The sequence below is a fragment of the Desulfosarcina sp. genome (genome assembly GCF_046496365.1).
Lineage (GTDB): Bacteria > Desulfobacterota > Desulfobacteria > Desulfobacterales > Desulfosarcinaceae > Desulfosarcina.
The window spans coordinates 57,350-115,020 of sequence record NZ_JAWOHB010000116.1 but is presented as its reverse complement, the minus strand read 5'-3'; the positions used below and the strand labels follow the sequence as shown (position 1 = coordinate 115,020).

Here is a 57,671-nt window from a genome sequence, read left to right as displayed (position 1 = left end):
CCAGAGAAACGTGATGGGTGCGGGCAATCTCGATGCAGACGTTTACGGCGGTTTGGCCGTCTGGGGCAAAATGGACGTGGCCCCCGTTTGCCTCTATTTTGTCAGCCAGGGATTCCAGCAGGATATCGAGATTTTCAATCGATTGCATCCTGATATCATGGGCCTTGAGCCTGAGTTCAGGGCCTTCCGGAAGCCGGCGGTATCCCTCGGCCGCTCCCCGGCCAAGACGCAGTTGAAGGTTGGCCAAGGCCTGTTGAAGGACCGGATCGTTGATCGCCGCCTGCGCGCTGATCGAGTAGGGGGAGGGTTTCCGCGTAGTTATCAGACGCATAAATATTTGTTACGCACCGCTTCGTTGTGGCTCAGGTCGTCACGGGTGCCGTGATACCGGATGGCCCCGTTGTCGATCACATACCCCCGGTCGCTCAAGCGCAGGGCAACCTCCAGATTCTGTTCCGCCAGAAGAACGGTGAGCCCGCTCTCCTTCAGGCGGGCGATCTGTTCTTCGAGCATGTTCACGATCAGGGGCGCCAGGCCTTCGGTGGGTTCGTCGAGCAAAAGAAACTCAGGGTTGGTCATCAGCGCTCGCGCAATGGTGAGCATTTGCTGTTCCCCGCCGCTGAGAAATCCGGCCCGCCGCCCATCGATCTTCCCCAGTGCCGGGAAAAAATCATACACCCGGTCCTTGTTCCATCCGCCTTCATCAACATTTCGCGCAGATATCTCAAGATTCTCGCCGACGGTCAAGTCGGCGAAGACCCGCCGGTCATCGGGGACGAAACCAATGCCCATGCGCGCCATCAGATACGGTTTCTGACCGGTACAGACCCTGCCTTTAAATTCGATGCTGCCCCGTTTGGGGGGCGTCAACCCCATGATGCTTTTCATGGTGGTGCTTTTGCCGGCGCCGTTGCGACCCAGCAGGCAGACGATTTCACCGCGGCCCACTTCAAGGGAAACCCCGAAAAGAATATGGCTCAGGCGGTAGTAGGTATGGATCTTTTCTACACGGAGCATTCGTCTGCCCCCCCCAGATAGGCCTCTCGCACCTGCGGGTTGTTGCGCACTTCGGCAGGCGGCGCCTGGATGATCGTTCGGCCATGCTGCATGACCATGATCTGATGGGCAATGGAGAACACCATGCCCATGTCATGTTCGCAAAAGAGGATCGTCAGCCCCAGTTCGCCGGACAGCCGTTGCATCAGACGGAGCGTCACTGCGGTCTCTTCTGGCGACATGCCGGCGGTGGGCTCGTCGAGGATAAGTAGTTCGGGCCGGTTGCCGAGGGCAATGGCGATCTCAAGGACTTTCTGATCGCCGTGGGACAGTGCTCCGGCGATCATGGCGGCTTTTTCGAGCAAACCGACGCTGTCGAGTATTTGCCGGGTTTCAGCGACCGCCATGGTTTTGGCCGGCCTGAAAATATTAAACGTTTTACGGCGGCGGGACAGCACAGCCACCTGGACGTTCTCAAACAGGGTCAAGCGGTTGAAAATGTTAACCACCTGGTAGGATCGGCTGATGCCCTTGCGGCAAATCCGATGGGGTGCCAGGCCGGCGATATTCTCTTCCTTGAACCAGATGGCGCCGCCGGTCGGTGGAATCTGGCCGGTGATCATGTTGAACAAGGTGGTCTTGCCTGCGCCGTTGGGCCCGATCACGGCCACCACATCCCCACGCGAGACATTGAGCACGGCCCCGTTGACAGCCAAAAATCCATCGAAGGATTTCTTGAGGGATTCGACCCGGAGCATTTAGCTCTCCTTTCTGCTGGTTGGACCGGCACGGTGAAGCAACAGGCCCAGCACACCTTCCGGCAGGAAAAAGATGAGCAGCATTAAAACAACGCCCAGAATCAGGGTCCAGTATTCCGTGTAGATCCCTGCGAACGTCCGCAGACAAATGATGATGGCGGCACCCAGCACCGGACCCAGAAAGATAAACCAGCCGCCCAGCAGGCACATGATCAGGATCTCCAGGGAAAGGGTCCAGAACATCAGTTCCGGAAACACGGAGCCTTCAACGGTCACAAAGAGGGTGCCGGCCACGCCCGCGAAAAAGGCGGCGATGACCTGGCCCACCAGTTGTTGCTGCTGGACATTGACACCCACGGCCTGGCAGCGTTCGGGGTTGTCGCGGATGCCCTGAAAAGTCCGCCCGAAGGGCGAATTGACGATCATGTACATCACCATCAAGCAAGCCACGGCTATAATCAGGTTGCAATAGTAGGCGCCAGTGGAGGAAGCGACCAGGTCGGGCAAAGGGATCCCGTGGATACCGTCGTCGCCGCCGGTGAAGGTATACCAGCGGTAGGTGATGGCCCACACCAGGGAACCGAGCGAAATCTGCAGCATTCCGAAATAGAGCCGGTTCAAGCGAACAGTGATCAGTCCCATCACCAGGCCAAGTGCAGCGGAACAGAAAGGTGCGAACACATAGCCCATCCACGGGGGTAGACCCGACTTGATGACAAAAAGGGCAAAGGCATATGCACCCACCCCATAAAAAACCGCGTGGTGAAACTGGTACATACCGCCATAGCCAAGCACCATGTTGAGGCTGGTCGCCAGGAGCGCAATCGCGAAAATCAGGGCGCAAAGGTAGACGTAAAAGCGCGGCAGGAACTGGGGCAGCATGAGAAGCAGCGCCAGCAGGATCACACCGATAATGGTTGTCTTTACACCGAACAGAGCATTAAACAAGATACACACTGCCTACCAAGTTGATTTGAGCAGCCCTTGCGGGCGAAAAAGCAGTACAATGATCACGGCCACGTAGGGAAAGACGATGGCAAACTGAGGCCAGATCAGGATCCCGATCGAATCGGTCAAGCCGAAAATCAGCGCTCCGAGCAGCGCCCCCCAGATATTGCCGAGCCCACCGATGATGACAATCAGAAAAGCCTCGATGATGATGGCGTGATCCATGCCCTGGGTAATGTTCTGGGTGGGGGCCACCAGCGCGCCACCCAGGCCCGCAAGATAGCAGCCGATCACAAAGACTGCCGCAAACACCCGGCTGACATTGATGCCGATGGCACCGACCATCTCCCGGTCGACGGCAGCCGCACGCGCGATTTTTCCGATTTTGGTGCGGTTGGTCAGAAACCACAGGCCGGCTGCCACGAGCGGACCGACAATCAGCAAAAACAGGTTGTAGCGTGGAAACGGCAAACCGGAGATTGCAAACGAGCCCTGCAGAATCGGCGGCGCGATCAGGCTGCGGTAGTCCGAGCCCCAGATCAACTTTACCAGATCACCGATCACGAGCGAAAAGGCGAACGTAAACAACAAAAGCATCATGTGTTCACGCTCGTAGAGGTGGCAGAACAACCCCCGTTCAACCAGGAAGCTCAACAGGGCAACCACCAGGGGGGCGACCAGCAGGGCCAGCCAGAAACCCAGGGTGCTCTGACTGAACAGCGTGGCCACGCTGTACGTCACAAAAGCACCGGTCATATACAGCGACCCGTGAGCGACATTGGGGATCCGCAGGACACCGAGCACCAGGCTCAGGCCGGAAGCCACGATAAACAGGATCGTGGTCCGGCTCAGACCGACCAGTACCTGCTGCACCAGTGCGGCCAAGGTGATGTTCGCGGCCAATTCCATTGGGCTACCATGCCATGCGGATGCTGAGGGGACGGGAGAGGAGGCTTCCGGGCCCACGCGCGTTAAGGATTAGCACAAGACCAGGCTGCTATTGGTTTCTGGCCTTTTTGATCTCCTCGATCGTGGGCATGACATCTTCACCCGCAATGGTGACGATATCCGAGGCGATCAGGTAATCGTAGCCCGCCACCTTTTTGGTCACGCCCATGAACATGGGCAACATGGCCTGATGATCGTAGGCGCGCATGGTCACCTTGCCGATCGGGCTGTCGACGGTCATTCCCTCCACGTTGTCGATAAACTTTTCCGTGTCGATGGCCCCGGTTTTTTCATAGGCGCCGAAGATGTATTTCGCTGCCAGCAGGCCATAGACGGCGCCAACTGCGGGCTTACGCTGGTAGGCTTTTTCGAAATTATCTACAAATTCCTTGTTGGCCGGCGTTTCCGGATAATAATAAAAATAGTTGGATGTTCCGATGACCCCTTCCGGCGCCTCGAGGCCCAGCGGCTTCAAGGTGGAGAGTTCGGTGGCCGTGTGCATGAAAAACGGAACCCGCTCGTTGAATCCGGTGGCTTTGGCCGCTTTTAGAAAGGGGACGCAGTCACGGCCGCCGGTGGCGATGATGACGGCATCTGGTTGGGCGGAAAGGATCGCGGTAATATAGGGCGTGAAATCGGGCTCACCCACCTTCCACCAGGTCTGGCCGAGCAGTTCGACGCCGGGTTTCATCTGTTGCAGGTTGTTCCACACGCTGTCTGCGATGCTGTGGCCATACTCGTAATCATCACCGGCGATCCAGTACTTCATGTAGGGTTTCTGGGCCAGGCCGACGGCTGCGGCTTTCCCGGCCAGGGCGGTATTTTCCGTTATCGAGAAAACATAGCGGTGCCCCTTTTCCCCGGTAATTTTATCGCTTTTAGAGAAAGTTGCAAAAAATGGCACCTCTTCTTTCCTGCACATATCGGATATGGCCAGGGCCAGCGCACTGTTGATCGTTCCCATGAGAACATCGACATTCTCACGGTAGATCAACTCCTTGGCTGCAGCCAGGCCGATATCTACCTTGAATTTGCTGTCCCGGGTGAGAACTTCGACCTGGCGGCCCACTATCCCGCCGCCGGCGTTGATCTTTTCAGCCTCCATCTTGAAAGCATCACGCACATCATTGGTGTAGGTGCTGGCCGGCCCCGTATAGCAGTCTACGATACCGATCTTGAGCGTTTTTTCGGCGTGAGCTACAGGCGCAACCACAAAAAAACATGCCATGACCATGATTGAAAGACAGACATTGAAAACGGAAAGCTTTTTCATAATCCCCTCCTCGTTGAGTTGTCGGCCGCTTGCTGCATCCTGTATCGATTCGTGTTTTATGTGGTTGTCATGTAAGCAGCCAAATTGACTGTGTTAAATGGTATACTTGAATATGGGAGCCAGCCGGCACCGCGGCCGATTGCATGCCAACATCACGGCTACTATGACCGATTCAAGGTGTCAAGACCAAACCCGACTACATCTTGGCCAACGCCTGCTCAAGATCGACGATGATGTCCTCCGGGTTTTCCAGTCCCACCGAAAAACGGATCAGGCCATCGTCGATGCCGGCGGCCTTGCGCTCGCCGGCGGACATGTGCTCGTGGGTGATGGTGGGCGGATGCATGCAGATGGACCGGCTGGTACCGAAAGTCACCGCGTGGACCACCCGTTTGAAGCTGTTCATAACCGTGGCCGCTCCCTGCATACCCCCGGGCGCCACGAAAGAGAGTAGTCCTCCGTGACCGGACATCTGGCGGCAGGCCAGGGCGTGCTGGGGATGGTCCTCCAGGCCCGAGTAGTTGACCCGCTCCACCTTGGGGTGGGCGTGCAGGTAGCGGGCCACGGCCAGAGCGTTGGCGCTGTGCCGCTGCATGCGCATGGGCAAGGTCTCCACATACTGAAGGGCCATCCAGGCCTCCATGGGCTGCATGATGGCCCCAACGAACTCAGTGGTATTCCAGCGGATGTCCTCCACCAGGGGCTCCGGTCCCACCAAGGCGCCGCCGAGAATGGTGGCGTTGCCGGCCATGAATTTCGAAATGGAGAGCAACACCATGTCCGCCCCCAGGTCCATAGGCCGCTGCAGGGCGGCGGTGGCGGTGGTGTTGTCCACCATCAAGGGCACACCCCGGCTGTGGGCAACCGCCGCCACCGCCCGGATGTCGGTAATGAACAGGCAAGGGTTGCTGGGCGTTTCCACCCACACCAGCTTGGTCTTTTCATCGATCTTCTCATCCCAGCTGGCCGCATCGGCGGGATCCCGCACAAATCTGAATTGAACGTTGCAGCGTTCTGGAAAAATCGTGACCGCCTGTTTGTATCCCTCGCCGAACACATTGAGCGACGTGACCACATTGTCCCCGGGACGGGCAATGGTGAAGATCAGATTGAAAAGGGCCTGGGACCCGGAACCCGCCGTCAAACAAGCCTCACCCCCTTCCAGGGAAGCGAGGCGCTGCTCCAGCACCGTGTTGGTAGGGGTGCGGGTACGGCCGTAAACCGGGCAGGGTATCTTATCGAACGTTTCATATGGGAAGGTGATGGACTGAACCAACGGCGGCACGAAAGATCTAAAATCGTTCTGGCTGTGCATGGGGTCGAATCCAACATGCAGGCACCGGGTTTCGAAGCCCTCGACGGCCTCTTCACGGGCTGCAAGGGTTGCCGCACGGTCGTATTTCCAAGGTTCCCTGAGGAAAAAATGCTTATCGTCGGACATGGTTGTTACTCCTGTATCAAGTCAATGAGGCGGCCATGCTCAATTGGGTTTGCTATTTGCCATAGGCCAGAAGATTTTTTTATTTTTTGCCATCGATCCACGCCTGCTCCCGTTTCACGATCGCCTTGATCTTCTTCTGAACATTTTCGGGCAGCCCTTGGACGGTATGCGTCGCCAGAATCCGATCGACTTCCCGGGCCGCCTTGTCCTCCAAGGTCAGACGGCCGTTTTTCTCCCACAGGGAGTATGGCCCCTTGTCGAACAGCTTGGAGTAGAACGGCTCCTTGTAGTGGCGCATGGTATGGGGATGCTGCAGGAAACTCCCCGTGGGGCCTACGTCGTCGATTGCATCCAGAGCCAGCGTCTCGTCATCGACAACCACCCCGCGAGTGGCCGCCCGCAGGAATCCGATGGTCTCGTTGGCCATCACCTGCAGCTGCAGGGAGCCCTGAAGGCCCGAGTCCATAAATCCCACGTCATGAACGATGTTGGCGCCGTGGAGAAGCGCGGTCATGAGACTGATGGTACATTCCATGCCGGCCTGGTGGTCCAGCACCTTGGCATCGGTGGAGCCGCCCAGGCCGAACACAGGCAGGTCGTAATATTTGCCCATGCTGGTAGGAACGCCCTGTTCGTCGGCCAATACGTAGTTGCCAACCATGGTTTTGAGGTTATAGGGCCCGCCATTCCAACCCGGTACGGCGATCGGTGCGCCTGCATGGACCAGCTGCGAGAGCACCACACCCAAAAGGATGCCGGCGTTCATGGAAGCCATACATCCGGCTGTGGTCGACGGTGCGTTGACCCCGCCGGCATTCAGGGGGATCCACAACTGAGGCAAGCCCTTTTGCGCCAGATAGATGCACTTTTGCAATGCTTCCTCGTTGGCCACCAGACCGGAGGTCACATTGATGTAACAGGTGGCAAAAGGATGACGCCGAAAGGCCTCGGGTCCGCCGGCAACGGCCTCGCACATCTCCACAGCTGCCACGCAGCCCTCGTAATCCGGAGAGACGAACACGATGGGCTTGGTCGTATGGTTGAGCATCACTTCCATCTGGTACCGGTCATAGATGCGCTGGTCCACATCCTTGGGCAGGAACAGAGACATCACGAAATCGATCTCGGGCAGAAAATCCATCACCGTGGCCGCGGCCACCACATCGTCAAGCACCGGCGCCCGGCGTTCACCCGAGCGGTGGTCTAGTGCGGTCAGACAGTCCGATCCGCCGCCATAATACGTGTTGTGCCCCCAAGCGCGAATGGCGGTGTTTTTGTTGCGGTCGTACAAGGTCAGGCGCCGGGGCGCCAGGGCCAGGGCCCGGGTGACCATGTGTTCGGGGATGCGGATGCGGATGCCGTCGGCCGAAGCACCGCCGGCCACCAGGATCCGGCGGGCATTCTCATCATGAACATCCACGCCGGTCCGCTCCAGAATCTCCAGCGTACCAATGTGGATGCGATCGCATTCCTGATGGCCCAATCGGGAATAGTGGGCGCTGGTCATACGGCTTTCATGGGTAGGAATCATTTTACACCTCATTTTGATATATCAATTCATTTATAAAAATGTATCAATTGTTATGTTAACGCCATCCGAAAGTCAATTTTATTGTTGCACCTATTCTCATTACTGATATTAAAATAGACATTTCCAATATGATTGCTGCCAATAACTTGGAGCATACACCCTTAAACAGGAGCCGTTGATGCCTCAAAAAAAAACGCGGACATCCAAAAACCAGATTTACGACACCTTGAGGAGTGAAATTATCCTGGGGCACCGTAAACCCGGCGAGCGGATGGCCGTCGAAGACCTCAAGGCCCGCTTCGGCACCAGCGTGACCCCCGTGCGCGACGCCTTGCAGATGCTCAACCAGGAAGGGCTGGTGACCATCAAACCGCGCTCGGGGTATTTTATCACCCAGATCACCCTGAAAGAGCTGCGGGACATGCTGGAACTGCGCGAAATTCTGGAGGTGGCCGCCGTGGAACGGGCCGCCGTGGCCATCACCGGGGATCAGTTGGCAGCCCTTGAACATGTGCATGCCGGTTACACCGGAGACGACGACCAGGCCTACACGCGCTACACCGATGAAAATCGACGCTTTCACTACCTCCTGGCCCAGGCATCCGGGAACCAGGAACTGGCCATGGCCCTGCGGGGCCTCCACGACCGTCTGGCCCGTTTCATGGTAATCCGCAAGGCAGGCGAGAAGTTGGAAGATATCCACGCAGTGCTGATCGACCGTTTAGCAGCCCATGATGTGACCGGGGCCAGGCAAGCCATTCTGGATGAGGTTCGCAGCAGTCGATTGGCCATCATGGATCGGATAATACAGAAAGAGGCGGCCTACTGGCATGTGGGTACGGGGGGAGAATGGCAACGCTGAATGAAAAAGACCCCATGCAAAATGCCATCGGTGCAGGGCGGCATGTGCTTGGCCCAAGGATGATGAGCAACCGCATCGTCGCGATGATCGCAACGACGGTTGAAGCGGCCAACCGGCAGGCGCGGACAATCCCCGCGTGGAAAGTACCCATTGTTGGATTTGCCGATGCCGACGATCCACTGTTCGCCGAATTGAAAAAAGCAGTCCGCACAACCCATGGCCTTCCCGAAGACCTTCTGCCCGGCGCCTGCAGCGTGATCGCCTATTTTTTGCCATTCGACAAGGCCATTTGCCGGTCCAACCATCGTGGCACGGTCAGTTCCGAGGCATGGGCCGTTGCGTATATCGAGACCAACCGGCTGATCACCGAAATCAATGCACGAATCAACAGGCTTCTTGAACAGGAGGGTTTTCGGGGCACCCGTCTTCCCGCCACCCATAATTTTGACAAAGCGCAGCTCATGAGCGACTGGTCCCACAAACATGTGGCCTATATTGCCGGCATCGGCAGTTTCGGGCACCACCAAATGCTCATCACTGAGAAGGGGTGTTGCGGGCGGCTGGGAAGCGTGGTCACCAATGCCGTCATCGCGCCCACGCCGAGAACCGAAGGAGAGCGCTGCCTCTTTAAATTCAACGGTTCCTGCCGCCAATGCGAAAAGCGCTGCCCGGCCGAGGCCCTCGGTGATAACCCCTTCCGCCGTCACGCCTGCTATGAGCGGCTTCTGGAAAACGCCCGCCTGCACGAACGCCACGGGCTGGCCGATGTCTGCGGAAAGTGCGCCGCCATCGTGCCTTGCTCCTTCATCAATCCAGTAAAACCGCTATCCCAGAAACCGAAGGCATAAACACGCCACAAACGATGATCGAATACTGCAATTGGGTCTATCCAGATACACGACCGCAGCGACATGCTCCCCGGTTGAATCCCGAAGCCAATCGGTACTTTGCAATCACCGTTTTTCCAGCCGGGCCAGAATCTCCTTCTCACCCTCCCTTTTCAGCCGGTTCAACTCATCGACGACCTTGCCGTCCAGCGATTCGGGCTGGTGGGTCTCTACGATCCTGCGTACCTCCTTGCGGACGCGATCTTCCATGGTGGGCTGACCGGCCGCCTGCCAGGCGGCGATGGGTTGTCGGTTCAACAAGCTAGCCTGCCACAATTCTTTACGCAGATGGGTGACCGTATGGCGCTGGGCCAGGAAATTCCCCCCGGGACCCACGGCGTCAATGACATCGCGGGCCAACGTGTCTGCATCCACGATGATTCCCTCGACGAAACGCTTGGTCATGCCGATGATCTCATTGCCCATGACCAGCTGCTCGCAGGAGCAGGCCATACCGCTGGCCATGTAACCCACGTCGTGAATCAGGTTCAGGCCCGCCAGGGCCTGGCTGAATATGGAAAATGTACTTTCAATGCCCGCCTGGGCATCCAGGCGCTTGGCGTCGGTGGCACCGGCCAGGCCCCACGTGGGCAGACCGAATGACTGGGCCACCTGGGCCTGGGCCGCCAATCCCAGACTCCCCTCGGGTGCACCGAATGCCATCAGGGCGGTAGCCATGTCCAATATGCCGACATTGCCGCTCATGCAGACCGGGCAGCCAGGGTTGCGCAGCTGGGCCAGGATGATATGGATCAAGGACTCGGCGGTGATCTGCACCACGGTGCCGGCCAGGGTCATGGGTGATGTGGCCCCGGGCTGGGCTGTGGCACCGGGAATCTGGGGCATGAACCGGTCGGCAGCAATAAAGATCCTGTCAACAACCTCCTGGGGGAAGACAAATGGCGCGATCGCCTCCGGGTAAAGCAGGACAAAGGGCCTTTCTCTCAGCCGATCCATTCCTCCGACCACAGCCGCCGCCATCTCAAAAACATATTCGCAGCCCGTGGGGGTGTAACCGATAAACACCATCGGTTTGGTCGTGTTGACGGCCACCGCTTCAAACTCGTACAGATCGGCCACCGTTCCATGGACGTCCTGGGAAGAACCCATGGGCATGACAAAGTCGATGTTGGGCAGGGCGTCGGCCACTCGGGCACCGATGGCGATATCCTGGACGCGGGTTGCATGGTATTCGCCGGTAAGGGCGTCCTTGGTGTTGGGACTAGCCGTGGAAGTGCTGTAGTGGCTTTTGCGGCCTTCCACTTCCATGGCCCTTCGGCCGCAGCGATCATAGATGGTCCATCCTTTGGGGACCGTTGCCAGACAGCCTTCAACGATGTAGCGGGGAATTTTTACCCGTTCATCACTGACCTGCGCACCCGCACCGGCCAGCATCTTGCGGGCCCCTGCATGCAGGCATTTGAACCCCGATTTTTCAATCACTTCAAAGGCCGCCTGGCGAATCTCCCAGATCTGGTCGTCGGTCAGCACGCGCATAGCAACACTGCAGGATCGGATCCGTGATGTCTGAATCACCGTTTACCTCCATCAAATCAAAAGATTACATGAATGCAGAATCAAAATGCCCCTAGTTAAAACTGCTGACCACCGCCTCGACGGCAGCGGCGATCTGCTCATCCATGGGTTTTACCGTGTGGGTGTTAAGAATCTCCTTCAGCCGCTCATGGGCGCGGTCCAGCAGGCTGGTTCTCCCTTCCGCCGACCAGCTTTGGTGGCCGCTCCGGCAGATCAGTCGGGGCCGCCACTGCGTGCGTCGAAGGTGCTTGAGGGTGTGGGGATGGGTAAGGAACTGGCCCTGCCGTCCACCCTGGCCAATGACCGCCACAGCCAGTTGGTCTTCGTCGACCTCGATCCCTTTTTGTATCCGGCGGACCTGGTCGATCACCTCGTCCATGATCACGATCATCTCCAGACTGCCGGTCAGGCCGAAGTCCAGATACCCCACGTCGTGGTTCAGGTTGGACCCGGCGGCAGTGGACATGTATGTGAGCAGCCCGGCCTCATATGTGGCCTGCCCGTCGGGAATCTGGGCATCGCTGGTGCCGGCGTATCCCCAGTTGGGAATATCGAAGTAGTGGCTCATCTCCACCATGCCCATATAAGCCATGAGATATTCGGGTGCGTTGTAGGAGCACTGGCTGGTGGCCATATCCAGCACAGCGGCGCCCATGCCCATGAGAAAGGGGGCTCCCGGTGCGGTCAGCTGGTGGACAACCAGGCCAAAAAAACATTCGGCCAGTCCCTGAACCACGTGGCCGGCGACGGTCATGGGTGCGGTGGAACCGGCAATGGGAGCCGGGGAGTAAATAACCGGCATGCCCGTTTGCGCACAGAAGACCAGCTTGTCGATGCTCTTAAACGGGTGTTTTAAAGGGCTGATCGGCTCATCATACTGGATCCAGTAGGGCTTTTCACGCAGCTGGGATTCGCCGTCCCTGAGAATTTTGGAAATTTCCCACATGACCGCCAGGTCGCCCCGGCTGTCGGCCGTATTGACGATGGGCTTGACGGAGTTGGCCGCCATGGCGGCAAAGCTTTCCACATAAGCCCGCTGCGCCGCCACATCGTGCGGATGGGCAAAAGACATGATAAAATCGATATTGGGCAGCGCATCACAGACCCTGGCAGCCCGGACGATGTGCTCCAGTCGCGTGTGTGTCCGCCCCAGGGTCTTGCCGTCCACGTGGTACATGAGATCGGAGCCGGTGCCGAAATAGGCCCGCCGTCCCCCCAGGTCCATCACATGCTGGCCCTCCCGGTTGAACATGGGGATGTTGGAAGGTGCACTGTTGACCGCATTTTCCACCAGCGCGGCTGGAATGGTGATCAACCCGTCCTTATCCTGGCGGCAGCCCGCTGCCTTGAGCAATTTCAAAGCCCCATCATGCTGCAGGGTCATGCCGGTGTGTTCCAGCACCTGAAGGGCCGCATGGTAGATTTTTTGTTTGTCGGTTTCCGACAGAAAGGAGAGCGTGGGAGAGAAGGCATTGGGTTCCTGGTGCATGGTCAATTTTCCTTTTCGGTTGGCTGCAGGGGTTCTGCCGCCTGAATGGTTCAAAATACGGCCACAAGAGGTTCGACTCCCAGTGCTGAAAAGGTTTCCTTCGTGGGGCGCCCTTTTTCGTCCCAGCCCATGGCCGCATAAAATTCGAGCAGCATCTGCGTCATGACCGTCGGCGTCAGCACCGTACCACCATCGAGAAAAAACATGTCGGGAAGGCGATCTTCATCCATATCCGGGGCATGTTTGAGATTGAACAGGCGCTCCATGGCCGCGATTCGGTCGCCAATCTGAAAGAGATCATCGCTGTAAAGGGACAGCCCGGTAATCGACGAAGCGAGCGCCGCTTCGTTTTCCAGGTCGAAGGCGCCCAGAAGCGACAGTGTGGGAACTTTGCAAAGCCCCAGACTATCGACAATGATGTTCACCAGAACAGCCCGGCGAACCAGCCGTCCCTTTCCAGATGGTCTTTGTCTGTCCACCGAGTCGGGGGATCCGAATGCAGCGGCACCCTTTTCCGCCGGCCAGCGGTGCTCCAGGGAGGCATACACATTGTTGTAGTCGCCTCCGCGACTGGATACGGCATAACCCAGAGCGGAACCTAAAATGGCCGCCGGATGGTATGCGGTCAGTTCCAGCCCTTTGACGTGGGCGGCAAATTTTTCGGCATCTCTGCCGATGGTTGCGGCAGCACGCTTGACCCCTTGGGCCAGGATTTTACCCAAACCCTTGCCAGCCGCCATCTGGCGGATGAGTGTTGCCATGGCCGATGCGTCGCCCCAGGCCAGCGCCATACCATCCGTGTCAGCCAGGGTGAGGATGCCACGGTCAAAAAGGTCCATGGCAAAGGCGATGGCCGTGGACGCCGAGGTGGAGTCCAACCCCAGACGGGTGCACAGGTTGTCCAGGAAGACAATGGCCTGCAGATCACCCAGCCCGCACTTTGCGCCCAGGTTGATCATGGGTTCGAATTCCGGCCGGGTGGCGGTTTGGCCCTTCATAGGGCCGTCCTTGAATTTGAGATCAGCCTTGCACTGCACCGGACAACGGTAGCAGCCTGATGAACGCACCTTGTCTTTGAGCAGCCGGCGGCCATCCACCCGATCCGCCATCTCAAAACGGTATTGCCGGTAGTTGCGCGTGCCCATGACACCCATGTCGTCGGCCCACTTGATGAAGCCGGCACCGCCGAAGCGAGCGAAGGTATCGTAATCCACGGATGCCTTGATCTGCTTGACATAGTCGTTGACCACGCCGCCAATGAGGTGGCGTCGATCGTCGAATGGCTTGAATGCCCCTTTTTCGATGACCACCGCCTTGAGGTGCTTGGCACCCATAACCGCTCCGAGACCGGTCCGGCCGGCCGCATGGTCCCTGCCGGCGACAATGCAGGCAAACCGTGCACCGGACTCACCGGCGGTGCCGATGGACAGAATCTGAAGGTTTCCACCTGCCAGATCCCCCGCCATGCGGGCCTGGGTTTCAATGGCATCCAGTCCCCAATAGGCCGCGGCATCTCTGATTTCAACCTTGCCCTCGGAAATATACAGGTAGACCGGCGTTGAAGACCGTCCCCGGACCACCAGACTCAGGATACCGGTTGAACGCAGCCAGGCGCCGGCATAGCCGCCCACATTGGAACTGCCGATCAAACCGGTAAGCGGCGACAGGGCATTGAGGTGCAGCCGTGAAGCGGTGGGCGCACGGGTACCGGTGAGCAGACCACAGGAAAAGAGAAGCATGTTACCCGGCCCCAGGGGGTCGGTACCTGTCGGCAGATGCGCTGACAGGTAGCCCACATTAAAGCCTCTGCCGCCCAGAAACCGGCCGACAACCGCATCGGAGAGCGGCCGGCGGGTGCAGGCGGCTTCATCCAGATTTACTTCCAGCAGGTCACCGAATCGATTGGGCGGGTTGCTGTGCCCCATTTATTCCATCACCTTAGCAGCGGGTTTTTCAACCGTCGTCTCGTCCGTTTTTTTTATGTCCAGCAAGCTAAAAATTAACGCCTGCCGTGGCCTGTATATACAGCATACAGGCCCTATAATTAATGGGCAATGATAAAGTCAAGACAATTTAACCTCGACATTTTTGATTAGATATGCAATGAAATCAAAATAATTCCAGCCGGCAAACCCCTGTCCATCGGGTGCGTGGCGTCTATTTCTAATGAAAACCGCAATTCCCGAATATGCGCTGAACAAACGTTTCAGGTCGTCACTGAATATTTATCCCGTGTATTACCATCATCCAAGGAGGAGACATGAAAGAGAAGATGCATTCGGCAGTCAAGGAACTTAGCAGCGATTTCCAGAAAGGCAGAATGACCCGCAGGGAATTTATCCGCTTTACCACCCTCCTGGGCGTTTCCGCCGCCGCCGCCGCCCAAATGGCAGGATTGGCCTTTCCAGGGAAGGTCCTGGCCGGTTCGGTCAAACGGGGCGGCACACTGAAGGTGGCCGCACCGGTGCATAAGGTTACTCACCCGGCCCAGTTTTCCTGGATCTCACCCACCAATCAGATGCGTCAGGTCGCCGAGTATCTGACCTATACAGACGGCGACAACATCACCCATCCCTACCTGCTGGAAAACTGGCAGGCCAGTGATGACCTCAAGACCTGGACCCTGAACCTGCGCCAAGGGATCAAGCACAATAACGGAGACGCCTTCAATGCCGACGACGTGGTTTTTACCTTCACCCAGTGGTTGAACAAGGATGTGGGCTCTTCCATGAAAGGCATGCTCAGCTACCTGGACGCCAGCGGAATTGAAAAAGTGTCCGACCACCAGGTCAGGCTACACCTGAAGAATCCGGAAATCGCGGTGCCCGAGCACCTGTTTCACTATCCGGCCATGGTGCTCAACCACCGCACATTTGAAGGGGATTTCATCAAGGCACCTCACGGCACCGGCCCCTACACCATCGAAAGCTACGTGGAAGGCGAACGATGTGTGCTTAAACGGCGCAACGATTACTGGAAAAAAGGTGCCGACGGCAACTCCCTGCCCTACTTGGACAAGATTTTGTTTGTCGATATGGGCACTGAAATGGGCCCCATGATTTCCGCCATCCAGGCTGGCGAGATCGATCTGCTGGATTTCAGCGATATCGGCGGCACCGAGGCGTATCAAGCCCTGAAAGATGATGCCAGGGTCAATGTACTGGCTGCCACCACCAATCAGACCCGCATCCTCAGAATGCGGGTGGATCTGAAGCCGTGGGACGATAACCGGGTGCGCTCGGCGCTGAAACTGTGCCAGCATCGTGAAAAAATCCTCGCCCTGGCCTACTTCGGGCAGGGAATGGAAGGCCAGGATGTCCACGTAAGCCCCAAGCATCCGGAATACTGTCCCATCGAAACACCCAAGTACGATCCCATGAAAGCCAAACAACTGCTCACGGAAGCCGGATACCCCAACGGGCTGGATGTCAATCTGGCCGTGGGCAGCGGCTGGAGCGAAATTGTGCGCTACGCTGAAATTCTAAAACAGGATGCCGCCCCAGCTGGTTTTCGGGTCAACATCCAACCCATGCCCAACAGCCAATACTGGGAAAAATGGACCGAAGTGGATCTGGGTATCACCACCTGGGCCCATCGCCCGGTCGGCACCATGGTACCCAGCCTGGCCTATGTGGGTGACGAAAACGGAAAGCCGGTGGCCTGGAACGAAACCCGCTGGGTGGACAAGGAATACTCCGAGCTGCTGACCCAGGCCAACGGCACCCTGGATGTGGAAGCCCGCCGCAAGATCTTCTGCAAGTTGGAAAAGATCCAGCAGGAGCGCGGCTCCATCGGCAATGCCTTCTGGATCAACGTCTGGACGATTTCCAGAAAACCGGTCCAGGCTGTCAAAGCCCATCCCAGCCTCTACCTGAAACTGGACGAGGTCTGGATGAGCTAGCCAGTAACGGTTCGACAACTCGCTATGAAAAACGGCGGGGAGAGCGACCCTTTGCTGTCCCCGCCCGAATTCGCCACTGGTTTTTCTCAGGGCGTGGCGGCTGCCATTTAAACTGCCGGTTCGGTTCTCAGAACCGAGGCGGCAATCCAGACGGCTTGCCCATTTCCAGCCATTGCCGCAGCCTAATTGTTGTACCAAACAGGACATAGCCATGGCAAAATTTATCGTCAGGCGTTTCTTTCTCCTGCTGCTGACCATGCTGCTGGTGTCGGTCGCGGTGTTTCTGATCACCGAGGCGTCCCCCGGGAATGTCGCCAAAAATGTGCTCGGCGCATTTATAACTCCTGAACAGGAGGCATCTTTTTTAGCTCAGATGGGATTGGACAAACCGGTTTACACCCGCTACATCCATTGGCTGCTGGGTAGCGACTGGCTGGCCGACGGCAAGGTGGGGCTGCCGCTAAAGCGGGTGACCAATGCGGATGGTTTTGTCGACTGGTGGGCGGTGCGACCCAATGGCGATCGGGTTCGATGGAAACTGGCAGGCGAGGACCTCATCGCCATCACCTTGCCGCAGGCGGGGGGGCAACCGATTCAGGAGGTGGACAACGCACGATGGCAGGCCGGGAAAGACGATAGCAGCTTCGCCTGGGGTGTTGATACGGCCAATCATGTTGTCCGCTGGGAGAAAGGTGCCGACATCGAAGTATGGACCTTCGTTGTCGGCACCGGTTGGATGAAAACAACCGGGGGGCCCGTGGAGTACATCCCTTTGAAAAAGGGATTCGTTCGCGGTGATCCCGGCGTTTCCCTGCGAACGGGGCGTCCTGTCGCCGACACGATTTTCACCCGGCTCCGCAATTCCCTTGTGCTGGCCGGAATCGCATTTGTGCTGGTTATGCCCACGGCATTGATGCTGGGCATGATCGCCGGACTGAAGGAGGGGTCGCTCAAGGATCGCGTGCTTTCCATCGGCGGCATGATGTTTTCGGTCATCCCCGAGTTCGCCACCGGCATATTCCTGATATTGATCATGGCGGTGTGGCTGCAAATCGTTCCCGGTGCAACGGTGTTTGGTGAAAAAGCTCCCTGGGAGCGCCTGGACATGCTGGTGCTGCCGGTACTGACCCTGACTTTGGTCGAGCTGGGTTATATCCTGCGCATCACCCGTGCCAGCATGGTGGAGGTGATGAAGGCACCGTATATCCGCACGGCACACCTCAAGGGGCTGCCCTATTGGCGGATCGTTTTCAAACATGCCGTCAGAAACGCCCTGATGGCGCCCATCACCGTTATCATGCTCCACGTCAACTGGCTCATGGGCGGCATCGTCATCGTTGAGGTGGTTTTCGGTTACCCCGGCTTGGGAAAATACCTTCTGGAATCGGCGCTGTTCAAAGATATCAATGGCCTGGAGGCCGGTGCGATGATCCTGGTGTTGCTGGCCGTGGGCACCCAACTGGTGGCGGACATCATCTATACGTTCCTCAATCCACGCATCCGGTACGCTTAGAATCCGGGGGGCAGATGATGATTTCATTGGAACCCAATGTACGCGAGGTAAACCATGTCAAACGGCGACACTGCAGTCGATACCGTTAGCTCACTGGATGACATCCCCCCTTTGAAAAGCGATCGCAGAAGTATCTTTATGCGCCTGACCGACGGCATGAAGTTCATGTGGGCGTCCAAAACTGCGATGGTAGGACTGTTTCTGGTTTCCTTCTGGGTTTTTGTTGCCATATTCGCCCCTCTGCTGACGCCATACACGCCATTGGAGCAGGACTGGAAAAATCCCAATATTGGGCCTAGCAGCGAACACATCCTGGGGACCGATGAGCTGGGACGCGATTTGTGGTCCCGACTGATTTACGGCGCCCGTGTGGTGCTGGTAATCATGCCTATTAATGACACCTTCTGGATACCTGGCGGAACGGCCGTCTGGGGCGTAATCATTGCCTTGTTCGTCGGCACCACCCTGGGGCTGGTCAGCGGCTATCACGGCGGGTGGGTGGATGAGATCACCATGCGTCTGTTGGACGCCATGATGGCGGTACCGATCATATTGCTCTACATGATTATCATGGCCGCCCTGGGTGCATCCGCCATCAATGTGGTCCTGGCCATGACCATTGTCGGGACGCCGGGTATTGCAAGGCTGGTGCGAAGCCTGACCCTTGACATCCGTACCCGGGAGTATATCCGCGCAGCTGAAACCCGGGGAGAAAACCACTGGTTCATCATGTTCGTGGAGATCCTGCCCAACGCCCGCGGTCCTATTATCGTGGATGCTATGCTGCGGATCGGTTATGCCATCTTTGCCATGGGGACGCTTGGCTTTTTAGGGTTGGGCATCCCGCCGCCATCACCAGATTGGGGATCCATGGTAGCCAAGGGCCGCGAGTTTATCCTGATCGGAAGCCCGTGGGCCGCACTATGGCCATCACTGGCCATCGCCTCCCTTGTCGTCGGACTGAATCTTCTGGCCGACGGTGTTCGGGAAGAATCCATGCGCTACCAGTAACCCATCCGCAGGGTTTCATCGTGGCATTTCTGCGGTAATTGACGCAGGGGATGCCGATAATAGGGCTTTTGACTTTTTCATTCAAACGGTGAGCATAAATATGGACGAGCAGGTCCACGAAAAATCCGAAGTCGTGCTCGATGTGGAGCATCTGAGCATCGCCTACGAAACCCGCAAAGGTGATGTGGAGGCCGTAAGGGATGTTTCGTTCTCGGTGCGCGAGGGAGAAACCGTGGGGCTGGTGGGCGAATCTGGATGCGGAAAAAGCACCATTGCCTACGGTATTGTCAATCACCTGGGCCCCAACGGCAAGATCACCAACGGCCATATCCGTTTTCAGGAGACCGAACTGGTCAACCGCAGCCAGGCCGAACTCAATGCAATTCGCGGCAACAGCATCGCCATGGTATTCCAGGACCCCATGCAGGCGCTCAATCCATCAATGCGCCTGGGCGAACAATTGACCGAGGTGCTAACCTGCCACCGCGATATTTCTGAAAAGGAGGCCTGGACGCGGTCCATTAAGATGCTCAAGCGGGTCAACATGCCCGACCCCGAAGATGTCATGCGGCGCTATACCCACCAGATTTCCGGTGGACAACAGCAACGGGTGGTGATTGCCATGGCCATGCTCAACAATCCAGCCCTGCTGATCATGGACGAACCCACTACCGCTTTGGACGTCACCGTCGAGGCGGCGGTGCTGGATCTGATCGAAGCACTTAAAAATGATTTCAACGCAGCTAATATTTTTATCACCCACAACCTGGGGGTCGTGGCCCGTGTGAGTGACTTCCTGTGCGTCATGTACGCCGGACAAATGGTGGAGAAAGGGACCGTCGTAGAAGTGTTCAAGCGTCCCTGCCATCCCTATACCCGGGGGCTGATTGCGGCAGTACCGAAACTGGGGGACAGCAAGCTGGATTCGGTTCTCCACCCCATTCGCGGCAGGGTCCCGGCGCCAGACAACCGCCCCAGAGATGCCTGTATTTTTGCCCCCCGATGCGACTACGCCACGGGCGAATGCTTGGAAGCGCGGCCCCCGATGGTGCAGATTTCTCCGGATCACGCCGCCCGGTGCAACTACGCGCTGGACATCGAATCCCGCCCCAGGACAACCCGGCAAAAATCAAGGGTCCGCCCGACAAAAAAGGTTGCGGCGATAAAAACCGCGGGTGATGAATGCTGTCTCAATTCAGAAAATCTGCGGATCTGGTATCCCTCATCCACCGGTTCAGTGGCAAGCCTGTTCGGATTAGGGGAAAAAAAATTTGTCAAGGCGGTGGATGATGTCAGCCTGAAGGTATCCAAAGGCCGAACGCTGGGACTGGTCGGTGAATCCGGGTGCGGAAAATCCTCTCTGGTCAAAGGCCTGATCGGACTAGAGCCGCTGACCGGCGGCAAGATGCAGTTTTTGGACATCGAGGTGAAGGAGGAGGTTACTTACCGGGCGACAGGCCTGATCAAGGAAATGCAGATGGTGTTTCAAAATCCGGATTCCACCCTCAACCCCTCTTACACTGTGGGCAAACAGATCGCCCGACCCATCCGACGTTTTAAAACGGTCCCCCGCGACCAGATCAAACGGGAAGTGGTCCGCCTGCTCAACGCCGTGCGTCTGTCGTCAACCTATTACGATCGCCTGCCGAGACAGTTGTCCGGTGGGGAGAAACAGCGGGTGGGGATTGCCCGAGCCCTGGCCAGTCGACCGGATCTGATCATCTGCGATGAGCCGGTCTCCGCTTTGGATGTGTCGGTTCAGGCAGCGGTGATCAATTTGCTGCTGGAAATCCAGAGCACCTTCGGTACATCGATGATCTTCATCGCCCACGACTTGAGCGTGGTGCGATACTTTTCAGATGACATCGCCGTCATGTACCTGGGACGAATCGTCGAAATCGGCCCTGCGGACAAAATCTATGACCCACCCTACCATCCCTATACAGAAGCCTTGTTGTCGGCCGTGCCCATCGCGGACCCCGAGGCCCAACAAAAAGAGATCCGCCTGAGCGGCAATGTGCCCAGTGCCCTCAATCCCCCGTCGGGATGCTACTTCCATACCCGCTGCCCACGACGCAAAAAGATGCTGCCCGACGGTGGAAAGATCTGCGAAACCGACATCCCGCCATGGCGGCAAAACGGATCCAACCACCGTATTTTATGCCATATCCCCATGGAGAAGTTAATGGAGATTGAGCCGGTCATTCACCAGAAAAGCACACGGATTCAAAAGCAATGAAACTCGGCCTGCACACGTACAGCCTGAATCTGCATGGCATCGGCCAGGCTTGGGCAGGCTTTACGTGCCCCTGGCCGAGACAGCTGTCCACCTTTCAACTGTTTGATCTGCTGGTGGACCTGGATCTGGAGGGGGTTCATCTGGACGATGGCGTGCTCGAAAGCCTGGAGCCTGAATACCTGCAGGAGGTAGGATCGGCAGCCAAGGAGGCCGGACTTTATTTGGAGTACAATTTTTCCATGGATCGGGGCGGATTCGGCATCGGCCGCCAGCACGACATTGAAACAGCCATCGAAATTGCCGGGCACCTTGGTGCGGACATCGTCAAGGTGGGCATGGACCTGCGCCGGCCGCGGCCCGTGGCCGCCAGCCGGTTTCATCCACAGATCATCGCACAGATGGAAGCGGTTGCCGATCTGCTGAAGGCTGCCGCACCGCTGGCCGCCGGGCGGGGCATCCGTCTGGCCGTGGAAAACCATTGTGACACTTTTTCGGAAGAGATCCTCTGGCTGCTGGATCGGATCGACAGCCCGGTGGTGGGCGCCTGCATCGACACGGTCAATGGCCTGCATGTCATGGAAGATCCCATGACCGCCATTGAAAATCTGGCCCCGCGTGCACTGACCAACCACTTTCGGGATGATCGCATCGAATTCCAGCGCTGGGGGTTCAAGCTGGTGGGTGCCGCCGTGGGCGAGGGAGACATCGATATGCATCGGGCCTACGAACTTTTCCGGGATCGATCTTCAATGGACCGCATCAACATCGAAACGGAGCTGGAAACACCATTGGACAACAAGCAAGCGGCCCTGACCATGGAAATCGATGCCATTCGGCGCAGCGTCCACTTCTGTCGGGAGGTTCTGGGCATCCGCAGGGCCGGCCGTTCACAAGGCCAGAGTTGAACGCGGACTGTCTTGCAGGTGCCCTTACACAGGAGGAATTCTGATGGAAAAAAATCAAAAGGCGGCTGTAATTGGCGCGTTTGTGGCCGATGCACTCTCCCTGGGGGTCCACTGGGTCTACAACACCGGTGTAATCGATAAAAAATTCGGCAGAGTGGAACGTTACCACGACCCGCTTACCTCATACCACAGGGGCAAACGGGCGGGAAATTTCACCCATTACGGAGACCAGACGCTCCTGCTGCTGGAATCGTTGAGTGCTGAAGGGGGCTTTGATAAAGGCCGCTTCGCTGAACGATGGCGGATTTTTTTTTCAGGCTACAGCGGCTATTTCGACCAGGCATCCAAAATGACATTGGAAAATATGGCTGCCGGAAAAGGGCTGACCGAAAGCGGTTCAACATCAGACGACCTGGCAGGGGCCTCGCGCATGGCACCTTTGGTATCCAAGTATGGTGGCAACCTGGACAAGCTTGTCCATTCGGCTCGCGCACAGACTGCCATCACCCACACTGACGACCGCGTGATCCAGAGTGCCGACTTTTTTGCTCGCACCGTGTTTGCCGTGCTTGGAAAGCAGCCGCCGATAGCGGCCATGGAGGCTACGCTAAAAACCAACTTTCCAGAAAGCCCGATTGCCTCCCTGGTCATCATGGGATTGGATAGCAGAAACCGGAACACCCGTGAAACCATCGCGGAATTTGGCCAGATGTGCAGCGTAGAAGCCGGACTGCCGGGTGCAGTTCACCTCATCGCACGCCATGCCGACGATTTCAAGACCGCCATGGTCGAGAACGTCATGGCCGGGGGGGATTCTGCAGCCCGGGGAATGATGGCCGGCATGGTACTGGGAGCCGCCCACGGCATGGCGGCGATCCCGAAAGCATGGATGTCGGAGATGGCCGCGGGCGAACGGATCAACTCGCTTCTTAACCCTTGAGAATTGCTCATTCTTACCATATAAAACTTAAACAAGTCATTATCGTAGGGATACCTATCAAGCATTGAAAGTAAAATTTACCATTCTGACCCTTTTGGGGCTAACCATGCTGCTCCTGTCGGCCCCGACCGCTTCCAGTGCAGTCAGCGACAGACTGATCCAGGAGCTGGACAGCGGTTGCATCGACTGGAGTGGCTGGATCGTCAAGGCAGGTGGTGTCGGCACCCCTGTTGCCATTGATGACGGCCAACCAATCGATTCTCCGACAGAATTGGTCGATAGGGCCAGATCGATGGCCCAGTCCAGATTACTGGATACCGTAAGCGCCATTCGCATCAATGCGGTCTCTCGGGTAGGGGAACGCATGGCGCAAAGCGCAGCTTTTCGAGATGGATTGGCCACACTCGCCCGCAACGCGTCCATCACCCGCCAGGAATACCTGTCCGACGGCACCGTGGAGATTGAATTGATTATGAATCTGACCGGTGGATTCGGCCAGTTCGTCCTTCCCGGGGAAATCCGTCAGGTGGAATCGGTCACCACGATGACTGCCGCTGAACCGGCGGCGGACATGCCTGCCAGGCAGGCCGAAGGCGACGAAAGCCGTTCCTACACAGGGCTGATTCTTGATGCAACCGGAATTGGTGCCAAACCGTCTCTGGTACCCGTAGTCGTCGATGAGTCTGGAGAAGTGGTTTACGGGCCGGCTTTTGTCAGCCGGGAATTCGCCGTGTCCCGAGGCATGAGCGGTTTTGCCGGCACATTGGCAGCCGCCCGCGATGACAAGCGGGTGGGTGACCGACCCATGGTTGTCAAGGTGATCCGAACCCGTTCCTCAGGGTCCACGGAACTGGTGATCTCCAGCGCCGATGCGGCCCGCCTGCGCAGTTCGGTGGCTCACCTGAATTTCCTGAAGGCCTGCCGGGTGAGCATTGTAATGGATCCGCAAACCGATCCATAATCGGGTTGTTCTTTTATGACATGCCGCTAATCGGCAAAAAAGGAGTGGTCATGGTCCAGCAAAACAATTTTGCCTTGTTGATTCTGACTTTGGTTCTCATCGTGGCCTGCGGTCCAGACACTGTTTTTCTCCGGCCGGCGCTGGACACACCGGCCCAGCATGTGAAAAACGGGCACAACCTTCTGTTGCGCGGCAAGATCGATGCAGCCAATGCCGAATTTATGCGGGCAAAAAGCCTGGACGATGGTTATGCCCAGGCGTATGTGGGCCTTGCCCTGATTCAGGGACATCGGGGGGATATTGACGGGGGGGTTGAGACCCTCAACCAGGCCAAAGGACTGGTATCCACACCGGAAGATGCCACAGCGGTGAATCAAGGATATGAGTTGCTCAAGGAGATGCAGTCCGGCGCTCGGAACTGAGCGCAACGGATAGAACACCAAGGGCAGGAGATTGGCAACTTCTCCTGCCCCGTGGATTTCAATAGCGGTAGTGGTCCGGTTTGAAAGGGCCGTGCACGGGCACTCCCAGATAGTCGGCCTGAACCTGAGTTAGCGTACTCAATTTCACCCCCAACCGGGCAAGGTGCAGGCGGGCCACCTCCTCGTCCAGTTTCTTGGGCAGGGTGTACACCTTTTTCTCGTAGCCGCCCGAGGCCAGTTCGATCTGTGCCAGGCACTGGTTGGTGAAACTGTTGCTCATGACGAAGCTGGGGTGACCGGTCGCACATCCCAGGTTGACCAGCCGGCCTTCGGCCAGGATGATGATCGACCGACCGGATTTCAGGGTCCATTTGTCAACCTGCGGCTTGATTGACGTTTTCTTACAGGCTGGATTTTTTTCCAGATAGCCCATTTCAATCTCGTTGTCGAAGTGCCCGATGTTGCACACGATGGCCTCGTTTTTCATCTGCTCCATGTGCACACCGGTGATGACCTGGTAGCAGCCGGTGGCTGTGACAAAGATGTCCCCTTCGGCAGCGGCCTCTTCCATGGTGGTCACTTCAAAACCCTCCATGGCCGCCTGCAGGGCGCAGATAGGATCGATCTCGGTCACCAGCACGCGGGCGCCATAGCCGCGCATGGAGTGTGCGCAGCCCTTGCCCACATCGCCGTAGCCGCAGACCACCGCCACCTTGCCGGCCATCATCACATCCGTGGCCCGCTTGATGCCGTCGGCCAGAGATTCCCGGCAGCCATAAAGATTATCGAACTTCGATTTGGTGACCGAATCGTTGACGTTGAAGGCGGGGAATAGGAGTTCGCCCTTCTGGGCCAACTGGTAGAGCCGGTGAACGCCTGTGGTGGTCTCTTCGGACACGCCCTTGACCGATGCGGCGATGCGGGTCCAGAAACCGGAGTCGTTGGCACAGCCGACTTTCAGGCGAGCCATGAGCAGCTGCATATCTTGGGAACCATAATCTTTTTTCAGCAGAGTCGGATCTTTCTCCACCGCCACCCCCTGGTGGACGAACATGGTCGCGTCGCCGCCGTCATCCACGATCAAGTCCGGTCCGCTGCCGTCTGGCCATACCAGCGCCTGCTCGGTGCACCACCAGTAATCCTCCAGGTTTTCGCCTTTCCAGGCGAAGACTGCGGCCGATCCCTTGCGTGCAATGGCTGCGGCCGCATGATCCTGGGTGGAAAAGATGTTGCACGAAGCCCAGCGGATGTCAGCCCCCAGAATTTTGAGGGTGTCGATGAGCATGGCCGTCTGGATGGTCATATGCAGGCTGCCGGTGATCTTCAAACCTTTGAACGGCTGCAGCGTTCCATATTTTTCACGCACAGCCATGAGGCCGGGCATTTCGTTTTCGGACAGCTGCATCTCCTTGTCACCATAGTCGGCAAGGTCGATATCTGCGATTTTATAGGGCAGTGACGCATCATAGGCCGGCGGACCGCCCAACGCCACGACGTTTTCAGCACGGGTCATGATTGATCCTCCATAATTGACGGGGGCCGATGGCCCCCATTTGTTTCACCGTCAACATAAGCGTGGTTGTGCCGATTACAAGCCGGCCCTTTCACGGATAACCTCCGCCTTATTGGTCTGCTCCCAGGAAAATTCCGGCTCGGTTCGCCCGAAATGGCCGTAGGCGGCGGTTTTATGATAAATGGGGCGCAGCAGATCGAGGTATTCGATGATGGCTGCCGGTCGCAGGTCGAAAACCTCCTTGACGATCTCTTCCACGCGTTCCTTGGGAACCTTGCCCGTATGCATAAGATCAATCATTACCGACACCGGTTCAGCCACGCCGATGGCGTAGGCGATCTGGACTTCGCATTTATTGGCCAGGCCGGCGGCCACGATGTTCTTGGCCACATGGCGCCCCATGTACGAGGCGCTGCGGTCCACCTTGGAGGGATCCTTGCCGGAGAAGCACCCACCGCCGTGGCTGCCCTGGCCCCCGTAAGTATCCACAATGATCTTGCGGCCCGTGAGCCCGCAGTCGCCCATGGGTCCGCCCACCACGAACCGACCGGTGGGGTTGATGAAATAGCGCGTGTCCCCGTCGATCATGCCGACCGGGATGACTTTTTTAATCACCTCTTCGATAATGGCCTCACGCAGGTCCTCATGGGTGACGTCGGGTTTGTGCTGGGCCGAGACCACGATGGTGTCCACCCGCACGGGCCGGCCGTCGTGATACTCGATGGTGACCTGGGACTTGCCGTCCGGCCGCAGGAAATCCAGGGCGCCGTTTTTGCGGACCTGGGCCAATCGCCGGGTCAGCTTGTGGGCATACATGATTGGCATGGGCATCAGTTCCGGGGTCTCGTCCGTGGCGAAGCCGAACATCAACCCCTGATCCCCGGCCCCCTGGTCCTTGCAAAGGCCGGGGCTCCGGTCCACGCCCCGGGCGATATCGGGGCTCTGATGGTCGATGCTGGTGATGACCGAGCAGGTACGCCAGTCGAAGCCCATCTGCGAAGAGTGGTAGCCGATATCCTTGATGGTCTCGCGGACGATCTGGGGCATGTCCACATAGCATTCGGTGGTGATTTCGCCGGCAATAAAGGCCAGGCCGGTGGTCACCAGGGTTTCACAGGCCACGCGGCAGCACTTGTCCTGAGCCATGATGGCATCTAATATGGAGTCGGAAATGGCATCGGCGACTTTGTCGGGATGACCTTCGGTAACCGACTCGGAGGTAAACAGGAATCTGTTGGTCATACATTATCTCCTTTTTTCCGAATAACAGACGGCCGGCGTTAAAACCGGCTGCATTTTCACGCCCGGCATCCCGCTGGCAAGCGGCCCACCGCGATGCGGCAGGCCAGCAATAACGAACCCGTTTGGAAATGTCAATGATGACATCGTTTTATAAAAAAAAGCAAAGCCGTTTTCCGGCTTTGCTGGGTGGCAACCAAGATTCAGGACCGCGACCGACTTTTCCGGCTCAGGGACGTTTGTACGCCAAACATCCGGAATCATCAGACCGGGTTCAATTCCAACTGGTGCTGCACCAGGGTGCAGACCATATCCCGGGCCGTTTCAAGATCCAGCCGGCCCATGTTCAGCACCAGATGGTATAATTGGGGATTTTCATAATCGCTTTTTCCCAGCCGTTTATACAGGCTCACCCGTCGGCGGTCTTCGTTGACCACCAGCCGTTCGGCTTTGTTGCGGGGCATTTCATAGCGCTTCATAATGAATTGAACCCGGCTTTCGAATTCATCCACCAGCAGGATGTGGAAGGCATCGGGATGGTCGTTGAGAATGTACTGGCTGCCCCGGCCCAAAATCACCACGTCGCCTTCATCGGCGAATTGGGCGATGATCAGCACCAGGTAGTCCAGATAGATCTGTTCGTCCAGGTAGCCCCGCTCATCGGCAAGCACCCGGTCCAGCCAGCGTTTTGAGATCATGCTGGAAATCAGGCGGGACAGCTTGCTGCCGGCCTCCTTTTCAAAGGATTCAACCCAGTGGGTGGAGACATTGGCTTCCTTGGCCACCCGTTGAAGGATATCGCTGTCGGCAAAGGTGTACCCCAATGTTTCGGCAATCATTTTGCCAAGGGTGATACCGCCTGCGCCGAACTGTCTCGAAATAGTAATGACCGCCATGGGTGCCTCCTCAATCTCGTTGCGGGTTAAGATGGTTTTCCACTGCCGTGCAGGCCGCTACCCCTCTTGGGGAGGAATGAGCAGGACCGGAAAAATCGACTGTTCCGCCAGCCCTTTGCTGATGCTGGTTCCCCAGCGCTCCTTCCACAGGCCCTTACGGGGAGAACCGGCGATAATCATTGAAGACTGGCACTCTCTGGCGGCTTTGTCGATTTCCGGAACCGGTTCACCGATATAGACGTGGGGTTTTGCCGTGATGCCGGAATCTTCCAGGTTTTCACACAACACCTCCAGCTTTTTACGGCTTTCCTTGCGGGTTTTCTGGATGGCCATGGCCGACGTTTCCTTGAGGTCTTTTTCGCTGGCCACATGGACCACGTCGACTTCGCGGATCACCGCTTTCATCGACTTCAGATAATCGACGGCCCGTTGGCTGGTCTCGGACCAATTGGTTGCCAGCAGGGGTTTCTCAAAGGGATTTTCCGCCAAGGGTCCCCTCTGGGCCAGATATTTATAAACCAGTACGGGGGTAGCGGAGCGGTGAACGATCTCGGTGATATCGGACCCGGAATAGAGCTGCTCAAAGCGCCCTTTTTTCTCAGGGCTCAGGACAATGAGGTCCACCGATTCCTTCTCGGCAGCCTGGATCACCTGGCTGGTGAAATTACCCACGACGATGTAAACACCCACCTCCATACCCTGTTCGAAAAGCGTTTCCGCCCAGTCGATAAACCGGATGTTGGCCTTTTCCCGAAGACGGATTTCTGCAGTTTTCTCATAACCCTTGCCCCGTCGCATGGCCACCGTGTCACGCTCGATGACATTCAGAAATACAACATGATTCAGAGCGGCCCTTTTCAAATCCATGAGCGATTGCAGCGCATCGAACCGAAGGTTGTCGAACCGGGTGACAAACAGTAGTTTTTTGATCTCCATTTTATCTCATCCTTGCCGGCTTTGACGATTATTGCGGCTCACGCTTACCGGGATGCTAACCTATAAGTTTCTTGATTTCCCGGGCGAGCTCGTCCGGCTCGACGGGTTTTTCCAGATAATTGTCCGGTTCGGGTACCGGTTTGTCCCCAAATTCGGTAAGGGCCTTCTGGGATCGCAAAAAAGTGCGTTTGGCCACCCCGGACAGAATAATCACGGGTATGCCGATCAGAGACTTGTCCGTCTTCAACTCACGATAGAGGCGGATACCGCTTTGTTTGGGCATCAGGACATCCAGGACCACCAGATCCGGCCGATTCTTTTTGACAATTTCCAGCCCTTCTTCCCCATTGGCAGCTTCGATGGGCGTATAGCCGCTCTCCTCAACGACGGTGGTATTAAATAGTCTCACATCCGGATCGTCGTCCACTATCAATACTTTTTTACTCATCTCGTGGCCTCCTTAATGGTTAACGCCGCTACCTGAATTCAATACCGGTCGGTCTCTCAGTTCAGGCTGACGGCATCCGGCAACTGGGCCGGAAAGCGTATGCTGAAGGTGGTTCCTTCTCCTTCGGTGGATGCGACATCGATGGATCCCTTATGCTCTTCAACCAGTTTGGCGGTCACCAGCAGGCCCAGTCCGGTTCCTTTCACGCCTTTGGTGCTGAAAAAGGATGAAAAGAGTTTGGCCCTGACTGCTTCGGTCATGCCGCAGCCGTTGTCCTTCACGTCGAATCGAACGCCACCGGTGTCCTCTCTGGCGGTGACGACCGTCACCTGATGGGTCTTGTCGGCATCCGAGTCAAAGATACATGCATCAATGGCATTTGTCACCAGGTTCATCAGACAGCGGTGTACGGTGCGGGGGTCCATGACCACCGGTGTGATCCGGTCGGAAAATTGTTTGAGCAGGGTCACGTCATGTTCCCGGGCCACCCCCTCCAGCAGGTCGCACACATCAGCGGCAATTTCATTGGGATGACAGGATTCATACTCGGGCTCGCGCTCCTTGGAATAGGAGAGCAGATCCATCACCAAATCGGATGTGCGCGTGATGTTGCGCTGGATCATCTGCCAGCCGTTGCGCAATTTATCGGAGTTGTCCCGCTCCAGTCCGACATCAACCAGGTAGCTGCCGCCCTTGAACCCGTGCAGGATGTTCTTGATGCAGTGGGCCATGCCGGCAACGGTCTGGCCCACTGCAGCCAGCCGTTCGCTGTTGACCAGATCCCGTTCCAACTGTTTGATTTCACGCAGGTCCTGAAAAAAAGCCACGGTTCCCATCATTTTTTTCTTTTCCCGCAGGACCGTGCCTGAAAACCGCACCGGAATGGGCTCGCCGCCGGTAGCTTGGATATCGTTTTCCACCCAGGGTGAGGTTTCGTTGGTGTCATGGCCGAGGCCCGTTCGGGTGAGCGTTTCCTGCACCCATCGGGGAAGAATCTCCCTGGCATCTTTGGTGGAAACGACATCGGCAGCGGAATAACCGAAAATTCGTTCTGCTGCGGGGTTGAAAATGACGGTCTGCCACTTTTCGTCCGTGGCGATGATGCCGTCATTGGCACTTTTAATCAGTTTGGCCTGGAAGTTGGATTTGCGGATAACCTCTTCATGCAGGAGGGCGTTTTCGAGAGTGGCACCGATGCGGTTGCCCATCAGGTCCAGCAAGTGCAGTTCCTCGGCGGAAAATCGTTCGGCTGCCCTTTCAACGCGTATGACGCCGAGGCCCTTGGTCTCTTTGGCGCTGATTGGAATGTAGGCGAAGGTCGCACCCGTCGTTTGCGGGTCGTTTGAAAAACGGCCCTGATGATCCCCGGCGTTATAAACGATCGGTTTGTCGGTACGGGACACCTTGCGCAGAATCTCCGTTTGCGTGTCCGGTCCGGCCTGGCCGTATCCCGGGTCGGCATAGCAGGCATTGAAATAACGCAGGTCAAACCGGCCCCCGTCGTCGGACATATACAGGCAAACGCTTTCCGCCTGCATAAAATCGCGGATTTCCAGCACCGCCCCTTCGATGCGTTCCGCCAAGGGCAACGGTGCATTCAGGGCCGTGTATATGGAAAACAAGGTTGACAGTTCCCGGTTGCGCCGCCGCTGCTCCTCTTCGGCCCGTTTGGCTGCAGTGGTGTCCCACAGGGTTTCGATAGCCCCCACCACGGTGCCGTCGGCGGCCTTGATGGGGGCGGCAGTGAACCAGCACCAGCTTCCACTGCTGCCTAGTTTGGGGAAAAAGACCTCGGCCTCGTAGGCGCCGTCGATGAGGACCGATTTCTGCCACTTGCCACCGTAGAGGTCCCAGATCTCCTGGTCGCCCTTCTGGTCCAGGATGACATCGGCCATGGACGGGCGCTCACTGTCCCAAAAAGGCGCCCATTGGCGGTTGGTGCCCACCATCTCCGACGAGGGATGGCCGGTCAGCTTTTCCAGGGCCTGGTTCCAGTGGGTGATGCGGTGCTCCCGGTTTAAAACAAAGGTGGGGATGGTGCTGCCCTGGATGATTTGAGAAAGCGTCCGCTGGTTCTCCTCCAGCTTGCGGGTGTATTGCCGGCGGTCAGCCTCGGCCTGCTTCTTTTCCGTGTTGTCCCAAAGGGTTTCGATGGCGCCGATGACACTGCCGTCGGCAGCCTTGATGGGGGCGGCGGTGAACCAGCACCACTTGCCGCCGTGACCCAGTTTCGGGAAAAAAACCTCCATTTCGTAGGCACCGTCGATGAGTTCGGATTTCTTCCACTGGGCGCCGAACAGGTCCCAGATCTCCTGATCGCTCTTCTGGTCCAGGATGACATCGGCCATGGACGGACGTTCACTGTCCCAGAAGGGTACCCACTGGTGGGTGGTGCCCACCATCTGGGATGCCGGAAACCCGGTCAGCTGTTCCAGGGCCCGGTTCCAGTGGGTTATCACATGCTCCCGGTTGAGAACAAATGTGGGAATGGTACTACCCTGAATGATCTGGGAGAGCGTGCGACGACTCTCTTCGACCTCACGGGTATAACGCGTGCGCTGGGCCTCGGATTCTTTCTTTTCGGTTGTGTCCCATAAGGTTTCGATCGCCCCGATGACACTGCCGTCGGCGGCCTTGATCGGCGCAGCAGTAAAATAGAGCCACTTGCCTCCCTTGCCAAGCTTGGGGAAGAAGACCTCTGCTTCGAAAGCGCCCTCGATCAACTCCGATTTTTTCCACTTGCCGCCGTATAGTTCCCAGATTTCCCGTTCGCCGGGCTGATCCAGTATGACGTCGGCCATGGTGGGCCGTTCTTTATCCCAAAAAGGGACCCACTGGTGACGGGTGCCCACCATCTTGGAGAATGAATAGCCACTTAGCCGTTCCAGGGCACGGTTCCAGTGCGTGATGACATGCTCCCGGTTCAGAACGAAGGTGGGAATCGTGCTACCTTGTATGATCTGGGTGAGCCGGTTTTCGGTCTCTTCGATTCGGATGATGTCCCGGCGGCGTTCAGCTTCCACCCGCTTTCTATCCGTGGTGTCCCATAAGGTTTCGATGGCGCCCATCAGGGTGCCGTCCGAGGCCTTGATGGGTGCGGCGGTAAATATGAGCCACCGGCCGCTTGCACCTAAATGTTCAAAGAACTCTTCGGCTTCGTACGCCCCTTCAACCAGTGCGGATGGCCGCCATTTTGCTCCGTAATACTGGCTGATTTCCCCGGTTTCCAACTGATCGAGGATTACGTCGGCCATGATGGGACGCGCCTTTTTACGGAAGGGTTTCCAATGATGGTTGGTGCCCACGATTTCGCTGGCGGCAAAACCGGTGAGCTTTTCCAGGGCCCGGTTCCAGTGGGTCACAATGTGGTTGCGGTTGATGACAAAGGTGGGCGTCGTGCTACCCTGGATGATCTGGGATAGGGCCTGCTCTTTTTCCTCCAGTTCCTTGACATGACGCCGGCTTTCGGTTTCAGCCCGTTTATTTTCCGTGGTGTCCCAAAATGTCTCGATGGCCCCCACCACGGTGCCATCTGAAGTTTTTAAGGGCGTGGCAGTAAACCAGCACCATTTGCCCTCTTTTCCCAACTTGGGAAAAAAGATTTCGGCCTCGTAGGCGCCCTCGATGAGAACGGATTTCCGCCACCGTTCACCGTATAGCGCACCAAGCGCCTGTTCGCTGTGCTGCTCCATGATCACGTCGGCCATGCACGGTCGCTCACTTTCCCAGAATGGCTCCCACTGGTGCCGGGTGCCGATCATTCGGGCGGCAGGATAGCCGGTCAGTTTTTCCAGGGCCTGGTTCCAATGGGTAATCACGTGCTCACGGCTCAGCACGAACGTGGGGATGGAACTGCCCTGAATGATCTGTGACAGGGTGCGTTCGCTCTCCTCGATGCGGCGGGTGTAATCGCGGCGTTCAACCTCGGCCCGCTGTTTTTCGGTATTGTCCCAGAGGGTTTCGATGGCGCCGATAATGGTGCCGTCCGACGCCTTGATAGGCGCGGCGGTGAAAAAGATCCATCGGCCCCCATCGCCCAGATGTTCGAAAAACTCTTCGGCTTCGAAGCCCCCATCCACCAGCGTGGAGGGGTGCCATTTGGAGCCGTAGTAATGGTTGATTTCACCGGTCTCCAACTGGTCGAGAATCACGTCGGCCATGATGGGCCGTTCTTGCTTGCGGAAGGGTCTCCAGTGATCCCGGGTGCCCACCATTACCTCGGCACTGTAGCCGGTGAGCACTTCCAAAGCGTGATTCCAGTGCGTCACGACATGGTCGCGGTTGATGACGAAGGTAGGAATGGTGCTGCCCTGGATGATCTGGAAGAGGGTCTTTTCTTTCTCGTTGAGTTCCGTTTCAATCTGCTTGAACCGGCGGTTGCGCTGCATCAGGATGTCGGCGGTTTTGTGAAAGCTCTGCTTGATCCACGCGTTGATCGTCTCGGCGCTGAGCGTCTTGGTGCTCAGGACATCGATGGCGTCCTGACGGATGGTATCCAGTTGCAGCAGATCCCACAAGAGCCGCGAATCCTGATGATCGATCAGTTCCACCTTTGCGGGTTTGATCTGCGAGATGGTTCGGGCCAGGTCCGGATCCCAGGTGACCTCGATGATGGTTTCCAGACCCTCAAGGCGGCAAACTTCACGGAAGTCTCTGCAAGTGGTTATCCCCAGGGAACGGGCATAAGTGATCCCCACTGCCTCCCCATTGACGTCGGCAACACCCAGGATCTCCGGATGCCGGCCTTTAAAGTGCTCGCCGAGCAGGTGCCTGAGCAGTTTTTCGCAAAACCGGCCCCCTCCGATAATGGCAATTTTGGCATTTTCGATGCTGTGGATCATAAAACCTTTGGTCGAACTTCTTTTTGGCCAACCCTATGGAATCAGAAGTACCGGCAGTTCGCTCAATTCGGCGACCTGATGGGCAACCCCCCCCAGCCAGTACTCTTGGAACCAGTCTTTCCCGGTTCGCCCCATGACGATCATGGTAGCGCCGTATTCTCTTGACATTGTGATAATTTCCTCCACCGTGCGGCCCATCGCCAGGTGGGACTCACTCTGGATACCGCAATCGTCAACCTGCCGGCAATAGGCTTGCAGTCGTTTTTCGCTTTCGGCTTCAAGGCGTTGGATGGCCGGCGGTTCCAGGTTTTTCATCCGGCGGGTACCCAGTACGTGGGTGACGATGATTTTTTCCGCCAGCCCTTTCAGGGCCAAGGTTGCGTCGAGGGCGCGCCGGGAGGGTTCGGACCAATCCGATGCCAGCAGCGGCCTTTTCCAGATCTGTTCGTTGGTGCGCATCAACGGTTCACCCTGCCATTCATACTGCACCATGTATTTGCTCATCAGCACCGGGACCGCACTCCGGCGCAGGATGTCCAGCACGTGGGTTCCCACGTATACTTTTTCCAACATGGTGCGCTTCTTTCGACCGACGACGATCAGGTCGGCCTTTTCCTCACTGGCCAGGTCCAGAATGGCGGCATTGGGGGCCCCCACTTCGATCCGCTGGCGAAATTCCAGCTGCGGATCATCGATGGTCTGGATCCAGTCTTCGAATTGCATGCGGGCTTCCTCGCGTATGCGCTGCTCCTCTTCCTTCAACATGCCGCCGTAAGGAACGAACGCGACATCCTCACGCGGGATCACGTGGGCCAGAACCACCTTTTTGAGTCCCACCGCCTTCAATTCGAGAACGCTTTTCAGAGAGTTGAAGGCCAGCTCCCGAAAACGGGTATGAAAAAGCAGGGTTTCGAATCTCATTTTCGGCCTCTCGTTCTTAGAAGAAAATAAGCGTCACCACCACAAAGGAAGGCAACAGAAACACCACGGTGTATTTCACAATATAGCCGAAGAAACTGGGCATGGGCGTGCCGGCCTCCTCGGATATGGAACGAACCATGAAGTTGGGGGCGTTGCCGATGTAACTGCAGGCACCGAAGAAAACGGCACCGGCGGAGATGGCCTCCAGGTAGAGGGCCTTGTCGGTCATCAATAGCGGAACGGCCTGCGCTTCAGCCATTCCCGGGAAGTGGCTGCCCAGGGCAGTGTTGAAAAAAGTCAGATATGTGGGCGCATTGTCAAGAAAACCGGATAGCGCCCCGGTAACCCAGAAGTAATGTACCGGCTCCTTGACGGCATTGATCAGAAAGGCCAGATGGCCGGCGGCGCCGGCCTTTAGAATCAGCAGGCAGGGAATCATGGTGATAAAGATGCCCACGAACAGATAGGCCACTTCAATAATGGGAAACCAGGTAAAATCATTGTCTTCACGGATTTCGACGGCGGTGGTGGTCATGGAGAGCAGGCCCATGACCACCAGCAGGCCGTCCCTCACCCAGTCCTGGATACCCCGGTGAACACCCATCAGATTGACCTCTCCCCAATCGACGATGCCACTCATCAAAACGGCGCCGATGATGCCGGCCAGAAAGATAAAATTGTGGACCCCAACCAGTTTCAAGGGCGTCTTTTCGGCTTCATCGGCCGGGACACGGCCGGTCTCCCTGCGGTAGTAGTATAGATCCAGAAAAAAATAGATCACCAGCAGCAACCCGGCAACGGTCGCCATATGTGGCAAAATCTTGAATGTCCAGAAAAAGGAGACGCCATGCAAAAAACCCAGAAAGAGGGGCGGGTCGCCCAGTGGGGTTAACGACCCGCCGACATTGGCCACCAGAAAGATGAAGAAAACCACCATGAAGGTGCGGTTTTTGCGGAAGTTGTTGGCCCTCAGAAAGGGACGGATCAGGAGCATGGCCGCCCCCGTGGTACCCATCCAGGATGCCAATAGGGTTCCCAGCATGAGGATGATCACATTGATCAGCGGCGTCCCCCGGAGAGACCCCTTGAGCAGGATGCCACCGGAAACGGTATACAGGGACCACAGCAAAATTATGAAGGGCACATAGTCCGCCAGGATAATGTGGACGATTTCATAAAAGGCGGTACCCTTGTAAACGAAAAGAAACGGACCAGCCATGGCCGCTGCCCAGAAGGCGGAGACCTTGCCGAAATGGTGGTGCCAGAACTCCGCCGCCAGAAGCGGCAACAAGGCAATGGAGAGCAGCATGCCGGCAAAAGGAATGCAACTCCACAACGGCAGGACCGGTCCCAGATTTTCATGGCCGTTGTGGCCGCCCGTGTCCGCCGTGCCGTGTCTGTCTTCCGTTGGGTGATCCGTTGACTGGGTTGCGGCAGCCTGGGCCGTACCGGGTTGATGGCCGGCGGGTATGGCGTGCGGCTCGGACGCCCACAGCACCGATCCCTGGGCGATTAGAACACTTAAAAGGGCGACGAACCAAAACATGAGAATGATTGAGCGTCTACGCGGCGTACTCATGGGTTGCCTGCCCTCCCTGTTGTGAACAGCGTCGATTCAAGCATCGACCCAGGTTAATGAAAAAACGATCTGCGACGGTTTATGCCTGCATCTGTCGCCTACGATTTTCTACATGCGTGTCGCCACGGGACAGATTTTGTTTTTACGGACAACCGGGTTGTCACCCTTCCGGGATCACGTCTAACCATTAGATATGAAATGAAATGTAGGCCCTGCATACTACGGTTCTCTTTTTTTTGTCAACTGGTTTAGCGGGTGTAGCGGCTCTGGTTCCCGGGTTCCGTTTAACGGGCCCGCAACAGTCGGGAATTTGCATGTTCAGCCCGCTGATCTCTTAAAGCGACGAGAACTGCACGCGTTGTCGGTGTTTAAAAAACCATTAATCCATTGATCAACCGGTTCGGTTCAGTGTACAAGCCGGTGGAGGATCATCTCCTTCCAGAAAAGGTTGGTCTTGAAGAACTTTCGCGGCTCAGGACTGATTGACATCCATGTGGCTGTGCTGCTTTTCGGTACTGCCGGACTGTTCGGCAAGTTTTTGTGCCTGCCTGCATGGTGCATCGTTCTGGGTCGTACCGGGTTTGCCACGATCGCCCTGGGTTGTGTTCTGTTTTTCATCAGCGTCCACAACCGGCCCAAAGGGATTGCAACCATCGGCTTGTTCGGCCTTTTGGGATTGGTTCTGGCGGTTCACTGGATCACCTTTTTCCATGCCATACAGGTCTCCAGCGTGGCTGTGGGCCTGCTGGCCTTTTCCACTTTTCCGGTGTTCATCACATGTCTTGAACCCTGGTGGTTTAATGAAAAACGCCGCCTGATCGATATGATCACGGCCCTGCTGGTCGTGCTGGGTCTATCCATCATGGTCTACCCGTCCCCTTTCGGGGGAGAGGTTTTTGCCGGCGCCTTTTGGGGAACCATCTCCGGGTTCACCTTTGCAATCCTCTCTTTGTTGAACCGCCAGTGGGTCCGGCATTACCCTCCGGTAATTATCGCTTTCTACCAGAATGCCGCTGCAACCCTCCTGCTGCTTCCCATTTTGATGGGTGTCGAGGTGCAAATGGATGCCGGGCAACTGGGATTGCTGGCTCTTCTGGGCGTCGTCTTTACGGCGTTGTCCCACGCCCTGTTCATCCGGGGGTTGACCTTCGTCCGCGCCCAGCTTGCAGCCGTGATCGCCTGTCTCGAGCCGGTTTACGGGATTATTTTGGCCTATTTTCTACTGCATGAAATACCCTCGGCCCACACCCTGGTCGGTGGCGCTGTGATTTTGATAACCACCCTCGTGGCCATGGCCCGGCGGGCCTTGATTTGACGGCCGCGAAGAACTATGAAATCTACCTAAAGGTTCAACCGATCAATTTGTTGGAGCGTGCCTTATGAAAAAAAACACCCATCCGGAAATGCTTATCGATTTTATCAGCGGGCAACCGGTTCCCAACGTCGGAGCCGAAGCCAATCGTCAACAGGTGGAACGCTATCTGGTCCGGGAGAAGGGGTATCGCCCTGAAGAGATCCTTGTGAATGCCCCGATCCAGGTGGAGATCGATGGTGAGGTTTATCGATCAGCCCTGGACGTGGTTGTGCAAATCGAAGGCAGGCCTTTACTGGCTTTCAAATGTGCCGCCGGTTCGCTGGGATCGAGGGAACGGGAAATTATTTCGGCGGCAAGACTTTATGGAAACAGGCCGCTTCCGCTGGCAGTGGTATCAGATGGATCAACCGCAACGGTCCTGGATACGCTGACCGGGAAAAAAACAGGCCAAGGGCTGAATGCGATTCCCAACAGAAGTGAGGCCCTGAAATTGGCACAAGCGGCCCCTCTCCCGCCGGTAGCCAGCGACAGGCGTCTTCGGGAAATGCTGGTATTTCGATCTTATGATTCCATGAACGTCAATGTGAGCGGCAGGAAAAACCTGAAGAAGGAGCCGATTCAGGCCTCGAAATCGTAATTGCGAACGATTTTGTCGGTAAAGCGCATCAACGGGCCGCGTCGTTCCTGTGCATAGCGGCGCAAACGGTCCCACCACCCAGCCCCCATCATCACCCGATGGATGGAATAATCCCGAGGGTCGGTAATACCGTTGCGTTCAATCTGTTCAATGCCGAAATTCCCGTAACCGGAACCCAGCATCATGGCTGCTGCAATCACATCGATGGCGTGTTCGCGGGCCAGCACCCGACCGTAGAGCTTGGCAAGGGCCGCCGGGCGGCTGTCATACCGCAGGCTCCTGGCAATGCCCACGATCCGGTTCACCGTGAAACTGTGCAACTCCACCACACACCCATAGTCCCTTTGCATGATCAAAAACGGGGTGTTATTGGTCACCACCAGCAGGTCCACGTCATTGGGAAGCTGATCGCCCGGATCACCGGACAGATGCCGGGCCAGTGAACCGAACAACAGCAGGGCCTTGGGATGGAAGTCCATCAGATCCGCTTTTATCCGCTCAATGGCGGACAGCATGCATACCAGTGGATGATCGTTTTCCGGCATGTTAATTGGTGGCAACAGGATTTAAGAAATTTAATCGACTGGTAATACAATCTGTAGCACCGCAAGCGGGTAAAGGCAGGCATTGGCCTTTTCGGGAGACAAATGAAAACGGTGCATGGGATTAGCACCAAAAACGGGTTCTACTGGCCGGCCACTTCCTTACCGCAATGTTTACAGACACTGGCCCGCTTTTTAATAATTTCTGCGCAAAACGGACATTCGCGGGTATAGAACCGTTCGTGGATTTTTTTTACGGCGCTGTCCACCTGTTCCTGCAGGCGCTGGTTACCGAATTTGAGATTGCGAATGGGTTCGATAGCCTCCAATTCGCCGATATCGCCGATCATTTCCGCCGCTTTCAGGCGTACCCGGACCGGCTCAGCCGAATCCATGAGCAGCCTCAGGATCGACACACCGTCCCGGTTCACGTAGCAGTCTGCCAGAACCGAAAAACCCTTTTTGATATTTTGTTTAAGGGCCTCCTCCCCGGCAATCACCTGATCATCGATCACCTGGCCGGTTGCCCCAACCGGGCTAAACACGGGAATCAGTTCAAACTGGTCGGTCCCGGGATAGTTCATGCACCGGTAAGAGGCATGATGGGCGTAGTTTTCCATCATGTTATCCCATCCCTGGGTGTAAAGGGGGCACTCGTCGTTAAAGCACATGAACAGGTACGGTGTTCCCCATCCCAGACCATCACCGACGTTGATGGATGGCGCCTCCCAGATGCTCATTTTCGCATTGCAGTGAGGGCAGGCAGGCTTTTCCATACCCATTATTTTTTCGAAAACTTCTTCTTTGGTTTCAAAAGCCATCTACAGGCCTCCATGGTATGGGTTGGACGGTTCAATCCGGGGAGTCCATTATATGCCTGGCGCCAAGCATCAGGGACTAATCTAAGGCGTGGTTGCTCATTGTCAACTGGAACGACGGTCATCGTCTGGACCACGTTGACCACTGCCACGCGGTCAGGTTTTTAAATCGCGATTCGCGCCGACCGAGGCTATAAAGATTCAACAATGCCGGCAAATTTTCCGGTTATGTTAAACCAGCTTTGGAAAACGCGTGTGAAAACAGCGTCGTTCCAATCGTGAGGATCATTTTCAGCCCAAAGCCATTGGACGCCTGCTCCGGAAAAAATAATATAAAAAAACTAAAGTAATTCCTGCCAGGTGCCGATAAACACGACGGGTCTTTCAAAAAACCTTCCGGCCGTGCCGGTAGACATGCTTCAATCAAAGGGAATCGCCCGGAAAATAGGTCCCTGAAATACCATCGGGCATGAGCAAAAAGGAGCGGCATCATGGAAATCAATACCAACAATCAGGTCCGGGGACTGGAAACCGCGCAAAAAGTCAGCGAAGTCAAGCGAGAAAAAGAAGAAGCACCGGGCCAGCAGGCGTCTCAGACCGAAGAAAGCCCGGATTATCGGATCAACCTGTCCGACGCGTCTAAAAAAGCCGTTGCCGAACTGACCAGTGCTCAGGCATCCGGCCAAAACACGGAAAAAGCCGATCTTTCCGAGGAGGACGCCGCCCAGGTGGCCCGGCAAGCCTCCGAGCAGCTGTCGCAAACCCAGGCCTCAATTTCCAATCAGGCGATCCAGAAGGCGGTTGACCTGTTTTCCTGATACAGCAGCGCAAACTCAGCAAACACCTAAGCTGACAAAAAGCGGTCACAACGGTGGCTGCAGAAATAACCAACCCATATCGCTGGTGAATGCTTGCTGATAATCTCAATGACCGGTCGCTCGGCTAAAAAAGCCGGCCGGGAATCAAATCCCCGGCCGGCTTTAAGGTCAAGCGCTGATCACGGGGTTACCACCCCCAGGTCAGGTACTGGTGGATGGAGTCGGCGGCTTTGCGTCCGGCTCCCATGGCCAGAATCACCGTAGCTGCGCCGGTGACGATGTCGCCACCGGCCCAGACCCCTTTTTTGGTGGTTTTTCCCGTTTCCGGATCGGCAATAATGTAGCCCCACTTGTTCAATTCCATGTCCGGTGTGGACTGGGTCAGCAGAGGGTTGGCTCCGGATCCCACCGCCACGATGACCAGGTCGGTGTCCATGTGAAATTCCGAGCCTTTGATGGCAATGGGGCGACGACGGCCTGAATCGTCGGGTTCACCAAGTTCCATTTTCAGGCATCCCATACCGGTGAGCCGCCCTTTTTCGTCTCCCTTGAACTGGGTCGGGTTGGTCAGCAGGAAGAACTCAATGCCCTCTTCCTCGGCGTGGTGAATCTCGGCAGCCCTGGCCGGCATCTCATCCCGGGATCGGCGATAGACGATTTTGACGCTGTCCGCCCCAAGGCGCATGGCGGTTCGGGCTGAGTCCATGGCGACGTTGCCGGCGCCCAGGACCACCACATTTTTTCCTTTTGGAATCGGGGTATCCACTTGTGGATAACGGTAGGCTTTCATGAGATTGGCCCGGGTGAGATATTCGTTGGCCGAGAGGATGCCGATAAGATTTTCACCGGGCAGATTCATGAACCGGGGCAGACCCGCACCCACGCCTAAATATACGGCTTCGTAGCCCTCCGCAAACAGTTCGTCGAGGCTGACGGTACGTCCCACCACGGCGTTGACCTCAACCTTTACGCCGAGACGTTCCAGAAAATTGACCTCCTGGGCCACGATGGCCTTGGGCAAACGAAATTCAGGAATACCGTAAACCAGTACACCGCCTGGCTTGTGAAAAGCCTCCAGCACCTTGACATCATACCCTTTTTGAATCAAGTCACCGGCCACGGTGAGGCCGGAGGGGCCGGAACCCACCACGGCCACTTTTTTGCCGGTGGCAGGCGCTTTGGGAGGCAACGCACCGGTTCCGCTCTCTCGCTCCCAGTCGGCCACAAAACGTTCCAGGTTGCCGATGGCCACGGGTTCCCCCCGTTTGCCCACAATACATTTACCTTCACATTGGATTTCCTGGGGGCAGACCCGGCCGCAAACGGCAGGCAGTGCATTTTGGGTCCATACGTGCCGGATGGCCCCGGTGAAATCCCCCTGACTGATCAGGTTGATAAACCCGGGAATATCCACACTCACCGGGCAACCTTCCACACAACCCGGCTTTTTGCACTGCAGGCAACGAGCCGCTTCCTCCTGAGCCATGGCCACCGTATATCCCAAAGGAACCTCTTCGAAGTTCCTTCTTCTGATTTCTGGCTTTTGTTCGGGCATCGCCACGCGGGATGCCCTTTCCTTCTTTTCCGTTTTTTCGGTCATTTTTTCCTCCGTCTCAACTATCGCCGCGGTCGCTGCTCGACTCACCGGACATTCACCCTGCCGTTAATTATCCCACTATGACGCGATCTGTTTTTCAATCAGATGACGACTCAGGTGGCATCCCGAAGGGTACAGAAATCTTCGTAACAGGCCTTTTCATCTTCACAGTAGGCTTGAAGACGCAGCATCAGCTCATCGAAATTAACCAGGTGGCCGTCAAATTCCGGCCCGTCCACACAGGCAAATTTCGTTTCACCGCCGACGGACACTCGGCATCCCCCGCACATACCCGTGCCGTCGATCATAATGGGGTTCAGGCTCACCAGGGTCTTGACCTTAAAGGGCCGGGTGAGATTTGCCACGGCCCGCATCATGGGAACCGGCCCGATGCCCACCACCAGTTTCACCTCTCCGGATTCCAGTACGTCCTTGAGAACATCAGTGACAAAACCGTGGTGACCGTAGGTGCCGTCATCGGTACAGACCCGCAGGTCATGGCAGGCCAATTTCATCTGTGATTCAAGAATCAGCAGGTCTCTGGTCCGCGCACCGATGATGCAGGTTACATCGTTGCCAATCTGTTTGAGGGCACGCGTGATGGGATGCAGCACGGCCACACCGGTACCGCCGCCTACACATACCACCTTGCCCAGTTTTTCAAGATGCGTCGCTTTGCCTAATGGGCCGATGACGTCCTGGAAGGCGTCACCCACCTTGAGGGTCTTGAACAGCGCTGTCGATTTTCCCACGACCATGTAAATGATGGTAAGGGTGCCCCTGTCGGGATCCGTGTCAGCCATCGTCAACGGGATCCGCTCCCCATCCTCATTGGCCTTCAGGATCACGAATTGTCCGGGTTTTGCTTTCCGTGCGATCAAAGGGGCCTCGATCTCATTTAAAATCACGGTTCCTTGAGCCATCTCCTCACGTTTTAAGATCTTGAACATGTGCGTCCTCCGCGTCTATTGTTTCCCTGCGGCCTTTTTGCCGCAAAACATAGCCTTTATTTATGGTCTCAACTTGGCTAATATACATGCCCACGTTATGAAATCAAGCTCAAAACACACCCTGAATGAATATTTGTGAATTGTTCGGTAAAAATTTATAATTATTTGATATTATGGTTTTTTAAAGGGAAATATGAAGATTTTTGACAGTCACTGCCACCTGGATGATCCATCATTTGATCATGATTTAAACGAGGTGCTGAATCACGCCGCGGCAGTCGAGGTGCATCGGATGCTGGTTGCCGGTATCGATCAGCGCAGCTCGGACCGGGCCGTAATGCTTGCCCAGACGCATCCGGGACTTTTTGCATCGGTGGGAATTCATCCCCACGATGCCAGCGCCTGCTCGGAAGCCGCCCTGACTCATCTGAAATCGCTGGCCGCCAGTCCCAAGGTGGTGGCCTGGGGGGAAATCGGTCTTGATTTCAACCGCATGTACTCCCCCCGAAGGGACCAGGAAAGGTGGTTTGTGCGCCAATTGGAGATTGCCGACTCACTGGACTTGCCCCTGATATTCCATGAGCGCGACAGTCAGGGCCGCCTGCTTGACATCCTTAGATCCACATCCGGCACTGCTCGAACAGCTGTAGTTCACTGCTTCAACGGAACGGAAGCAGAGCTGGACCAATATCTGGAAATGGGGTTTTATATCGGGATCACAGGAATCGCCACGGTCCACCAGCGGGGAGCGCCCCTGCGGCGGATGATCCCGTCCATACCTGCCGATCGGCTGTTGATCGAGACCGATGCGCCCTATCTGACGCCCTCCCCCCAACGCAACACTTTCCGGCGCAACGAGCCGGCATTTGTCCGTGAGGTGCTGGTTAAGGTGGCGCAAGTCCGCGGCGATGCCCTCCAGGTGCTGGCAGAACAGATCTGGAACAATACCTGCAGGTTGTTTCGCATTGATCCGTCTGTCGACTTTGAAGCATAGTCCGGCAGGCCCATAAAAAAACCAGATTGTGATGATTTTAAGAAGCCGTCATGAGGTGCTGAACCGCCTTTTCCAGTCCGTCGATAGACAGTTCAAACATGGGAAAGATCTGGCGGATCATGAAGATCGTACGGGTGAAATCCCACATGGGCGCCAACACGGGGTTGAGCCAGACGCTGTGGGGAAAGGTGCGCACCAGCATGCGCAGACACTCGAGGCTGGGCCGGCCGGTACGGTCCTGAACATAAATGGATCCGTCCCGGGACATCAGTTCGTAAGGGGCCATGCTGGCATCCCCCACCACGATTAGCCGGGTTTCCGGGTCCATGCGGGCCAGTTCGGCTATTTGGACGGGCTTGCGGTAGCGGGCCGCATCCTGCCAGATTGTGTCGTAAATGGTGTTGTGGAAGAAAAAAGTATTGACCTCTTTGAATTGGGCCCGGGCATAATCAAACAGCGTCTGAACCACCGACACGTAGGGGTCCATGGACCATCCCCCATTATCGATGGCCAGGATGACCTTGAGGCGGTCCTTCATGCGCCTGTCGAGGACGATTTCGATCTCGCCGCCGTTTTTCATGGTACGGTAGATGCTCTTGTCGATGTTCACCTGATCCCTGGGCCCGGCAGGAACCATGTTTCGCAGACGTTTTAAGGCTTCGCCGACCATGGCCTGGGTCAGGGGGCCGGACAGGGAGTAGTCCTTATAACGCCGTTCCATGGCTACCTTGACGGCGGACTTGTTACGCGAAACGCCCCCCACGCGCATGCCTCCGGGATGGGTGCCGGAGTGGCCCACGGGCGATGTACCTCCGGTGCCGATCCACTTGCTGCCTCCGTCGTGCCGTCCCTCCTGGTCTTTGAGGCGTGCCTTGAAATACGCAATGAGGGCTTCCGGGGTCATGCGGCTGAGCTGGTCTTCATCAATGCCCAGGGCATCTGCCATGCTCTTGGGGTCCTTGAGCCACTGTTCAAGCATTGCCCGGGCCAACTCGTCGATTTCGAGACTCTCAACATCCGGCAGCTCGGTTCCCTGAAAATGGTGGGCAAACACCTGGTCAAAGAGGTCGAAGTAACGTTCACTCTTGACCAGAATGGTCCGCGAGGCGGTGTAGAACTCTCCCAGAGAGGCAATCAGGCGGCTGGCAAGCGCGCGATGCAGCGTCAAAAAGGCCGTGGGGCTAACCGGCACCCCCATCTCCTTGAGCTTGTAAAAAAAGGCCAGGAACATGGTCAGTACATCTTCCGGCGGCTGACAAAGGCGCTTGCCCGTTCATAATCGCCGCTTTTTTTGAACAATACACCCAGAAAGGGCAGGTCTCCCCTGGCCAGCCGCTTGGGATTGAAATCGGGATCGGCGTTCAAAGCGCGGGTCCAGTTGATCAACTCCCTGGTGGCAGGCCTTTTTTCCACGGCTTCCAGCTCCCGCATGTGGTAAAAGGCGGCGATGGCATTGTTCACCAGTTCATCGTGGATGTCGGGAAAATGAACACCGATGATCCGGCGCATCATCTTGGGGTCCGGAAAGGCGATGTGGTGGAAGTTGCAGCGGCCCAGAAAGGGATCGGAGAGGTCCTTTTTTGCATTGGAGGTGATGATGATCACCGGCCGATGCCGGGCGGATACGGTCTTGTCGATTTCGATGATGTCAAACTCCATCTGGTCCAGTACATCGAGCATGTCGTCCTGAAAGTCGGTGTCCGCCTTGTCGATTTCGTCGATGAGCAGGACAGTACGCCGATCGGCCACGAAGGCCTGGCCGATCTTGCCCATCTTGATGTATTCCTCGATATTGCTCACATCCCGCCGACTGTCGCCGAAGCGGCTGTCATTGAGCCGTGTCAGGGTGTCGTACTGATACAGCGCCTCTACCAGCTTCATACTGGATTTAACGTTAAGCACGATGAGCGGCATGTTGAGGCTTTCGGCAATGGCATGGGCAAGCATGGTTTTGCCCGTACCCGGTTCACCCTTGAGCAGCAACGGCATTTCCAAAGCCATTGAGATGTTGACAATCTGGGCCAGTTCCTCATCCAGCACATATCGGGTGGCGCCAGTGAAGGAAGCATCTGAAGGTTGCACGGTCATGAACCCCTTTCTCAAAAATTGTTGAAGGTTTCCGGTTGAAGACGACGCCTCTTTGCAGACAGCGGGAACAAACCCTCGCTTGCGTTGTTGATGGCCGGCTACAACCCTTCACGGATTCTGGCCGACAAATCCCGGGTCAGCGCCAGGACCCGCTTGGCCAGGTCCAGACTCAAAGACCCCAGGCCGCAGCTGGGGGTGATGAACGACTGGGCGCGAAGGGTCGCCGGACCAATGCCAAGGTCTTCAATCCGGCGGAAGCGCGCCTGTATGCCGGCATACAAACTGTCAACCGTCTCCTGCATAATCTCTTCGGTTTTCAATGTGGGAACGATGCCCCAGGCAAGCAGACAGCCGGCGGCCAGAAAATCTTTGATCTGGGAGCCGTAAAGAATGAATCGGTCAAAAAAGGAGTAGGCGTCGAAGTTGACGATATCCGCACCAGCTTCCAGCACCAGCGACCAATCCGTATTGGCACACACATGAATGCCGGCCAGCCCGCCCTCGGCATGGATGGCGTCAACCAGCTCCTGGAGACATGCCAGAATGGTTGCTTTCGAAATGCTGATCAATTCCGACGAACCGAATCCGGCCAGGGCCGGCTCATCGATAAAAACGATCACCGGGCATCCCCGACCGGAAAGGGTGCGTATCTGCCAGCGCGCGTTTAGGGCCAGATGCTTGACCGCCGCATCGCGCAGGGTATCATTGTAGAAAATCGACCGCCCATCCTGGTCCTTCACACCGATGCAGAAAGTGACGGGACCTGTGACCTGCCCTTTGACGGCCACCGGGGGTGTCTCGATCCGGGTCAGGGTATCCAGCAGTGCCGCGAAACCCCGGCCCGTTGTTTCGGTCAGCGTAAAACGGGATCCGGGCAACCGGTCCAGATCTTCACTGACGGCCATGTAGTCCTCGAAAAAAGCGAGCAGATCGCTGTCGAAGGATTCACCGGCGGCATCGATAAAGCGTTTTCCGCCCCGCTCCACCACGGCTGGCATTCCCGGCATAAATTGCGCAACCATGCCCTCTTGCGCAAAGACCGGCAGCTGTACCCAGAGCGGAATGCTGGGTGTGAATTCCATTATCAAGCGGGATGCCGCCGGGTGATCGTTCATGGGAAGACTGCCGATGAGCAGGGGCAGGCAGTCAGGGTGTATGGTAGGCGGCATGCACGGATTCCTTTTTGGTTTGGCGGATAATCGTCTGAAAGATGTTTTTTATCACGGCAGTGGTGCTTTAACAAGGCTGGTATGAGGGTCATACATGACAGGTGTTTTTTAAAGGGCTTCGGATGGGCGGGTCCGGTCGAAATTCTCAAGGGTGTTGGCCACATGCGTTTAGCGGAGAGGATTTCGGCCGTCGGCAGTATCTGCTTACTTTTTTAGAGCACCATCGGGCCACGGATTGACACCTATTGACCACAATGATATTGTTTGGACCTGATTTCCAACCCTTGGTTGAAACGCGCGTCGCTGTCTTGGCTCCGCTGTTTGCGGTGGAGCCAACTGGCGAAAAGCGGTTGAGATCCTTACGGTGGCGTTTCCCTGCGGTTTGCCGCGGGGGCTAGCATATGGTGGACAAGCCATGGGAACCATCATCTCCCTTGACAAAAAACTGAAGCGGTCCCTGGATAAACAGGACGCCATCATACGGAAAAGAAAGTTGCTGGCCGTCAGAAAAATATTCCGGTGTGCGCACTGTACCTCCAAATGCGAAAAGTGCGGTGTAATGATCACTGTGGACAACCGGTCAAACCTGCCGACTTTCAGAATTCCCTATACATTCTGTGACAGCTGCACGGAAGAGTATGTGGACTATATCGAGGCGCTCAAGGGTAATGAAGACAGCTCACTGTACTGGCACAACGATGCCTGGATGAAAGTGTGGGCCACCTGGATCGAACATCAAGGCGCCGTGGACAGCTATTTGAAATCAAAAGAATTTGAACAACTGCTCGATGAATTGAAGCCGAACCAGACCTGATTACATACAGTCACCGGGGTGGCGGCAGGCCGGGCCGGAACCATACGCTTAATTGCGCCTTATTACAGGAGGAACACATGTTTGGAATCGGAATGCCGGAATTGATCATTATCCTGGTCATCATTCTTATCATCTTCGGTGTGGGCAAACTGCCGGAAATCGGCGGCGGCATGGGCAAAGCCATCCGCAACTTCAAGGACTCCGCCAAGGAAGCTGAAAAATCGGATAACAAGGAACCAGAGAAACTGGAAGAGGATAAGAAGGCCTAACCGTAAATCCCAAAAAATACTGGAGTGCCTTGCTTGCCGGACCGACGGGATCCCAACCATCCTGCCGGTCCGGTTTTTTTCAGGCGGGCGGCAGGGATAAAAGATCGTCGACACCGGGGTGCGAATTCGATTGCCCTGGCGATTGTGCGCGATTGCCTGTGACCGCCTCAGGTTCCATGGTTACCCCTTCTTCTGACCACGGATGCGTCGATCCTCCGGTGTCACGATTCAGTCGTCTTCACACCCGGTGAGGATCTCCAGGAACTGACCCCCGAATCGATCCAGCTTGCTCTGACCGATACCCGGTATTTCCAGCAGATCATCCAGCCTCAATGGCCGGCGGACCACCATCTCCTTAAGGGTCCTGTCATGGAAAATAACATAGGGAGGAACATTGAATGCTTTGGACAGTTCCAGGCGGAGCTGCCTCAATTTTTCCCATAATCTCAGAGATGCGGCATCCGTAAAAACGACGCTCGCGGCTGTCCCTGATTTTTGCTTGGCAGCCACCTTGACCGGCACCGGATCCCTGCGCAAAAAAACCGACGCCTCGTTTCTAAGTATTTGCCAGCTGCGCGCATTGAGGTGAAGCCCGCTTTTGGCAGCCAGATCCGCATCCAGAAAACCCGCAGCCAGCAACTGTCGAAACACCGAGTGCCACTGTTTGGGTTCCAGGTCCTGCCCGACACCAAAGGTTTTGATGCGATGGTGGCCGAACCGTTCCATTCGCTCTGTCAAATGGCCCGTCAGCACATCGATGAGGTAGACCGCGCCAAAACGCTGTCCGGTGCGGTAAATGCAGGAGAGCGCCTTCTGGGCGGCAATGGTGCCGTCCCAGGTGTCCACCGGCTCGATGCAGTTATCGCAGCAATTGCAAGGAGGGGCATATCCTTCGCCGAAATAACCCAAGAGACCTTTCCGCCGGCATTCGGGACTTTCGCAGAAGCCCAGAAAAGCGTTGAGTTTTCGCTGCTGGACCGATTTAAATGCCTCGTTTCCATTGGAGAGGTTCTGCAGGCTGCGCATGGCCACCACATCGGCCAGGGAATAGAAGAGCCACGCCTCAGCCGGCTGGCCATCCCGCCCCGCCCGCCCCGTCTCCTGGTAATAGGCCTCCATGCTGGATGGCAGGTCCAGATGGACCACAACGCGAACATCCGGCTTGTCGATGCCCATGCCAAATGCCACGGTTGCCACCATCACCAGCCCGTCTTGCATTAAAAACCGCTGCTGATTCTGTCTGCGGACATCGGCATCCAGCCCGGCATGGTAGGGCAGGGCCGCAATGCCCCTATCAACGAGCCAGCTGGCCGTGGCATCGGCCCGCTTGCGGGTACGCACATATACGATGCCTGCGTGGCCGTCGTGTCGCTCCCGCAGAACGGATAGCAACTGCTGCTTATCATTGTGTTTGATCTGAACGCGATAAAAGATGTTGGGGCGGTCGAAGCTGGCCACAAAATGGACGGCATCGGCCAGGTGGAGTTTGTCCAGGATCTCCCGGCGCGTTGCCTGATCGGCCGTGGCCGTCAAGGCAATCCGCGGCACCTTCGGAAAATGTTGGGTGACATCGGCGATCTGCAGGTATTCGGGCCTGAAATCGTGGCCCCACTGGGAGACGCAATGGGCTTCATCGATGGCAAAAAGCGCCAGATTCAGGTTGCTCAGCAAGCGCCGAAACCGGTCGGTGAGCAGTCGTTCCGGGGCCACATACAGCAGGTCGCAACCACCGGCAGCGGCGATCGATTCCACTTGGGCGGCATCCTCCGGCGGCAGGCTGGAATTGAGAAAATGCGCCCGGACTCCATGTTGTCGCAGATCAGCCACCTGGTCCTGCATCAGGGCGATCAGTGGGGAGATCACCACACCGACACCGGCGCGGATGATGGATGGGATCTGAAAGCAAAGGGATTTTCCGCTGCCGGTGGGCATGAGGGCGAAAACATCTTGTCCGGCGAGCAGCGCGTCGATGATCGCCTTCTGATTATCCCTGAACGTCGGGTAGCCAAAGACCCGCTTGAGAATCGATTCGGGGCGGTTGATAGTCATGCAATCATCCATTTGCGGTATTATGATCGGGGTTTAACGGACAATGGAAAAACCCAGCCTGAAAGCGTCATGACGTTGGTTATAATTGATCAGGGTTTCGGCGTATCCGCTGTAATACTGGGCCTGCAGATAAAAATTCAGGTTTTTACCCAGCAGTCGGGTCATGGGATAGGTCAGGTCCAGCTGCACTGATGGCCCTTTTCTTGCCCACCACAGGTGGGTGTTCAAACCAACCCCTTCCGGATCCATGATGCCCACAGCCAGATCCAAATAGCCCCGATAGTCCGCCAGATCAGCGTTATTTTCATCTTCATTTTCCACGTAGGTATAGAATTTGGGAGCAATTTTCATATGGTAGGGCCCGACCAGGTGGATCCCCATGATCGGCTTGATATACAGATAGTTGGTGCTGCGGGAGTCGCTGCCGCCCTTGCCGTTGGATTCGTGCTGAAAACCGCCCTGGATGCCGAAGGCGGAGATGGCCGCGACATTGAGATCAATTTTTGGCAGCAGATAAAAGGCTTCCGGCATATAGCTGGTATCTTCAAAAGGCTCGGAATCCCGCTTCAGGTTCCAGACCGATCGCTGGGTGTACCCCAGGTGAAACCCGGTCACCCAGGGGGCTTTTTCGGTCAGGTAGCCCTGGTAGCTGAAGAGGCGGTACTTGAAGCTGAACTGGAATTTGCTTTGATCCAGCCCCGGGTCCACACCCAGCAGAAAATACATGGGCTCGTGAACGGACAGATTGTCCAGAAAAGACTGCAGCATGGTGGGGCCTTCATCCAGGGGCACCTGCTGACCGATCCACGCTTCGGGCGGCGCTTTTTCCACCCACAGGATGAGCGGATCAGTGCCCAGCGTCTCGATGTTGATCGCTACCGATCCCGCAGCGTAGATCGGCAGATTGACTGTGTATTGGCGTTTTGCAAAACTCCGGCCGGGAATTTCAACACGGGCGTCCGCTTCCTGATCCACCAGGTCGGCATTGACGGTTAAGGTTGAACGGCCGGTATCGATTCGGCATGGCGGCGATGGCGGCAGTTCGTGGGAGATAGTCCCATCGGTATAGTTATGCAGGTACAGGTTCAAGGTCACCACGGTTCCACCCCGGAGGGGTTTTTGGGGGGCAGATAGAACCATTTCAAGATCAGCCGCCCATGCGATGGGAGCCATCAGCGCCATCAGCAACACAACTGCACATCGGACCTGTTGAGTCATTCGGGTCTCCTTGTCGACATAGACAATGCCATCGGTCCGGAACACCGGGGTCACTGTGATAACCATCATCGCATTTGCCGGCCATTGACAGTTGGGAACATCGACATCCGGCAGCCAAACCATCTGGCAGGCAGATCACCCGGTACGCATAGCATATCGGGGAACAATTTTCACCGTTTTGTGCCCGCTGGTGGTTGATATTTAACCAAAGGATGTACTATGACCTGAGCCTTGCATCGGGACCGATCCTTGTGACGGCGGTTCCTACCGGACGATGGTTAGAGAGGGGAATGAGATGAAAACCGATGAGTTAATTACCGTTCTGCAGCGAACCGACCCGTTCGCCCTGCTGGAGTCGGAGATCCTTGTCCCCCTTTGCCGCAAAATAACCGTGAGCGCATTCAACCCAGGCGATTATGTCTTTCGCCAGGGAGACCCCAGCTGCGACTGCCTCTTCATCATCGCCAGCGGCCTGGTGGAAATTCTGGTTGAAGACGGCTGCCAGGCAGAGACGGTGGTGGGGATTCGCCGGGCTTATGACTTCTTTGGCGAGACCGTGGTGCTTTCGGCCCAGCGCTATCCGGGATCGGCGCGGGCCAAAGGAGTCCTGACCTGCCTGCGTTTCAACCGCAAAGACCTGGAAACGTTGATTTACAGCCAGCCGGAGTTCTCCGGATTCTTCAACACCCTGTTGGCCGAACGGATGCGCTTGCTCTACGAGCGCAACCTTTCGGATCGGTCCTGCAACATGCCCCGCAGCACCTCCCTGCTCTTTCGAAAACAGGTCAGCCGGGTCATGTCCAGCCCGGTGATGACCTGCAGGGAGGACGACCCGGTGACCGAGGCTGCCCGAAGAATGATCAATCGGCAGGTGGGGTGCCTGGTGGTCGTGGATGCCGCCGGCCGTTTCCGGGGTGTATTGACCGAGCGCCATCTGGTCGCTGGTCTGGTTGCCGAGCGGACCTTTCCGGTGGAAGGCTGCAGGGTCAGCCGCCTCATGGATTCCCGTCTGTTTGCCATCGCACCGGAAGCGTACCTGGGCGAGGCGCTGGCAGCCATGATCCGCAACCGAACACGTCAGCTGGTGGTGATGGAACGGGATCTCCCGGTAGGCGTGGTGGCCTTTTCAGATCTGGTACGGTCCCAATCGGCGGACAGCCTGATGCTGATCCACGATATCGCCGATCAGAACAGTCTAGACGGCCTGGCCGCCCTGAGCGCCGGCATCGACAAGGTATTGGATGCCTTGGTGGCCGAACAGGCCGGGGTACGGGAAACCATGGAAATCATGTCCCGGCTCAATGATCGGATCACGCGAAAAGTGATCGAAATGAGTGAAGCACAGATGAAAAAGGACGGCTGGGGAGCGCCGCCGGTGGACTATTGCTGGATTAATATGGGCAGTGCCGCCCGCTATGAACAGACCCTGCGGACCGACCAGGACAACGCCATCATCTATGCGGACCCTGAAGCTGCGGATGCCCAGGCGGCATTGGACTATTTTCATCAATTGGCGCTGCTGGTTGTCGATGGGCTGGCCCGCTGCGGATTCGAACGCTGCAGTGGCGGTGTGATGGCCACCAACCCCAAATGGTGCCGCTCGATTTCCGATTGGCGCCAGGGGGCCGCCGGCTGGATGGCCTCCATGGAACCGGAAGACACCCGCACCTTGACCATTTTGCTGGACTACCGATCTCTTTGGGGCAACACCAGCCTGGCGGACACCCTCTGGACCCATATCGTCGGTTCCTTTTCAGACTCAATCATTGCCGGACACATGTTGTCCCGGGATGACCGCAAACTAACAGCGCCCATCGGTTTCCTGGGCAAGATCGTCACTGAACGCAACGGCCCCAGAAAGGGACGTATCAATCTGAAGACAGCAGCCCTGGTTCACATCATCAATGCCGTGCGTCTGCTGGCCGTGAGTCAGGGAATCACCACACCATCCACCCTGGATCGACTGGACCTGCTGGCCGGCACCGAAAGCTTAAGTGCGGAAGACGCCTCCTTCTATCGGGCAGGGTTCGAGACCCTGATGATGTTTCGCATCCGCGAAAACTTGAAACGCGTTCGCCAAGGCCAACCACCGGACAACACCCTGAACCCCAGGGAACTGGATAAAAGTGAAACCCTCCTGTTAAAAGACGCGCTGTCTGCTGTATCCCATCTGCAAAAGCGCATCAGCAAAGGCTTTCACGTGCCGTGGATGAATTATTTCGGCCAATAGACCGCCGATGGGATTTACCGATTCCGGTGAAAGGCATATTGCATGACGCCCTTACGATTTCTTGAAAACATCCAGATCCGCTACAAACTGCTGTTCAGCTACCTGATCACATTTTGCGTAATCATTGCCCTCGGGTCCATGGTCATCTACTCCATCGTGCGCAACACCATCGAAGCCAATATCGAAAGTGAATTGAAAAACGCCACCGACGCCATGTTGAATATGGTCCAGACCGCTGTCACGGTGTCCATTAAAAACCACCTGCGGGCCGTGGCGGAAAAAAACCTTGAGATGGTTACCCACCTCTATTCCCTCTACCAGAAGCGCGAACTCACTGAAGTTCAGGCCAGAGGGCTTGCTGAATCCATGCTCTTGAGCCAGCGTATCGGTACGACAGGGTATATTGCCTGCGTTTCCAGCGGTGGGGTCATGGTGGTCCACCCCGAATCCGAATGGATCGACCAAGATATCAACCGTTACGGTTTTGTCCGTCAAATGCGGGAGAAGCGGCAGGGATATATCGAATATGAATGGAAAAATCCCGGCGAGGCCCAAGCCCGTCCCAAGGCAATGTACATGGCCTATTTCGAACCCTGGGACTGGATCATTGCCGTCTCATCTTACCGCAAGGAGTTCCGCACCCTGGTGAACACCGATGATTTCAGGGACAGCGTTCTCTCCCTGCAGTTCAGCCAAAGTGGTTATGCCTTTGTCACCGACAGCAAAGGCAATGTGATTATTCATCCGAGCCTGCAGGGCGTCAATGTCATTGCTGACAAAGAATTCCCCGACTATCCCCTGGAAACCATGCTGAAAGAGCGAAGCGGGAAAATCACCTACTCCTGGAAAAATCCGGGCGAGCCGTACTTGCGCGAAAAACTGGTTCTGTTCAATTACCTGCCCGAATACGAATGGATCGTGGCCTCCTCGAGCTACCTGGATGAATTTTACGCCCCCCTGAACAAAGTGAGCAATGTGATTATTTTTACCGTTATGGGGTGTATTCTGCTGGTGCTGCCCATCACCGCGCTGATCAGCGCATCGATCACCAATCCGTTGGCCGAGTTGGTCAAGCGCCTGGAGCAGGGAGCCAACGGAGACCTGTCCGTAAGGCTTGACCGGCATTCTGGCGATGAGGTCGGGCGCCTGGCCTGGTATTTTAACAGTTTTATGGATCGACTGGAGGATTACAGTGGCAACCTGGAAGCGGAAGTCAAGGAACGCAAGGAGGCGGAAGCAGCCCTGCGTTTGAGTGAAAACCGCTATCGATCAGTGATTGAAGCCATGCCTGATGCCATGGTGGTTTATGATATGGAGGGCCGGGTTACCTACCTGAACCCGGCCTTTACGGATGTGTTCGGCTGGACAGCCGACGAATGCAAGGGCAGAAAACTGGATCATTTCGTTCCCAAAGAGAATTGGGAAGAAACCCGCAGGGGGCTGAATACCATCACATCGGGCAAGCCATTGTCAAGCGTGGAGACCCGGCGACTGACCAAAAGCGGGCGAATCATCGATGTCAGTACACGTGGAGCGGTTTACCGGGATCCCGGGGGCCACCAGGTGGGCAGCGTCATCATTCATCGGGATGTATCCGACCTCAAGCGCCTGGAGAGGCAGGTAATGGACGTCGGAGACCGTGAACGTCAAAAAATCGGCCAGGACCTGCATGACGACCTGTGCCCGCACCTGATCGGCGTGGAAGGGCTGGGCAAAGTACTGGTTCGCAAACTCGCGGATAAAGCCCCCGACGAAGCGCATCTGGCAGAAAAAGTCACTGGCCTGGTGAAAGATGCCATCATCAAAACCCGTCGGCTGTCACGGGGATTGTGTCCGGTCTACCTGGTGGATCGCGGCCTGGAGTCTTCACTGAGAGAGCTGGCTGCCAATACCGAGTCGGTGTTCGGGGTGGCCTGTCGATTCATCTGCAAGGCACCGGCACGGATTCGTGACAATATAGTGGCCACCCACCTGTTTCGAATCGTTCAGGAGGCGGTAAATAACGCCGTACGCCACGGACAGGCCACAGCGATAACGGTCACCCTGGGCGGTGAAAACAACCATACACGGTTGTCCGTTGAGGACGACGGATGTGGAATCCCGACGGATGTGGGAACCGACGGCATGGGCTTGCGCATCATGGGTTTTCGTGCCAATATGATCCACGCCATGCTGGATATCCGCTCACCCGAAGCCGGCGGAACCGTGGTACAGGTTTTTCTCAGCGACAACGCAGGGGCACCCGTTGACCCATGACAGAAATCAAGAAAAAAATCCTGATCGTCGAAGACCACCCGATTTTCAGGTGGGGGCTAAGTGAGCTGATCAACCAGGAACCGGACATGGTGGTTTGCGGCGACGCCACCGATGTTTCCGGCGCCTGGAAAGCCATCGAACGGCTTGAACCTGACCTGATCATCGCCGACATAACTCTGGAAAACAGCGATGGCATCGACCTGGCCAAAGCGGTCAACCGCCGCAGCAAAACCATTCCTGTCCTGATTCTCTCCATGCACGATCAGTTCCTTTACGCCGAACGAGCCCTTCATGCCGGTGCCAGAGGGTACATCATGAAGCAGGAGGCGATGGAATCGGTGGTGACCGCCATCCGCCAGGTGTTGGCCGGGAAAATTTATCTCAACGAGAAGGTCAAGGATCAAATCCTCTTCAATCTGGCCGACCGTCCAGCCGGGGGCGGCCGATCGTCCATGGATCGGCTGACGGATCGTGAACTCGAAGTATTCCGAATGATTGGAAAAGGGTTTTCCACCCGTGAAATCGCTTCCAAGCTGCACCTGAGCATCAAGACCATCGGGACCTACCGCGAACGGATCAAGGAAAAATTCAGCCTGAAACATGCCAACGAACTGGTGCGGCACGCTGTTCACTGGGAGAAGACCGGGGAGATCCCCAACGGGACGCCGCTTCCCTGACCGCACAAGCAGCACCACTTCTGCAATCGACCTGGATCGCGGTTAAGCCCACCAAAAAAAATGGAATAAAATGGATTATTTTCTCTGCGTTATCGGCATGGTGATGATCATCGAGGGGGTGCCTTATTTTGCGGCACCGGATCAAATGAAGCGGTGGATGGCAAAAATTATGGAGATGGCCCCGGGATCCCTGCGTCGGTTCGGATTGGTGATGATGGTCACGGGGTTGTTTATGGTCTATATAGGTCGCAGATAAGCATCCGGACTCATCCGTTCTTGTAAAGATAGAAAAATTG

General features: G+C 56.5%; 50 protein-coding genes (2 of these 50 running past the window's edge). 20 read left to right on the top strand and 30 right to left on the bottom strand.

Annotation, left to right across the window (positions count from 1 at the left end; genetic code table 11):
* The 8 genes from R6V78_RS10335 to R6V78_RS10300 form a co-directional block, all read right to left on the bottom strand.
* Positions 1-331, bottom strand: partial view of a LutB/LldF family L-lactate oxidation iron-sulfur protein gene (locus tag R6V78_RS10335; RefSeq protein ID WP_410289277.1) — the beginning only. The gene continues 1,124 nt to the left of window position 1, outside the view; 331 of the gene's 1,455 nt are visible here — the first part of the coding sequence; its start codon is at positions 329-331; the stop codon falls past the left edge of the window.
* Entirely contained in the window at positions 322-1,017 is a 696-nt protein-coding gene (locus tag R6V78_RS10330; protein WP_410289276.1) for an ABC transporter ATP-binding protein, read from the bottom strand. The genes R6V78_RS10335 and R6V78_RS10330 overlap by 10 nt, the downstream gene beginning before the upstream one ends.
* A complete protein-coding gene (locus tag R6V78_RS10325; protein WP_410289275.1) occupies positions 1,005-1,754 on the bottom strand; it encodes an ABC transporter ATP-binding protein in 750 nt (249 codons plus the stop codon). Before R6V78_RS10325 ends, R6V78_RS10330 begins: the two co-directional genes overlap by 13 nt.
* Positions 1,755-2,702 carry a branched-chain amino acid ABC transporter permease gene (locus tag R6V78_RS10320; RefSeq protein ID WP_410289274.1) on the bottom strand — a complete coding sequence of 316 codons (948 nt, stop codon included), beginning with the start codon at positions 2,700-2,702 and terminating at the stop codon, positions 1,755-1,757.
* A gap of 12 nt (positions 2,703-2,714) precedes the next feature.
* Complete coding sequence (locus R6V78_RS10315; protein ID WP_410289273.1) at positions 2,715-3,611, bottom strand: branched-chain amino acid ABC transporter permease; 897 nt, start codon at positions 3,609-3,611, stop codon at positions 2,715-2,717.
* An 88-nt stretch (positions 3,612-3,699) separates the two neighbouring features.
* Positions 3,700-4,923, bottom strand: a complete 1,224-nt coding sequence (locus R6V78_RS10310) for an ABC transporter substrate-binding protein (RefSeq protein WP_410289272.1) — start codon at positions 4,921-4,923, stop codon at positions 3,700-3,702.
* 196 nt (positions 4,924-5,119) lie between these two features.
* Complete coding sequence (locus tag R6V78_RS10305) at positions 5,120-6,364, bottom strand: trans-sulfuration enzyme family protein (RefSeq protein WP_410289271.1); 1,245 nt, start codon at positions 6,362-6,364, stop codon at positions 5,120-5,122.
* Positions 6,365-6,443: 79 nt separating this feature from the next.
* A complete protein-coding gene (locus R6V78_RS10300; RefSeq protein WP_410289270.1) occupies positions 6,444-7,895 on the bottom strand; it encodes a trimethylamine methyltransferase family protein in 1,452 nt (483 codons plus the stop codon).
* Positions 7,896-8,073: 178 nt separating this feature from the next.
* Here R6V78_RS10300 and R6V78_RS10295 point away from each other — a divergent pair, with 178 nt between their 5' ends.
* The gene (locus R6V78_RS10295) at positions 8,074-8,757 is read left to right on the top strand and encodes a GntR family transcriptional regulator (RefSeq protein WP_410289269.1); all 684 of its coding nucleotides are present in this window, start codon (positions 8,074-8,076) and stop codon (positions 8,755-8,757) included.
* Positions 8,745-9,605, top strand: coding sequence for a hypothetical protein (locus R6V78_RS10290; protein WP_410289268.1), 861 nt, complete (start codon positions 8,745-8,747; stop codon positions 9,603-9,605). The genes R6V78_RS10295 and R6V78_RS10290 overlap by 13 nt, the downstream gene beginning before the upstream one ends.
* A 105-nt stretch (positions 9,606-9,710) precedes the next feature.
* Here R6V78_RS10290 and R6V78_RS10285 read toward each other — a convergent pair whose 3' ends face one another.
* The 3 genes from R6V78_RS10285 to R6V78_RS10275 are packed head-to-tail and all read right to left on the bottom strand — an operon-like array spanning position 9,711 to position 14,594.
* Complete coding sequence (locus R6V78_RS10285) at positions 9,711-11,180, bottom strand: trimethylamine methyltransferase family protein (RefSeq protein WP_410289267.1); 1,470 nt, start codon at positions 11,178-11,180, stop codon at positions 9,711-9,713.
* Between the two features lie 52 nt (positions 11,181-11,232).
* A complete protein-coding gene (locus tag R6V78_RS10280; protein ID WP_410289266.1) occupies positions 11,233-12,669 on the bottom strand; it encodes a trimethylamine methyltransferase family protein in 1,437 nt (478 codons plus the stop codon).
* A 50-nt stretch (positions 12,670-12,719) separates the two neighbouring features.
* Positions 12,720-14,594 carry an aldehyde ferredoxin oxidoreductase family protein gene (locus R6V78_RS10275; RefSeq protein WP_410289265.1) on the bottom strand — a complete coding sequence of 625 codons (1,875 nt, stop codon included), beginning with the start codon at positions 14,592-14,594 and terminating at the stop codon, positions 12,720-12,722.
* 335 nt (positions 14,595-14,929) lie between these two features.
* On the opposite strand from R6V78_RS10275, the gene R6V78_RS10270 reads away from it, so the two are divergent.
* From R6V78_RS10270 to R6V78_RS10235, 8 genes are all read left to right on the top strand, one after another.
* Complete coding sequence (locus R6V78_RS10270; protein WP_410289264.1) at positions 14,930-16,570, top strand: ABC transporter substrate-binding protein; 1,641 nt, start codon at positions 14,930-14,932, stop codon at positions 16,568-16,570.
* 211 nt (positions 16,571-16,781) lie between these two features.
* The gene (locus R6V78_RS10265; protein ID WP_410289263.1) at positions 16,782-18,083 is read left to right on the top strand and encodes an ABC transporter permease; all 1,302 of its coding nucleotides are present in this window, start codon (positions 16,782-16,784) and stop codon (positions 18,081-18,083) included.
* A 54-nt stretch (positions 18,084-18,137) separates the two neighbouring features.
* Positions 18,138-19,094, top strand: coding sequence for an ABC transporter permease (locus R6V78_RS10260; protein ID WP_410289262.1), 957 nt, complete (start codon positions 18,138-18,140; stop codon positions 19,092-19,094).
* A gap of 100 nt (positions 19,095-19,194) precedes the next feature.
* Complete coding sequence (locus R6V78_RS10255) at positions 19,195-21,333, top strand: dipeptide ABC transporter ATP-binding protein (RefSeq protein ID WP_410289261.1); 2,139 nt, start codon at positions 19,195-19,197, stop codon at positions 21,331-21,333.
* The gene (locus R6V78_RS10250) at positions 21,330-22,238 is read left to right on the top strand and encodes a sugar phosphate isomerase/epimerase family protein (RefSeq protein WP_410289260.1); all 909 of its coding nucleotides are present in this window, start codon (positions 21,330-21,332) and stop codon (positions 22,236-22,238) included. Before R6V78_RS10255 ends, R6V78_RS10250 begins: the two co-directional genes overlap by 4 nt.
* Positions 22,239-22,281: 43 nt before the next feature.
* Positions 22,282-23,178 (top strand): ADP-ribosylglycohydrolase family protein, encoded by an 897-nt coding sequence (locus R6V78_RS10245; RefSeq protein ID WP_410289259.1) that lies wholly within the window; start codon positions 22,282-22,284, stop codon positions 23,176-23,178.
* A gap of 64 nt (positions 23,179-23,242) precedes the next feature.
* Entirely contained in the window at positions 23,243-24,139 is an 897-nt protein-coding gene (locus R6V78_RS10240; protein WP_410289258.1) for a hypothetical protein, read from the top strand.
* Positions 24,140-24,189: 50 nt separating this feature from the next.
* Positions 24,190-24,561: a hypothetical protein gene (locus R6V78_RS10235; protein ID WP_410289257.1), complete on the top strand. Its 372-nt coding sequence runs from the start codon at positions 24,190-24,192 to the stop codon at positions 24,559-24,561.
* Between the two features lie 58 nt (positions 24,562-24,619).
* On the opposite strand, the gene ahcY is transcribed toward R6V78_RS10235, so the two are convergent.
* The 9 genes from ahcY to R6V78_RS10190 all read right to left on the bottom strand — a co-directional run bounded on the left by ahcY (position 24,620) and on the right by R6V78_RS10190 (position 36,934).
* Entirely contained in the window at positions 24,620-26,074 is a 1,455-nt protein-coding gene (ahcY, locus tag R6V78_RS10230) for an adenosylhomocysteinase (protein WP_410289256.1), read from the bottom strand.
* A 75-nt stretch (positions 26,075-26,149) separates the two neighbouring features.
* Entirely contained in the window at positions 26,150-27,316 is a 1,167-nt protein-coding gene (gene metK, locus R6V78_RS10225) for a methionine adenosyltransferase (protein WP_410289255.1), read from the bottom strand.
* 3 nt (positions 27,317-27,319) lie between these two features.
* Complete coding sequence (locus R6V78_RS10220; RefSeq protein WP_410289254.1) at positions 27,320-27,577, bottom strand: hypothetical protein; 258 nt, start codon at positions 27,575-27,577, stop codon at positions 27,320-27,322.
* Positions 27,577-28,209: an AAA family ATPase gene (locus R6V78_RS10215; RefSeq protein WP_410289253.1), complete on the bottom strand. Its 633-nt coding sequence runs from the start codon at positions 28,207-28,209 to the stop codon at positions 27,577-27,579. Before R6V78_RS10215 ends, R6V78_RS10220 begins: the two co-directional genes overlap by 1 nt.
* 57 nt (positions 28,210-28,266) lie before the next feature.
* A complete protein-coding gene (locus R6V78_RS10210) occupies positions 28,267-29,145 on the bottom strand; it encodes a universal stress protein (protein WP_410289252.1) in 879 nt (292 codons plus the stop codon).
* Positions 29,146-29,200: 55 nt separating this feature from the next.
* Positions 29,201-29,593 carry a response regulator gene (locus tag R6V78_RS10205; RefSeq protein WP_410289251.1) on the bottom strand — a complete coding sequence of 131 codons (393 nt, stop codon included), beginning with the start codon at positions 29,591-29,593 and terminating at the stop codon, positions 29,201-29,203.
* Positions 29,594-29,649: 56 nt separating this feature from the next.
* The gene (locus R6V78_RS10200; RefSeq protein ID WP_410289250.1) at positions 29,650-34,434 is read right to left on the bottom strand and encodes a PAS domain S-box protein; all 4,785 of its coding nucleotides are present in this window, start codon (positions 34,432-34,434) and stop codon (positions 29,650-29,652) included.
* A gap of 33 nt (positions 34,435-34,467) precedes the next feature.
* A complete protein-coding gene (locus R6V78_RS10195) occupies positions 34,468-35,355 on the bottom strand; it encodes a universal stress protein (protein ID WP_410289249.1) in 888 nt (295 codons plus the stop codon).
* Between the two features lie 16 nt (positions 35,356-35,371).
* Positions 35,372-36,934 (bottom strand): sodium:proton antiporter, encoded by a 1,563-nt coding sequence (locus R6V78_RS10190; RefSeq protein WP_410289248.1) that lies wholly within the window; start codon positions 36,932-36,934, stop codon positions 35,372-35,374.
* Between the two features lie 454 nt (positions 36,935-37,388).
* Here R6V78_RS10190 and R6V78_RS10185 point away from each other — a divergent pair, with 454 nt between their 5' ends.
* Both R6V78_RS10185 and R6V78_RS10180 read left to right on the top strand, forming a co-directional pair.
* Positions 37,389-38,249 (top strand): DMT family transporter, encoded by an 861-nt coding sequence (locus tag R6V78_RS10185; RefSeq protein WP_410289247.1) that lies wholly within the window; start codon positions 37,389-37,391, stop codon positions 38,247-38,249.
* 64 nt (positions 38,250-38,313) lie between these two features.
* On the top strand, positions 38,314-38,886 hold the full coding sequence (locus R6V78_RS10180; RefSeq protein WP_410289246.1) for a type I restriction enzyme HsdR N-terminal domain-containing protein: 573 nt from the start codon (positions 38,314-38,316) through the stop codon (positions 38,884-38,886).
* Here the strand turns inward: R6V78_RS10180 and R6V78_RS10175 are convergent.
* Positions 38,868-39,431, bottom strand: a complete 564-nt coding sequence (locus R6V78_RS10175) for a hypothetical protein (protein WP_410289245.1) — start codon at positions 39,429-39,431, stop codon at positions 38,868-38,870. The two genes, R6V78_RS10180 and R6V78_RS10175, sit on opposite strands and share 19 nt — an antisense overlap.
* A gap of 140 nt (positions 39,432-39,571) precedes the next feature.
* Complete coding sequence (locus R6V78_RS10170) at positions 39,572-40,249, bottom strand: zinc ribbon domain-containing protein (RefSeq protein ID WP_410289244.1); 678 nt, start codon at positions 40,247-40,249, stop codon at positions 39,572-39,574.
* A gap of 488 nt (positions 40,250-40,737) precedes the next feature.
* Here R6V78_RS10170 and R6V78_RS10165 point away from each other — a divergent pair, with 488 nt between their 5' ends.
* Positions 40,738-41,064: a hypothetical protein gene (locus R6V78_RS10165; RefSeq protein ID WP_410289243.1), complete on the top strand. Its 327-nt coding sequence runs from the start codon at positions 40,738-40,740 to the stop codon at positions 41,062-41,064.
* Between the two features lie 187 nt (positions 41,065-41,251).
* Here the strand turns inward: R6V78_RS10165 and gltA are convergent, their stop codons facing one another.
* The gene (gltA, locus tag R6V78_RS10160) at positions 41,252-42,664 is read right to left on the bottom strand and encodes an NADPH-dependent glutamate synthase (RefSeq protein ID WP_410289242.1); all 1,413 of its coding nucleotides are present in this window, start codon (positions 42,662-42,664) and stop codon (positions 41,252-41,254) included.
* Positions 42,665-42,774: 110 nt separating this feature from the next.
* Positions 42,775-43,611 (bottom strand): sulfide/dihydroorotate dehydrogenase-like FAD/NAD-binding protein, encoded by an 837-nt coding sequence (locus tag R6V78_RS10155; RefSeq protein WP_410289241.1) that lies wholly within the window; start codon positions 43,609-43,611, stop codon positions 42,775-42,777.
* A 193-nt stretch (positions 43,612-43,804) separates the two neighbouring features.
* Here R6V78_RS10155 and R6V78_RS10150 point away from each other — a divergent pair, with 193 nt between their 5' ends.
* Positions 43,805-44,605, top strand: coding sequence for a TatD family hydrolase (locus tag R6V78_RS10150; RefSeq protein WP_410289240.1), 801 nt, complete (start codon positions 43,805-43,807; stop codon positions 44,603-44,605).
* A 37-nt stretch (positions 44,606-44,642) separates the two neighbouring features.
* Here the strand turns inward: R6V78_RS10150 and R6V78_RS10145 are convergent, their stop codons facing one another.
* The 3 genes from R6V78_RS10145 to R6V78_RS10135 all read right to left on the bottom strand — a co-directional run bounded on the left by R6V78_RS10145 (position 44,643) and on the right by R6V78_RS10135 (position 47,862).
* Entirely contained in the window at positions 44,643-45,836 is a 1,194-nt protein-coding gene (locus tag R6V78_RS10145) for a vWA domain-containing protein (protein ID WP_410289239.1), read from the bottom strand.
* A 2-nt stretch (positions 45,837-45,838) separates the two neighbouring features.
* On the bottom strand, positions 45,839-46,687 hold the full coding sequence (locus R6V78_RS10140; protein WP_410289238.1) for an AAA family ATPase: 849 nt from the start codon (positions 46,685-46,687) through the stop codon (positions 45,839-45,841).
* A gap of 104 nt (positions 46,688-46,791) precedes the next feature.
* Positions 46,792-47,862, bottom strand: a complete 1,071-nt coding sequence (locus tag R6V78_RS10135) for a hypothetical protein (RefSeq protein ID WP_410289237.1) — start codon at positions 47,860-47,862, stop codon at positions 46,792-46,794.
* Positions 47,863-48,277: 415 nt separating this feature from the next.
* On the opposite strand from R6V78_RS10135, the gene R6V78_RS10130 reads away from it, so the two are divergent.
* Both R6V78_RS10130 and tatA read left to right on the top strand, forming a co-directional pair.
* Positions 48,278-48,676 carry a hypothetical protein gene (locus R6V78_RS10130; protein ID WP_410289236.1) on the top strand — a complete coding sequence of 133 codons (399 nt, stop codon included), beginning with the start codon at positions 48,278-48,280 and terminating at the stop codon, positions 48,674-48,676.
* A gap of 77 nt (positions 48,677-48,753) precedes the next feature.
* On the top strand, positions 48,754-48,945 hold the full coding sequence (tatA, locus tag R6V78_RS10125; protein ID WP_410289235.1) for a twin-arginine translocase TatA/TatE family subunit: 192 nt from the start codon (positions 48,754-48,756) through the stop codon (positions 48,943-48,945).
* 228 nt (positions 48,946-49,173) lie between these two features.
* On the opposite strand, the gene recQ is transcribed toward tatA, so the two are convergent.
* Complete coding sequence (recQ, locus tag R6V78_RS10120) at positions 49,174-50,994, bottom strand: DNA helicase RecQ (protein ID WP_410289234.1); 1,821 nt, start codon at positions 50,992-50,994, stop codon at positions 49,174-49,176.
* A gap of 33 nt (positions 50,995-51,027) precedes the next feature.
* Complete coding sequence (locus R6V78_RS10115) at positions 51,028-52,281, bottom strand: phospholipase A (protein ID WP_410289233.1); 1,254 nt, start codon at positions 52,279-52,281, stop codon at positions 51,028-51,030.
* A gap of 226 nt (positions 52,282-52,507) precedes the next feature.
* Between R6V78_RS10115 and R6V78_RS10110 the strand changes: the two genes are divergently transcribed.
* The 4 genes from R6V78_RS10110 (at position 52,508) to R6V78_RS10095 (ending at position 57,631) form a co-directional block, all read left to right on the top strand.
* Entirely contained in the window at positions 52,508-54,442 is a 1,935-nt protein-coding gene (locus R6V78_RS10110; protein ID WP_410289232.1) for a DUF294 nucleotidyltransferase-like domain-containing protein, read from the top strand.
* A gap of 42 nt (positions 54,443-54,484) precedes the next feature.
* Positions 54,485-56,698 carry a cache domain-containing protein gene (locus R6V78_RS10105; protein WP_410289231.1) on the top strand — a complete coding sequence of 738 codons (2,214 nt, stop codon included), beginning with the start codon at positions 54,485-54,487 and terminating at the stop codon, positions 56,696-56,698.
* Positions 56,695-57,375: a response regulator transcription factor gene (locus R6V78_RS10100; RefSeq protein ID WP_410289230.1), complete on the top strand. Its 681-nt coding sequence runs from the start codon at positions 56,695-56,697 to the stop codon at positions 57,373-57,375. Before R6V78_RS10105 ends, R6V78_RS10100 begins: the two co-directional genes overlap by 4 nt.
* Before the next feature lie 70 nt (positions 57,376-57,445).
* The gene (locus R6V78_RS10095; RefSeq protein WP_410289229.1) at positions 57,446-57,631 is read left to right on the top strand and encodes a DUF2065 domain-containing protein; all 186 of its coding nucleotides are present in this window, start codon (positions 57,446-57,448) and stop codon (positions 57,629-57,631) included.
* A 10-nt stretch (positions 57,632-57,641) separates the two neighbouring features.
* Here the strand turns inward: R6V78_RS10095 and R6V78_RS10090 are convergent, their stop codons facing one another.
* A protein-coding gene (locus R6V78_RS10090; RefSeq protein ID WP_410289228.1) for a transglycosylase SLT domain-containing protein crosses the window boundary here: on the bottom strand, positions 57,642-57,671 show its final stretch. 606 nt of this gene lie beyond the right edge of the window; only the last 30 of its 636 coding nucleotides appear in the window; its start codon lies beyond the right edge, outside the window; its stop codon occupies positions 57,642-57,644.

Excerpts from the sequence above, each read along its gene's own strand:
- ahcY (WP_410289256.1), bottom strand. The coding sequence starts at position 26,074 with ATGACCCGTGCTGAAAACGTCGTGGCGTTGGGCGGTCCGCCGGCCTAT.
- R6V78_RS10290 (WP_410289268.1), top strand. The coding sequence starts at position 8,745 with ATGGCAACGCTGAATGAAAAAGACCCCATGCAAAATGCCATCGGTGCA.
- R6V78_RS10260 (WP_410289262.1), top strand. The coding sequence starts at position 18,138 with ATGTCAAACGGCGACACTGCAGTCGATACCGTTAGCTCACTGGATGAC.
- R6V78_RS10270 (WP_410289264.1), top strand. The coding sequence starts at position 14,930 with ATGAAAGAGAAGATGCATTCGGCAGTCAAGGAACTTAGCAGCGATTTC.
- R6V78_RS10200 (WP_410289250.1), bottom strand. The coding sequence starts at position 34,434 with ATGATCCACAGCATCGAAAATGCCAAAATTGCCATTATCGGAGGGGGC.
- gltA (WP_410289242.1), bottom strand. The coding sequence starts at position 42,664 with ATGACCGAAAAAACGGAAAAGAAGGAAAGGGCATCCCGCGTGGCGATG.
- R6V78_RS10115 (WP_410289233.1), bottom strand. The coding sequence starts at position 52,281 with ATGATGGTTATCACAGTGACCCCGGTGTTCCGGACCGATGGCATTGTC.
- R6V78_RS10275 (WP_410289265.1), bottom strand. The coding sequence starts at position 14,594 with ATGGGGCACAGCAACCCGCCCAATCGATTCGGTGACCTGCTGGAAGTA.
- metK (WP_410289255.1), bottom strand. The coding sequence starts at position 27,316 with ATGACCAACAGATTCCTGTTTACCTCCGAGTCGGTTACCGAAGGTCAT.
- R6V78_RS10105 (WP_410289231.1), top strand. The coding sequence starts at position 54,485 with ATGACGCCCTTACGATTTCTTGAAAACATCCAGATCCGCTACAAACTG.
- R6V78_RS10235 (WP_410289257.1), top strand. The coding sequence starts at position 24,190 with ATGGTCCAGCAAAACAATTTTGCCTTGTTGATTCTGACTTTGGTTCTC.
- R6V78_RS10095 (WP_410289229.1), top strand. The coding sequence starts at position 57,446 with ATGGATTATTTTCTCTGCGTTATCGGCATGGTGATGATCATCGAGGGG.
- R6V78_RS10135 (WP_410289237.1), bottom strand. The coding sequence starts at position 47,862 with ATGCCGCCTACCATACACCCTGACTGCCTGCCCCTGCTCATCGGCAGT.
- R6V78_RS10205 (WP_410289251.1), bottom strand. The coding sequence starts at position 29,593 with ATGAGTAAAAAAGTATTGATAGTGGACGACGATCCGGATGTGAGACTA.
- R6V78_RS10325 (WP_410289275.1), bottom strand. The coding sequence starts at position 1,754 with ATGCTCCGGGTCGAATCCCTCAAGAAATCCTTCGATGGATTTTTGGCT.
- R6V78_RS10175 (WP_410289245.1), bottom strand. The coding sequence starts at position 39,431 with ATGCCGGAAAACGATCATCCACTGGTATGCATGCTGTCCGCCATTGAG.
- R6V78_RS10180 (WP_410289246.1), top strand. The coding sequence starts at position 38,314 with ATGAAAAAAAACACCCATCCGGAAATGCTTATCGATTTTATCAGCGGG.
- R6V78_RS10110 (WP_410289232.1), top strand. The coding sequence starts at position 52,508 with ATGAAAACCGATGAGTTAATTACCGTTCTGCAGCGAACCGACCCGTTC.
- R6V78_RS10215 (WP_410289253.1), bottom strand. The coding sequence starts at position 28,209 with ATGGCGGTCATTACTATTTCGAGACAGTTCGGCGCAGGCGGTATCACC.
- R6V78_RS10100 (WP_410289230.1), top strand. The coding sequence starts at position 56,695 with ATGACAGAAATCAAGAAAAAAATCCTGATCGTCGAAGACCACCCGATT.
- R6V78_RS10150 (WP_410289240.1), top strand. The coding sequence starts at position 43,805 with ATGAAGATTTTTGACAGTCACTGCCACCTGGATGATCCATCATTTGAT.
- R6V78_RS10245 (WP_410289259.1), top strand. The coding sequence starts at position 22,282 with ATGGAAAAAAATCAAAAGGCGGCTGTAATTGGCGCGTTTGTGGCCGAT.
- R6V78_RS10265 (WP_410289263.1), top strand. The coding sequence starts at position 16,782 with ATGGCAAAATTTATCGTCAGGCGTTTCTTTCTCCTGCTGCTGACCATG.
- R6V78_RS10305 (WP_410289271.1), bottom strand. The coding sequence starts at position 6,364 with ATGTCCGACGATAAGCATTTTTTCCTCAGGGAACCTTGGAAATACGAC.
- R6V78_RS10130 (WP_410289236.1), top strand. The coding sequence starts at position 48,278 with ATGGGAACCATCATCTCCCTTGACAAAAAACTGAAGCGGTCCCTGGAT.
- R6V78_RS10210 (WP_410289252.1), bottom strand. The coding sequence starts at position 29,145 with ATGGAGATCAAAAAACTACTGTTTGTCACCCGGTTCGACAACCTTCGG.
- R6V78_RS10255 (WP_410289261.1), top strand. The coding sequence starts at position 19,195 with ATGGACGAGCAGGTCCACGAAAAATCCGAAGTCGTGCTCGATGTGGAG.
- R6V78_RS10165 (WP_410289243.1), top strand. The coding sequence starts at position 40,738 with ATGGAAATCAATACCAACAATCAGGTCCGGGGACTGGAAACCGCGCAA.
- R6V78_RS10195 (WP_410289249.1), bottom strand. The coding sequence starts at position 35,355 with ATGAGATTCGAAACCCTGCTTTTTCATACCCGTTTTCGGGAGCTGGCC.
- R6V78_RS10280 (WP_410289266.1), bottom strand. The coding sequence starts at position 12,669 with ATGCACCAGGAACCCAATGCCTTCTCTCCCACGCTCTCCTTTCTGTCG.
- tatA (WP_410289235.1), top strand. The coding sequence starts at position 48,754 with ATGTTTGGAATCGGAATGCCGGAATTGATCATTATCCTGGTCATCATT.
- R6V78_RS10250 (WP_410289260.1), top strand. The coding sequence starts at position 21,330 with ATGAAACTCGGCCTGCACACGTACAGCCTGAATCTGCATGGCATCGGC.
- R6V78_RS10295 (WP_410289269.1), top strand. The coding sequence starts at position 8,074 with ATGCCTCAAAAAAAAACGCGGACATCCAAAAACCAGATTTACGACACC.
- R6V78_RS10330 (WP_410289276.1), bottom strand. The coding sequence starts at position 1,017 with ATGCTCCGTGTAGAAAAGATCCATACCTACTACCGCCTGAGCCATATT.
- R6V78_RS10145 (WP_410289239.1), bottom strand. The coding sequence starts at position 45,836 with ATGTTCCTGGCCTTTTTTTACAAGCTCAAGGAGATGGGGGTGCCGGTT.
- R6V78_RS10300 (WP_410289270.1), bottom strand. The coding sequence starts at position 7,895 with ATGATTCCTACCCATGAAAGCCGTATGACCAGCGCCCACTATTCCCGA.
- R6V78_RS10310 (WP_410289272.1), bottom strand. The coding sequence starts at position 4,923 with ATGAAAAAGCTTTCCGTTTTCAATGTCTGTCTTTCAATCATGGTCATG.
- R6V78_RS10170 (WP_410289244.1), bottom strand. The coding sequence starts at position 40,249 with ATGGCTTTTGAAACCAAAGAAGAAGTTTTCGAAAAAATAATGGGTATG.
- R6V78_RS10155 (WP_410289241.1), bottom strand. The coding sequence starts at position 43,611 with ATGTTCAAGATCTTAAAACGTGAGGAGATGGCTCAAGGAACCGTGATT.
- R6V78_RS10220 (WP_410289254.1), bottom strand. The coding sequence starts at position 27,577 with ATGATTCCGGATGTTTGGCGTACAAACGTCCCTGAGCCGGAAAAGTCG.
- recQ (WP_410289234.1), bottom strand. The coding sequence starts at position 50,994 with ATGACTATCAACCGCCCCGAATCGATTCTCAAGCGGGTCTTTGGCTAC.
- R6V78_RS10315 (WP_410289273.1), bottom strand. The coding sequence starts at position 3,611 with ATGGAATTGGCCGCGAACATCACCTTGGCCGCACTGGTGCAGCAGGTA.
- R6V78_RS10190 (WP_410289248.1), bottom strand. The coding sequence starts at position 36,934 with ATGAGTACGCCGCGTAGACGCTCAATCATTCTCATGTTTTGGTTCGTC.